Source organism: uncultured Sulfitobacter sp., from assembly GCF_964021855.1.
Classification (GTDB): domain Bacteria; phylum Pseudomonadota; class Alphaproteobacteria; order Rhodobacterales; family Rhodobacteraceae; genus Sulfitobacter.
This window is the reverse complement of sequence record NZ_CAXHZD010000007.1, coordinates 57,163-114,833: the sequence shown is the minus strand read 5'-3', so window position 1 is coordinate 114,833 and position 57,671 is coordinate 57,163. Positions and strand designations below refer to the sequence as shown.

At 59.2% G+C, this 57,671-nt stretch carries 51 protein-coding genes, 1 tRNA gene and 1 pseudogene (2 of these 53 only partly in view); 24 read left to right on the top strand and 29 right to left on the bottom strand.

Going from position 1 to position 57,671, the window contains the following annotated elements:
• The 6 genes in view from asnB to AADJ11_RS18015 are tightly spaced (at most 60 nt apart) and all read left to right on the top strand, a layout consistent with a single transcriptional unit that may run on beyond the window.
• Positions 1–1,625 carry the 3' portion of an asparagine synthase (glutamine-hydrolyzing) gene (gene asnB / locus AADJ11_RS18040; protein WP_341235829.1) on the top strand. Its footprint begins 214 nt before the window's first position, so the window shows 1,625 of its 1,839 coding nt (coding positions 215–1,839); its start codon lies beyond the left edge, outside the window; it ends in the stop codon at positions 1,623–1,625.
• Between the two features lie 60 nt (positions 1,626–1,685).
• Entirely contained in the window at positions 1,686–2,855 is a 1,170-nt protein-coding gene (locus AADJ11_RS18035) for a glycosyltransferase (protein WP_341235828.1), read from the top strand.
• Positions 2,845–3,630 carry a sulfotransferase gene (locus tag AADJ11_RS18030; RefSeq protein WP_341235827.1) on the top strand — a complete coding sequence of 262 codons (786 nt, stop codon included), beginning with the start codon at positions 2,845–2,847 and terminating at the stop codon, positions 3,628–3,630. Before AADJ11_RS18035 ends, AADJ11_RS18030 begins: the two co-directional genes overlap by 11 nt.
• Positions 3,630–4,979, top strand: a complete 1,350-nt coding sequence (locus AADJ11_RS18025) for an oligosaccharide flippase family protein (RefSeq protein WP_341235826.1) — start codon at positions 3,630–3,632, stop codon at positions 4,977–4,979. Before AADJ11_RS18030 ends, AADJ11_RS18025 begins: the two co-directional genes overlap by 1 nt.
• A complete protein-coding gene (locus AADJ11_RS18020; protein ID WP_341235825.1) occupies positions 4,976–6,187 on the top strand; it encodes an O-antigen ligase family protein in 1,212 nt (403 codons plus the stop codon). Before AADJ11_RS18025 ends, AADJ11_RS18020 begins: the two co-directional genes overlap by 4 nt.
• A complete protein-coding gene (locus AADJ11_RS18015; RefSeq protein WP_341235824.1) occupies positions 6,184–6,789 on the top strand; it encodes a sugar transferase in 606 nt (201 codons plus the stop codon). Before AADJ11_RS18020 ends, AADJ11_RS18015 begins: the two co-directional genes overlap by 4 nt.
• Here AADJ11_RS18015 and AADJ11_RS18010 read toward each other — a convergent pair.
• The 8 genes from AADJ11_RS18010 to AADJ11_RS17975 are packed head-to-tail and all read right to left on the bottom strand — an operon-like array spanning position 6,786 to position 14,729.
• The gene (locus tag AADJ11_RS18010; protein WP_341235823.1) at positions 6,786–8,024 is read right to left on the bottom strand and encodes a hypothetical protein; all 1,239 of its coding nucleotides are present in this window, start codon (positions 8,022–8,024) and stop codon (positions 6,786–6,788) included. The two genes, AADJ11_RS18015 and AADJ11_RS18010, sit on opposite strands and share 4 nt — an antisense overlap.
• Before the next feature lies 1 nt (position 8,025).
• Positions 8,026–9,198: a polysaccharide pyruvyl transferase family protein gene (locus AADJ11_RS18005; RefSeq protein WP_341235822.1), complete on the bottom strand. Its 1,173-nt coding sequence runs from the start codon at positions 9,196–9,198 to the stop codon at positions 8,026–8,028.
• Positions 9,195–10,409: an N-acetyl sugar amidotransferase gene (locus AADJ11_RS18000; protein ID WP_341235821.1), complete on the bottom strand. Its 1,215-nt coding sequence runs from the start codon at positions 10,407–10,409 to the stop codon at positions 9,195–9,197. The genes AADJ11_RS18005 and AADJ11_RS18000 overlap by 4 nt, the downstream gene beginning before the upstream one ends.
• A gap of 21 nt (positions 10,410–10,430) precedes the next feature.
• A complete protein-coding gene (hisH, locus tag AADJ11_RS17995; protein ID WP_341235820.1) occupies positions 10,431–11,075 on the bottom strand; it encodes an imidazole glycerol phosphate synthase subunit HisH in 645 nt (214 codons plus the stop codon).
• A complete protein-coding gene (locus tag AADJ11_RS17990; RefSeq protein ID WP_341235819.1) occupies positions 11,072–11,818 on the bottom strand; it encodes an imidazole glycerol phosphate synthase cyclase subunit in 747 nt (248 codons plus the stop codon). Before AADJ11_RS17990 ends, hisH begins: the two co-directional genes overlap by 4 nt.
• A gap of 9 nt (positions 11,819–11,827) precedes the next feature.
• Positions 11,828–12,541: an acylneuraminate cytidylyltransferase family protein gene (locus AADJ11_RS17985; RefSeq protein ID WP_341235818.1), complete on the bottom strand. Its 714-nt coding sequence runs from the start codon at positions 12,539–12,541 to the stop codon at positions 11,828–11,830.
• 26 nt (positions 12,542–12,567) lie between these two features.
• Positions 12,568–13,701 carry a UDP-N-acetylglucosamine 2-epimerase gene (gene neuC / locus AADJ11_RS17980; RefSeq protein ID WP_341235817.1) on the bottom strand — a complete coding sequence of 378 codons (1,134 nt, stop codon included), beginning with the start codon at positions 13,699–13,701 and terminating at the stop codon, positions 12,568–12,570.
• Entirely contained in the window at positions 13,698–14,729 is a 1,032-nt protein-coding gene (locus tag AADJ11_RS17975) for an N-acetylneuraminate synthase family protein (RefSeq protein WP_341235816.1), read from the bottom strand. Before AADJ11_RS17975 ends, neuC begins: the two co-directional genes overlap by 4 nt.
• Positions 14,730–14,984: 255 nt before the next feature.
• Here AADJ11_RS17975 and AADJ11_RS17970 point away from each other — a divergent pair, with 255 nt between their 5' ends.
• Positions 14,985–15,824 carry an aldolase/citrate lyase family protein gene (locus AADJ11_RS17970; RefSeq protein ID WP_341235815.1) on the top strand — a complete coding sequence of 280 codons (840 nt, stop codon included), beginning with the start codon at positions 14,985–14,987 and terminating at the stop codon, positions 15,822–15,824.
• Between the two features lie 233 nt (positions 15,825–16,057).
• Positions 16,058–16,712: pseudogene (locus tag AADJ11_RS17965) on the top strand (IS6 family transposase).
• Between the two features lie 763 nt (positions 16,713–17,475).
• On the opposite strand, the gene AADJ11_RS17960 reads toward AADJ11_RS17965, so the two are convergent.
• Positions 17,476–17,552 (bottom strand) — tRNA-Arg (locus tag AADJ11_RS17960).
• A gap of 42 nt (positions 17,553–17,594) precedes the next feature.
• Positions 17,595–18,776 carry a replication initiation protein gene (locus tag AADJ11_RS17955; RefSeq protein WP_341235814.1) on the bottom strand — a complete coding sequence of 394 codons (1,182 nt, stop codon included), beginning with the start codon at positions 18,774–18,776 and terminating at the stop codon, positions 17,595–17,597.
• Between the two features lie 528 nt (positions 18,777–19,304).
• Between AADJ11_RS17955 and AADJ11_RS17950 the strand changes: the two genes are divergently transcribed.
• Positions 19,305–20,705, top strand: a complete 1,401-nt coding sequence (locus AADJ11_RS17950) for an AAA family ATPase (RefSeq protein ID WP_341235813.1) — start codon at positions 19,305–19,307, stop codon at positions 20,703–20,705.
• Complete coding sequence (locus AADJ11_RS17945; protein WP_341235812.1) at positions 20,692–21,786, top strand: ParB N-terminal domain-containing protein; 1,095 nt, start codon at positions 20,692–20,694, stop codon at positions 21,784–21,786. The genes AADJ11_RS17950 and AADJ11_RS17945 overlap by 14 nt, the downstream gene beginning before the upstream one ends.
• Here AADJ11_RS17945 and AADJ11_RS17940 read toward each other — a convergent pair.
• Genes AADJ11_RS17940 through AADJ11_RS17915 form a run of 6 tightly spaced genes read right to left on the bottom strand, consistent with a single transcriptional unit; the run spans position 21,783 to position 28,913 of the window.
• Positions 21,783–23,150, bottom strand: a complete 1,368-nt coding sequence (locus AADJ11_RS17940) for an FAD-dependent oxidoreductase (RefSeq protein ID WP_341235811.1) — start codon at positions 23,148–23,150, stop codon at positions 21,783–21,785. The genes AADJ11_RS17945 and AADJ11_RS17940 overlap by 4 nt on opposite strands.
• Positions 23,137–23,997: an isocitrate lyase/phosphoenolpyruvate mutase family protein gene (locus AADJ11_RS17935; protein WP_341235810.1), complete on the bottom strand. Its 861-nt coding sequence runs from the start codon at positions 23,995–23,997 to the stop codon at positions 23,137–23,139. Before AADJ11_RS17935 ends, AADJ11_RS17940 begins: the two co-directional genes overlap by 14 nt.
• Positions 23,994–24,596, bottom strand: coding sequence for an isochorismatase family cysteine hydrolase (locus tag AADJ11_RS17930; RefSeq protein ID WP_341235809.1), 603 nt, complete (start codon positions 24,594–24,596; stop codon positions 23,994–23,996). The genes AADJ11_RS17935 and AADJ11_RS17930 overlap by 4 nt, the downstream gene beginning before the upstream one ends.
• Entirely contained in the window at positions 24,593–26,659 is a 2,067-nt protein-coding gene (locus AADJ11_RS17925) for a hydantoinase/oxoprolinase family protein (protein ID WP_341235808.1), read from the bottom strand. The genes AADJ11_RS17930 and AADJ11_RS17925 overlap by 4 nt, the downstream gene beginning before the upstream one ends.
• Positions 26,656–28,350, bottom strand: a complete 1,695-nt coding sequence (locus AADJ11_RS17920; RefSeq protein ID WP_341235807.1) for a hydantoinase B/oxoprolinase family protein — start codon at positions 28,348–28,350, stop codon at positions 26,656–26,658. Before AADJ11_RS17920 ends, AADJ11_RS17925 begins: the two co-directional genes overlap by 4 nt.
• Entirely contained in the window at positions 28,347–28,913 is a 567-nt protein-coding gene (locus AADJ11_RS17915) for a tautomerase family protein (protein WP_341235806.1), read from the bottom strand. Before AADJ11_RS17915 ends, AADJ11_RS17920 begins: the two co-directional genes overlap by 4 nt.
• A 140-nt stretch (positions 28,914–29,053) precedes the next feature.
• On the opposite strand from AADJ11_RS17915, the gene AADJ11_RS17910 reads away from it, so the two are divergent.
• The 6 genes from AADJ11_RS17910 (at position 29,054) to AADJ11_RS17885 (ending at position 34,807) form a co-directional block, all read left to right on the top strand.
• Positions 29,054–29,869 carry a GntR family transcriptional regulator gene (locus tag AADJ11_RS17910; RefSeq protein ID WP_341235805.1) on the top strand — a complete coding sequence of 272 codons (816 nt, stop codon included), beginning with the start codon at positions 29,054–29,056 and terminating at the stop codon, positions 29,867–29,869.
• Complete coding sequence (leuC, locus tag AADJ11_RS17905) at positions 29,866–31,263, top strand: 3-isopropylmalate dehydratase large subunit (protein ID WP_341235804.1); 1,398 nt, start codon at positions 29,866–29,868, stop codon at positions 31,261–31,263. Before AADJ11_RS17910 ends, leuC begins: the two co-directional genes overlap by 4 nt.
• Positions 31,260–31,850 (top strand): 3-isopropylmalate dehydratase small subunit, encoded by a 591-nt coding sequence (gene leuD, locus AADJ11_RS17900; RefSeq protein ID WP_341235803.1) that lies wholly within the window; start codon positions 31,260–31,262, stop codon positions 31,848–31,850. The genes leuC and leuD overlap by 4 nt, the downstream gene beginning before the upstream one ends.
• A gap of 84 nt (positions 31,851–31,934) precedes the next feature.
• Positions 31,935–32,933, top strand: a complete 999-nt coding sequence (gene dctP, locus AADJ11_RS17895) for a TRAP transporter substrate-binding protein DctP (RefSeq protein ID WP_341235802.1) — start codon at positions 31,935–31,937, stop codon at positions 32,931–32,933.
• Between the two features lie 60 nt (positions 32,934–32,993).
• Entirely contained in the window at positions 32,994–33,500 is a 507-nt protein-coding gene (locus AADJ11_RS17890; protein ID WP_341235801.1) for a TRAP transporter small permease, read from the top strand.
• A complete protein-coding gene (locus AADJ11_RS17885; RefSeq protein ID WP_341235800.1) occupies positions 33,500–34,807 on the top strand; it encodes a TRAP transporter large permease in 1,308 nt (435 codons plus the stop codon). Before AADJ11_RS17890 ends, AADJ11_RS17885 begins: the two co-directional genes overlap by 1 nt.
• 168 nt (positions 34,808–34,975) lie before the next feature.
• Here the strand turns inward: AADJ11_RS17885 and AADJ11_RS17880 are convergent, their stop codons facing one another.
• Positions 34,976–37,003 carry a TonB-dependent receptor gene (locus AADJ11_RS17880; protein WP_341235799.1) on the bottom strand — a complete coding sequence of 676 codons (2,028 nt, stop codon included), beginning with the start codon at positions 37,001–37,003 and terminating at the stop codon, positions 34,976–34,978.
• 225 nt (positions 37,004–37,228) lie between these two features.
• Here AADJ11_RS17880 and AADJ11_RS17875 point away from each other — a divergent pair, with 225 nt between their 5' ends.
• From AADJ11_RS17875 to AADJ11_RS17845, 7 genes are all read left to right on the top strand, one after another.
• The gene (locus tag AADJ11_RS17875; RefSeq protein ID WP_341235798.1) at positions 37,229–38,284 is read left to right on the top strand and encodes a ChuX/HutX family heme-like substrate-binding protein; all 1,056 of its coding nucleotides are present in this window, start codon (positions 37,229–37,231) and stop codon (positions 38,282–38,284) included.
• Positions 38,284–39,150, top strand: a complete 867-nt coding sequence (locus AADJ11_RS17870) for an ABC transporter substrate-binding protein (RefSeq protein ID WP_341235834.1) — start codon at positions 38,284–38,286, stop codon at positions 39,148–39,150. Before AADJ11_RS17875 ends, AADJ11_RS17870 begins: the two co-directional genes overlap by 1 nt.
• 4 nt (positions 39,151–39,154) lie before the next feature.
• Entirely contained in the window at positions 39,155–40,219 is a 1,065-nt protein-coding gene (locus AADJ11_RS17865) for an iron ABC transporter permease (protein ID WP_341235797.1), read from the top strand.
• The gene (locus AADJ11_RS17860; RefSeq protein ID WP_341235796.1) at positions 40,216–41,001 is read left to right on the top strand and encodes a heme ABC transporter ATP-binding protein; all 786 of its coding nucleotides are present in this window, start codon (positions 40,216–40,218) and stop codon (positions 40,999–41,001) included. Before AADJ11_RS17865 ends, AADJ11_RS17860 begins: the two co-directional genes overlap by 4 nt.
• A gap of 299 nt (positions 41,002–41,300) precedes the next feature.
• On the top strand, positions 41,301–42,053 hold the full coding sequence (locus AADJ11_RS17855) for an amino acid ABC transporter substrate-binding protein (protein WP_341235795.1): 753 nt from the start codon (positions 41,301–41,303) through the stop codon (positions 42,051–42,053).
• 5 nt (positions 42,054–42,058) lie between these two features.
• Complete coding sequence (locus AADJ11_RS17850) at positions 42,059–42,733, top strand: amino acid ABC transporter permease (protein WP_341235794.1); 675 nt, start codon at positions 42,059–42,061, stop codon at positions 42,731–42,733.
• Complete coding sequence (locus AADJ11_RS17845; protein WP_341235793.1) at positions 42,730–43,476, top strand: amino acid ABC transporter ATP-binding protein; 747 nt, start codon at positions 42,730–42,732, stop codon at positions 43,474–43,476. Before AADJ11_RS17850 ends, AADJ11_RS17845 begins: the two co-directional genes overlap by 4 nt.
• An 11-nt stretch (positions 43,477–43,487) precedes the next feature.
• Here the strand turns inward: AADJ11_RS17845 and AADJ11_RS17840 are convergent, their stop codons facing one another.
• The 5 genes from AADJ11_RS17840 to AADJ11_RS17820 form a co-directional block, all read right to left on the bottom strand.
• Complete coding sequence (locus AADJ11_RS17840; protein ID WP_341235792.1) at positions 43,488–44,189, bottom strand: ABC transporter ATP-binding protein; 702 nt, start codon at positions 44,187–44,189, stop codon at positions 43,488–43,490.
• Complete coding sequence (locus tag AADJ11_RS17835; protein WP_341235791.1) at positions 44,182–44,958, bottom strand: ABC transporter ATP-binding protein; 777 nt, start codon at positions 44,956–44,958, stop codon at positions 44,182–44,184. Before AADJ11_RS17835 ends, AADJ11_RS17840 begins: the two co-directional genes overlap by 8 nt.
• Positions 44,955–46,817, bottom strand: coding sequence for an ABC transporter permease (locus AADJ11_RS17830; RefSeq protein ID WP_341235790.1), 1,863 nt, complete (start codon positions 46,815–46,817; stop codon positions 44,955–44,957). Before AADJ11_RS17830 ends, AADJ11_RS17835 begins: the two co-directional genes overlap by 4 nt.
• Positions 46,818–46,893: 76 nt before the next feature.
• The gene (locus AADJ11_RS17825) at positions 46,894–48,111 is read right to left on the bottom strand and encodes an ABC transporter substrate-binding protein (protein WP_341235789.1); all 1,218 of its coding nucleotides are present in this window, start codon (positions 48,109–48,111) and stop codon (positions 46,894–46,896) included.
• A 52-nt stretch (positions 48,112–48,163) separates the two neighbouring features.
• Complete coding sequence (locus tag AADJ11_RS17820; protein WP_341235788.1) at positions 48,164–49,231, bottom strand: aromatic ring-hydroxylating dioxygenase subunit alpha; 1,068 nt, start codon at positions 49,229–49,231, stop codon at positions 48,164–48,166.
• Positions 49,232–49,387: 156 nt separating this feature from the next.
• Between AADJ11_RS17820 and AADJ11_RS17815 the strand changes: the two genes are divergently transcribed.
• On the top strand, positions 49,388–49,825 hold the full coding sequence (locus AADJ11_RS17815; protein WP_093917439.1) for a MarR family transcriptional regulator: 438 nt from the start codon (positions 49,388–49,390) through the stop codon (positions 49,823–49,825).
• Positions 49,826–49,828: 3 nt separating this feature from the next.
• On the opposite strand, the gene AADJ11_RS17810 is transcribed toward AADJ11_RS17815, so the two are convergent.
• From AADJ11_RS17810 to AADJ11_RS17780, 7 genes are all read right to left on the bottom strand, one after another.
• A complete protein-coding gene (locus AADJ11_RS17810) occupies positions 49,829–50,413 on the bottom strand; it encodes an amino acid synthesis family protein (RefSeq protein ID WP_341235787.1) in 585 nt (194 codons plus the stop codon).
• Positions 50,410–50,994, bottom strand: a complete 585-nt coding sequence (locus AADJ11_RS17805) for an amino acid synthesis family protein (protein WP_341235786.1) — start codon at positions 50,992–50,994, stop codon at positions 50,410–50,412. The genes AADJ11_RS17810 and AADJ11_RS17805 overlap by 4 nt, the downstream gene beginning before the upstream one ends.
• Complete coding sequence (locus AADJ11_RS17800) at positions 50,979–51,836, bottom strand: UPF0280 family protein (protein ID WP_341235785.1); 858 nt, start codon at positions 51,834–51,836, stop codon at positions 50,979–50,981. The genes AADJ11_RS17805 and AADJ11_RS17800 overlap by 16 nt, the downstream gene beginning before the upstream one ends.
• Positions 51,833–53,320, bottom strand: a complete 1,488-nt coding sequence (locus tag AADJ11_RS17795) for a 6-hydroxynicotinate reductase (protein WP_341235784.1) — start codon at positions 53,318–53,320, stop codon at positions 51,833–51,835. Before AADJ11_RS17795 ends, AADJ11_RS17800 begins: the two co-directional genes overlap by 4 nt.
• Positions 53,313–56,060 (bottom strand): molybdopterin cofactor-binding domain-containing protein, encoded by a 2,748-nt coding sequence (locus AADJ11_RS17790; RefSeq protein ID WP_341235783.1) that lies wholly within the window; start codon positions 56,058–56,060, stop codon positions 53,313–53,315. Before AADJ11_RS17790 ends, AADJ11_RS17795 begins: the two co-directional genes overlap by 8 nt.
• The gene (locus AADJ11_RS17785; protein WP_341235782.1) at positions 56,060–56,896 is read right to left on the bottom strand and encodes an FAD binding domain-containing protein; all 837 of its coding nucleotides are present in this window, start codon (positions 56,894–56,896) and stop codon (positions 56,060–56,062) included. Before AADJ11_RS17785 ends, AADJ11_RS17790 begins: the two co-directional genes overlap by 1 nt.
• A gap of 87 nt (positions 56,897–56,983) precedes the next feature.
• Positions 56,984–57,671, bottom strand: the 3' portion of a protein-coding gene (locus AADJ11_RS17780) for a ferredoxin--NADP reductase (protein WP_341235781.1). It continues 119 nt past the right edge of the window; the window shows 688 of its 807 coding nt (coding positions 120–807); its start codon lies off the right edge, out of view; it ends in the stop codon at positions 56,984–56,986.

The window sequence follows — 57,671 nt, the reverse complement described above, 5'->3', positions numbered from 1 at the left end:
TGGTCCAGAACGGCGAGATCTACAACTTCATCGAACTGCGCGAGGAATTGCGCCGCGCCGGACACCGGTTTGACACCACCGGCGACACAGAGGTGCTGCTGCGCGCCTTCGAGGCCTGGGGCCCCAATTTCGTGACCCGCCTGAACGGTATGTTCGCTATTGCCGTGCAGGACCGCCTGGCCGAAACGGTGTGGCTGTTTCGTGACCGGCTGGGTGTCAAACCGCTTTATTATCACGGCACACCTGAAACGGGACAGCTGTGGTTCGGCTCCGAGATCAAGGTTTTGCTGGCCGCGGGCGTGCCGGCCCAGCCCGACATGGACGCGCTGGCGCAGTATCTGGCGCTGAACTACATCCCGCAGCCCGCGACGGCGTTCGAAGATATCCGCCACCTGCCCCCGGCGCATATGGCCGAAATCACGCCCGCCGGGATGACCTTGACGCCCTATTGGGATCTGGTCGATGTCACACCCGACCCCAGCATGGTGCAGGCCGATGCGGAAAAGGAACTTTACGACCTGCTGAACGATGCGACCCGTGTGCGGATGCGATCGGATGCAAAATTCGGCGCCTTTCTGTCGGGGGGGCTGGACAGCTCTTCGGTGGTGGGCCTGATGAGCGCCTGTCAGGACACGCCGGTGCGCACCTTCTCGATCGGTTTCGACGATCCACGCTTTGACGAGACCCGCTTTGCCCGCATGGCCGCCGACCGGTTCGGCACCGACCATCAGGTGCAGATCATGCAGGCCGATACCGTGTCGCTGTGGCCGCGTTTCATCTGGCATGTGGACCAGCCGCACGGCGATGTCTCCTTCATGCCGATGGATCAGGTGTCGGCGCTGGCCACGCAGGACGTGAAGATGGTGCTGACTGGCGACGGCGGCGATGAGCTGTTCGCGGGCTATGACAAGTACGCCGATTTCTTTCCCAGCGGCGGCACCGGTCATCTGGGTGCCAACTGGGAAGACGACTTCGTGCGCCGCGCGGGACTGCTGCAGGAAGACGAACCCGCCACCCTGCTGACCGGCAACCTGCACGCGGCGTTCCACGATGTAGATCCCTATCGCGCCCTGTCGCGCCAGATCCAGCGGGCTGGCCATCAGGATCCGATCAACCGGGTGCTTTACGCCGAAACCACGACGCTGCTGCCGGGCAACAATCTGGTCAAGCCCGACCGCATGGCGATGGCCAACTCGCTCGAGGTGCGGTCGCCGTTTCTGGACTACCGGATGGCCGAATTCGCGTTTCGCATGCCCGGCCACCTGAAACTGACCGGCGGCGAGACCAAGGCGATCTACAAAAGCGCCGTGCGCGATCTTCTGGGCGACGAACTGACCTACCGCAAAAAACAAATGTTCACCGTGCCGGTGGGCGAATGGTTCCGGCAGGTGCTGGCGCATTACTGCCGCGAGATTCTGTTGGACGGCCGACTTGGCGCGCGCGGCATCGTGTCCGAGCAGACCGTCACCGGCATGTTACAGGCCCATATTGCGGGCGAGGCCAACTATACTCGGCAACTGCGCGCGCTGATCTCGCTGGAAATATGGTTCCGTCTGTTCATCGACCGCGACCCGCAAATGCTGGCCCTGGCACAAGCCGCCCCCAATCGCGGTGACGCGCCATGATCGGTCACGCGGCGGACGCCGCGCGGCACACCCTGTAAAAGTCACGAAAGGCAGGCTCAAATGCATATTCTCACCGTGCGCTCCACGTTGCCGGACATGGGGCCGGGCACCCAGCCGCTGGTCATTGCGCGCGAACTGCGCAGCCGTGGCGATACGGTTTCGTTCGCCACTTCGGGTGGGGCCTATACCGATACCGTGCGCGCGGCCGATTTCCCGGTGCACATCATTCCCGAACTGGCCCCCGACAGGCACCGTCTGGGTGCCGTCGTCAGGGCCGTGGCGGCCCTGCGGCGCCTGATCGTCGCCGAGAGCCCCGATGTGATCCACGGCCATAACGCGGCCGCGACCATCCTTGCGGTGACGGCGGCACGGCTGGCCGGCAAGCGTATCCCTGCCGTGACCAGCGTGCGCGGTGTCGAAGAACGCGACACACACCAGTGGCGCAATAAGATATGGAAACGCACGCCGGGCGTGCTGCTGGCGGTCTGCGAGAAGACCCGCGAGCGCCTGCTGAGTTTCGGTGTGCCGGACGACAGGATCAGCGTGACCTACAACGGTGTCGATCTGGCGCGATTCCAGCCCGAAAGCTTAGATGGTGCCGCCCAGCGAGAGGCGCTTGGGCTGACCGGAAAAATCGTCGTCGGCACCACGGGCGCCTTTACCGGATCTCCCGCGCAGGGAGGACCCAGCAAGGGTCAGCACATTTTGGTCAAGGCGGTGGCGCAGCTCAAGGACAGGCATCCGGATCTGGCGGTTCTGCTGGTTGGCGATGGTAAGACCCGTCTCATGGTCGAGGACCTGGCCCGCGATCTGGGGTGTGCCGACCGTGTGGTTTTTGCCGGACGGCGCTTTGACGTTCCCGAGATGCTCAGCGCGATGGATATCTATTGCCTAGCTTCGATTTCGGGCGAGTTTTTCCCCAACTCGATCATCGAGGCGATGTCGATGGGCCTGCCGTGGATCGGCAGCGACATCGCGGGGCTGAGCGAGCTGACCGCCGATGGCGAGGCCGGACAGGTCACACCGATCGGGGATGTGGCGGCACTTGCGGCCAACCTCGACAGGTTGGCGGGCGATGGGGACTTGAGGGCCAGCCGCGGCGCACGGGCGCGCAACGAAGTCGAGCAGCGCCTGTCGATCGAGCATGTCTGCGACCGGATCGTGTCGGCCTATCTTCAGTCGGGTGTACCCGAAAACATCGCAAGGGAGACGTCGCCCCATGTCATCTGAGAAGCGCTTTCTTGTCGTTACGGGAATGCACCGCAGTCATACCTCGCTTCTGGGCAGCATGATCCAGCGTTCGGGCCTGCCGTTTCACGACGACATGGTCGGCGCGGATATCAGCAATCCGCACGGTCACTTCGAGGATGTCGCGATCCTAAATATTCACAAAGCCACCTTGCGCGACAACCGGGCAAAATGGTTCCGTGGGATCGATCGGCCGCTGGATGTTTCCGACGCCCGGCACCAGGAATTGGCGCAGGTCATCGCAATGAGATTCGCGACCCTGGGGCCGCGCTGGGGTTTCAAGACGCCCCAATCGACCCTGTTTCTGGATATGTTCGCGCGCTACCCGCAAGCGCGGTTCCTGTTCATCCACCGCCCGCCCGCGCCGGTCCTGAGTTCCCTGCTGCGCCGGATGGGCAGCCAGATCTACTGGCGACCGGATGCCCCCGGACGGTTCGCCCGTGCCTATGCCGTCTATAACGAACGCATCGCCGCCTTCACCGCCAGCCATCCCGAACGGTGTCATGTTGTGTCGAGCGACCGGCTGATGACCGACCCCGACAACGTCTTGAAAGCCGCCTCTGACAAGCTCGGACTTGGACTGGACGATATCGCTGCCGCACGCGCCCTGGTGCGGCCCGAAACGATCAGCGCTCCGACAAATTGGCTGGAACGGATACTGACCCGCCACCTGTCAGGCGGCAGACGTGTGCGCCGGGCCCACGAGGCGGTTCGGGTTCTGGATGCGGTCGCACACGGAGCCACGGCGGCATCGTGATGGACAGGACGCTATTCAGGGGTGCCGGTCTTTCATTCGCCGTCAGAATCGGCGGTGTAGCCTTCGCCCTGCTGGCACAGATAGCCTTGGCCCGCGCGTTAAGCACACACATGTATGGCAACTACGTCTATACGATACAATTGGCAGGGTTGCTTGCGGTCATCGGATCCCTGGGGTTCATCCAAGCTGCCGTGCGTGTCATTCCCATGAGCAATGCTGATGGCGATCCCGTGCACCGTCAGGCCTTCATACGCACCGGAGTACTGGTATCGGTGCTGGCCACAACCGTGGTGGCAGCGATGATTCTGAGCCTGGCGCAGGTCTGGGGCGTGTCGCTGGAAGAGCCGTTCCGAACCGCGCTTTTGACGGTATCGATCCTGCTGCTCAGTGCCTTGACCCTGCTGCGCCTGGGCCAGGAGATCATGCGCGGCGACAAACGGGTGCTGGCGGCACAGATTTGCGAACAGGTGATCCTGCCCGGCGGCCTGCTGGGTCTTGCCGGTATGGTCCTCGCGACGGGGGCCGATCTGCAGGTGTCCCGCGTGATCGGCTTCCAGGCCGCGCTGACCGGGGTCATGGCCGCGACCCTGATCGTCATGGCCTTGCGCCGTCGCAGTGCCGTACAGGACGGCACCCCGCCCCAACCTGCCCCGGCCAGCCTTAAGGTCTGGCTAGGCATGGGTCTGCCGCTGGCCGCTGCGGGGCTGATGGCGGGGTTCATGTCGCGCGGGGACGTGATCGTGCTGGCGTTCATCGCCACACCCGAAGAAATCGGTATCTATGCCGCCGCGGCAAGGGTGGCGGGGCTGATGATCTTCGGACTCGCCGCCGTCAACACGATCGCGGCACCGTTGTTCAGCGAGCTGTGGCATACCGGCGACCGTGCGGCGCTTCAGTCCCGCATCGGCAGTAGTGCGGCCTTGACCATGTTAATCACCTTACCGGTCTTTGTGGTTCTCATGCTGGCACCTGCCCCGATCATGGGGTTGTTTGGTGCCGACTTCATCGCAGCGGCCCCGGTGCTGAGGGTGCTGGCCGTCGGACAGTTGATCAATGCCCTGTCGGGTCCGACAGGGCCGTTGATGGTCGCGACCGGACAAAGCCGGGCCTATGCGGTCCTGACATTCATCGGCATCCTCGTGACCTTGGGCGGAATTCTCGGTCTGGGGTCGTTGTTCGGCCTATTCGGTGCGGCCTGTGGTACGGCTCTTGGACTGGTCTGGTTTAACGCAAGCATGGCGTGGCGGATCGCGCGGCAAACCAGATTGCGATCGGTAGTCAGTCGGAACGATGTCAGGGCGCTTGTGGGCCAGATCGTGCTGCGCCTGCGCAGCCGGAGCAGGCCATGATACCGCTTTCGATCTCGGCCGTTGCGCTGATCATGTCCTTCCTGAAGATCAAGGGATTGGGCAGGATCCGGCATGTCCTGTGTTTTCTGGCATTGGGTGCGGGCCAGATCCATCTTGCCGTGATAGCTTTGATCCTTCTGTTCGTGTCCGAAGACGGTTATCTGCCGCCGGCCCGTTTCCCGCGCGGCCCGACGCTTTTGGCGGTGACCTGCGTTGGGCTGGTGGTGATGATTACCCTGCTGTCGCCGGTATCGGGCCGCATCCTGGGCGAGATCGTGCAGCTTTTGATTTATGCGCTGATCTTTGTACTGGCGACGATCTATCTGCGAAGGCCAGGCCGGATCGAACCGCTGTTGCACGCCATGGTCATCGCCGCGACCATTGTGGCGTTACTGGGCATTGCTGGACAGCTCACCGGTTTTACCCAATCGCCGCATATATTCATCGGGCGTGGTGGCAACGAGGGTTCGGTATTTTTGCTTCTCAGCGGTGTCGTTCCCTCGATAACGCTATTCATCAAAACCAGGCGAATCATATATCTGCTGCTGCCGTTGTTGATGCTGTTTGCACAGGTGCTGGCACAAAGCCGCGCTAACATGGCCGTGAGCCTACTCGTTCTCGTCAGTCCAGTGTACTTCCTAATCGGTGCGCGCTGGCTGCGGGTCGTTATCCTGCTGGTCGTGCTTGGCCTTTTGTACGCGGCTTTGCCGACGCTGCAGTCGTTGTTCCGTCAGCAGCAGGATTTTTCCACGCTGCAGCGGCTGGCGCTGCTGGATGTGGGTTGGGCGCTGTGGCTGGAACGGCCCTGGCTGGGCTGGGGCTGGGGGGCGACATCTGAACTGGTGCCGCAGAACACGCTGACATACGATGCCTATCCGCATTTCCACAATACCTATATCCAGCTTCTGGTAGAGTTGGGCGCTCTGGGCTGGCTGGCAATCGTGGTTTGGGTGGGTGGGTCGCTCTGGCTGGTAAGCGTTGGTGCCGTCCACCGCGTCGATCTACCGGGAGGTTTCTATATCGCCGTAATCAGCGTGGCTGTATTGGCAGAGGGATTGACCAGTGCCTTGCTGTTTGGCGCGGACAGGGCGGTGCAAGTGATGATCATACTCGCCTTGATAGGCGCGTTCCTGCGGCGCAGGCGTGTCACCGTGAAGCAAGCGGCAGGCCAGGCTGCGCACTCAGATCCTGAAAGGCCCTTGTTGTGATACGTTTGTTCGATATTCTGTTTGCACTGTTGATGCTGGCCGTCGCCGGTCTGCCGATGCTGGTGATTGCCGTGGCGATCGTACTGCATGACGGGTTTCCGGTGATCTTTCGCCAGACACGTGTGGGACGCGGGGGGGATCCTTTTACAATCTTCAAGTTCCGCTCGATGCGCAAATCCGGACCCAAATCCAGCAGTGGGCAGATCGTGGGCCAGTCGCTGGCCGACAAGCAAGAGGCGCGGGCCGCATTCCAGACCACTCAGGTCGGCGACGCGCGTATCACGCCGGTTGGGCGCGTTATCCGCAAAACCCATCTCGACGAGTTGCCGCAGATTTTCAACGTACTGCGCGGCGAGATGTCGCTGGTAGGCGTGCGCCCCGACACCCCCGCCCAGGAAGTCGATTACGACCCCGCCTACTGGCAGACCCGCCACATCTATCGGCCCGGCATCACCGGTCCAGCGCAGGTCGGTCATACCACCGGCGGCATTTCGCAACGTTGTGTCCACGAACGGATATGGCTGGAAGGACGGTCAGTGAAGTTGTATCTGTCGCTGCTGGTGCGCACGGCAGTGAAAGTCGCCCGGCGCAACAGTTTCTAGGTATCCGCGCCGACAATGCGTCCGATCAGGTCGACAACGTTGCCGGTGGCGGTGCCCAGCGGTGGCATATCGATGGTTTGTCCGCCCTTGCCGAAATCGCGCGCCAGCAACATGGCGGCCATTGCATCCAGATCGGGCACCGCCCGCGCCAGACCGTGCAATGGATAGACGGCGTCTTCGGCATATTTCACGCAGATCACCGGGATACCGCGCAATGCCGCCTGCAACCCCATGGTGCTGACCTCGGCACAGACCACATCGGCGACCAGTAACGCCTCTTCGGGGCTCAGCGTGCCGTCGTCCAGCAGGCCGTGATCGGCCCCCGGCCCGAGCGTGAAGGCACTGTTGGGATGTGGGCGCAGGATATAGGTGAAGTCGGGATCGGCCCGGCACAGCCGCTCGAACACCGGCACCAGATCCTGCGGTCCGGCATAGGGATCGCCCGACCGGCCGCGGGCGTCCACCTGGGCTGCGGGCCACAGGATCACCGTTTTGTCCGTCATCCCCAACCGGGCACGCAGTGCCGCGCGCCGGGCCGCGTCGTCAGGAGCCGGGCGCAGGCTGTCGAAAGCGGGGTTGCCGGTCACGTGGATTTCGCTGCCGATCAGGCCCGCTTGCAGAAGATCCTCACGCACCGAGCTTGCAAAAACACTCAGATGTTCGGCATAGGGGGCGGGAATTATCCAGTCGCGTTCGCGGATCAGGAACAGGTCGCTGATCGCCAGCGACGGAATGCCCAGACGGCGGGCGGCTTGCAGCATCGCGTGTTCGAACCGCGGGCTGGTGGTGGTGACGACGGCATCGGGCCGCGTGCGTTTGAGATACCGCACCATCGCATCGACCGGCAGGAACGCCCTGCGACCTTCTGCCGTGATCCGGTCACGGGCGGCCCGCGTGCCGATCCGACAGGCCAGATCGCGGTAGCCGATGGCGAAATAGGCGGCTGTCTGCGCGGGCGTGATATCGGGGTGCGACTGACCTGCAGTCACATCCCGCAGAAAGGCAAGATCGCCCGCATCGGTGCAGGTGGAGGCTTCGTCCTGCAAGGCCAGCACCGACCGGGCGGCCAATCCGCGCCGTGCGAAAAACCGCGCGGCGGTAGTCAGCCCGATCAGGTCGGGCGTGCTGCCACGCGCGATCAGCCCGGCGGCGACGGCGGCCATGATCTGCGCGTGCCCGCCGCCGTAGGACATCAGCAGCGGACGTTTCGCGGCAAAGGACGAGAGGTCTGCCATATCAGGTGCGGCGGCCCAGCCCGTTGGCGGTAAACCAGTCCTGCAGTGCCGGTTCGAACCCGGTGCGCATCTGCGTGACCTTACGTCTGGCATCCTGCACGCGGGCTTCGTGGGCGGGCAGGTCGGCCAGCACACCATTCACCCGATCGCGCAGGACCTGCGCGAACCCTGGCGCCGACACATCTACCGTTGCGTCGCCATGACCCAGTTCGGCATAAAGCATCGCAATCTGGCGGTAGCAGACCAGACCCAGCGTCGGGCGCCCTGCCCCCATGGCGCAGACATTGGCGTGAAACCGCATCCCAAGCACCATTTCGCACTGTTTATACAGACCCAGCGCCACACGCGCCGCGGCATCGCCGCTACCGTAGGGGGCGACGATCACCCGCTTCCGGCGCAGCCGGTCGCCCATCTTGTCGAGCACCTGAAAGATCACCTCCACGTCGCGGAAGATATGCGGGAACAGGATGAAATGCACATCACCGTGATCTTCGCTCAGTCGAGTCAGGGCGGCGGCGAATTCGGCCGCAAAGGCCACACTGCCCTCGGACGCGTTGAATTTGGCAAAGCGTACGTCGGCCATGTCATTGGCCACGTTAATCCCGATATAGCGCGCGTCCGCGTTCAGGATATCCGGCGCGTCATCGGTCGATATAGGCGCGAAAAAACCACTATCGGGCACATGGTGCACGGCGGCCGCGTAATCGGCACCAATATGTGTCTGCAGCGCGTCGACCGCGCCGTCGTTGCGCACCGTCACCAGATACTGGTCGGAGGCCAGTAGCTTGTCGAGAAATGCGGTGAAGTTCCGGCGCGAGCTGTCGGGCACACCTTGACCGGGATCGACCCCCAGCGCGTTAAAATAGACCGGCACGGTGATCCGGTCGAAGACCTCTGGCGGGGTGGCGATGGAGGTGCCGGTAGGCGATCCTTCGACCCACAACTCGAAATAGTTGCCGCCGCCGATGATCAGCGCGTCATAACTGTTGGCCAGGTTCGCGAAATCCGCGTCGAAGGCCCGCTCTTTCCAGAAGAATTCGCGGATTTCAAGCTCGGTCCAGTCCACCGGCCGGCCCAGACGCTCCGCGAACCAAGGGCGGAACCCCATATGGTTTGCGTTGTCGCCGATGTTGCCGCTGAAACTGGCCAGGTGCAAGACCTTGAGCGGGCTCATGTGACCTGATGGCGCAGCGTCCACTCCGTGCCGTCCTTTTTCCACAGGTGCGGCGACCGGAACTGATCCACGGTGGTCCAGAATTCATCGTCGGTGGTATCGATATATTCCAAGAAATCCTCGTAGAACTTGGCCGGGAATTCGCCGTCGTATTTCTGCACAAGGTGGACCGCCTCTTCGCGGGTGATCTTGCCGTTGCGTACTTCCTGTGCGGCATCATAGGTCGCCCGGCCGATGCCGAATTTGATCCGCGTGGTAAAGTAGTGGAACATGTCGATCTTGTCGTCGATGCTCGAATACTTGGAATAGGTGCCGGGTGTGCGCTCGGGGTTGGCCTGAAAACCGGTGTTCTCGACGGCGTAGTAATAACACTCCTGCGGGTCCCACGGCAGGTAGTAACCCAAATAATGCACCTCGACGTTCTTGCTTTCCAGATAGCTGGCGTCCGGCGGAATGTAGGGTGCGAAATCGTTGAGCGTGAAATCGGTCTTTTCAAGGATATCGCTGACCTTTTCGCCGCCCAGCACCATCTCCAGCGGGTCCTGGGTGGAGAAGAACTTGCGATCCATCGTCGGCACGTAGTTATCGTCGACGTTGTTGCCGTATTCGGCCTGGTTTTCACCGTACATGACCAGCGGCACGTCAAAGCGGGCGGCCATCATCGGGCCGATGATGCGCTGGCCAACAATGAATGGCTGAAACGGGTGCAGCAGGTTGTGGAAGGCCGCGCGCGTCAGATAGCGGTGCAGCTTGCCGTTGGGGGTGAACAGGATATTGTCGTGACCGCCCACATGACACCAGGCCTCGAAGTTTTCCCAACCGATTCGGGTATACAGATGCGGTGCCCAAGTCACCGTCAGCGGGTTCATCCCGTAACGGTATTTCAGCACATGCGACGTGAACGCGCTGTCTTTGCCGCCCGAGCCTGGCACAACGACGTCATAGCCGGTCTTCTGGCGATACTGGTCCAGCAGGGCGACCAACTGGTCCTCGCGGTCCTTCCAATTGATCTGCTGCGCCTTGACCTGCTGATAGCTACACGCATCGCAGATACCCTGTTCGTTGAAGCCGATCGTGGCCTTCTTTTCGTTACGGGTGTGCTTGAATTCGACGGTCGAGCTGGGGCGCTGGTTGGAAATGACGCAGCTTTTGCAAAAGGCGACTTGATTAGGCAGCCCGAAAAATGCTTCGAGTTCGGATTGGTCGACCATGGGAAAAACCTCTTTCAAGAGTTAGAATATAAATGACTTTAGCATGCCAAGACCCGTTTCCCGGCTTTTTTCGGGGTGGAACTGAGTGCCGACAAGGTTGTCGCGCGCCACTACGCTGGCAAAGCGCAGATCGTCGCAGCGCGATACCGCCGCGACATCGGGGGCCGTGGCGGGCACCCCGTAGCTGTGGATAAAATAGACCGCATCGTCCGGCGTGACACCCGACAGCATGCGGCTGGCCAAATCGCCGGTGTCGGTGACACGCTCCAGTGGCAGCCAGCCCACGTTGGGCATCCGGTATACCCTGTCGGGATCAGTGGCATAGCGGGTCAGATGGTCTACGGTGCCGTCCAGCAGGCCCAAACCCTCGGTTTTCGTGAATTCCATGCTGCAGGTGTGTAGCAGCTGCATGCCCAGACAGATTCCCAGACAGCGCCGTCCGCTGGCGACATAGGTGCCCAGAAAGTCCCGCAGCCCCTGCGCTGTCAGCTCTGCGATGCCATGTGGGAAAGCACCTACGCCGGGCAGGATCAGCCGGTCGCAGGCATCCAGCACGGCGGGGTTTGACGACACACGCGGCACTGCACCCAGATGCTCGACCGCGTTGGCCACGCTCTTGAGATTGCCGATCCCATAATCGACGATAGCGACTTCGATCCTGCTCATGACGGGTCCGTGTCCTCGTAGCCATTCATCTGCGCCTTGATCTCGGCCATGTCCTGTTTCTTGTAGTGCAGCACCGCGGCCACGGCGATGGCACTCGGCCGGACCTTCGCCAGCAGTGCATCCAGATGCTTGGGCTGGCCATAACCGCCGCTGACGATGATCGGACGGCGCGTGACCTCTTGCACGGCCGCAACCAGCGGTACGTCGAACCCACGCTGCGTGCCTTCCTTGTCGACCGACGTGATCATCAATTCGCCCACACCTGCCTTTTCCAGCGTCTGCGCCCAGTCGACCACATCCAGACCGGTCACCTCGCGGCCGTTGTCGATATAGGCCTCCCAGTGGGTATCGATTTTCTTGGCCTCGATCGAGCCGACGATACACTGCGATCCGAAACGCGCGGCCACATCCGAAATCAGGTTGATATCATGCACCGCACCGGTGTTGATGATGACTTTGTCGGCGCCCGCGTTCAGCGCCGCTGCCGCATCCGCCACGCTGCGGATCCCTCCACCCAGCGTGATCGGCACAAAGACGTTTTCGCAGGCCTTCTCGATCACGCCGAACAGGTTGTTCCTGTTGTAAAGACTTGCGACCGCATCCATGAAGACGATTTCGTCCACGCCGGCCTTGTAATAGTCCACGGCCAGCGCGTTGGGATCGCCCACCTTGCGCAGGCCCTCGAGGTGAATCCCCTTGATCGCCCATTCGTTCTTGACGTCTATTCGTGAAATCAGTCGCATCGTTGCTTATTACCCGTTGGTTTCGGGGTTGTCACGCGCCCGCGATGACAAAAACAGGGCTTCGGCCCGTTCGAAATCCGCCAGTGTGTCGACGTCCAGTGAAACAGAGGCGTCCATCTCGACGGCGCCAATCCTGTCGGTCGCCAGACTACCGTTGCACAAGAACCAGGCGATGTCGAACACATAGACGGCGCCGTTGGGTCGAAATAGCGACGGCAGCGCCTGCCGGTTGGCAAAACAAAAGCGCGGATCGGATACCGGGCGGAACGTGCCGTCGGTCATGAAGCCGTATTTCAGCGGACCGGGATCGGTTCGGATGACCGACATGACCAGATTATGCGCGCCGGTCCGGTACAGGGCCACGGCCGCCGCGATGTCCGCGTTGCGCCGCAGCGGAGAGGTGGCCTGCAACAGCACCATGGTGCCCGCCTCCAGTCCCGCGTCCACGATGGCGTCGGTGATGACCGAGTCCATCGGTGCAGTGTCACCCGCCAGATTGGCGGGACGCGCGCGCACGTCACAGCCTGCCGGTCCGCCCGACGCGATGATATCGACGATATCGGTGGACACAATGCAGCGGTTGGCCACGGCACATCCCTGCCGCACGGCATGTTCATACAGCGGGCGCCCGGCAAAGGGGCGGACGTTCTTCCCCGGCAGGCCCTTGGACCCCGCCCTGACAGGGATCAGGGCAAGCGCGAGAGGTGCAAAGGAATGAGTCACGATAAATGTCCTGTCTGCGGTCCTGGTCAGGCGGGCGGGGTCGCAAAGTATTTCTGCAAGGGCAGCGTCCAGAACGCATCGCCCGCCAGCAAGGTCTTGAAGGCTTCGGCGGCCGATCCCGACCCGAAGCCGACGTAGGCGGGGTACGCGTTGCCCCATTCATCGGCCAGAAAGGCCGCGATGGCTGCACTGTCGCGGGCCTTGCACGCCGTGACCGATCCCGCGTCGGACCGGTTCGACTGCCGCGACCCCACATCCAGCGACGGCACCCCCAGAAACGGCGCCTCGCGGACGCCGACACTGGAATTGCCGACGATGGCCGACGCATTCTTGAGCAGCTCGGAGAAATAGTTGAACCGCATCGACGGTATGACTCGGAACTGGTCCTGTGGCAAAGCGTCGATCACCGCCATGATGGCGTCAGAGCCGGGATCGTTGTTGGGCAGGATCACCACCATGTTCCGACCCGACGCGGTGCAGGCCGCAAACAGCGCCTCGGCCTGCGCGCCCATGTCGTCCGCCTCTGATGTGACGGGATGGAACACCGCGATACCGTAGTCATCGAATGGAATGTCGTAGCGGCGGCGGACCTCGTCCAGATCGACTCCCGAAGACAGTGCGTGCTTATCCAGTTCCGGCGATCCGATCACATGTACGGAATCCTGCGGTTCTCCCATGCGCAGGATCCGGCTGGCGGCAACATCGGAACTGACCAGATGCACGGTCGACAGCTTGGTGTTGCAGTGGCGGAAGATCTCGTCGATGGTGCCCGACACCTCGCCGCCCTCCACATGTGCGCAGCGGATGTAATTAGTGGCACAGACCAGTGCACAGGCCAGCGCCTCGACCCGGTCGCCATGCACCGCCACCAGGTCGGGGCGTATCTCGTGGACGAAATCGGAGAACCCGATGATCGTCTTGGCCAGGATCGTGTCCTGCGGATCGCCATCGCGCTGGTTGACGAACTCGACCACATCGAACCCGCCCGCCTTGTGCACCTCGGTTTTAGTCAGGCCGTATTTCTGCATCATGTGCATGCCGGTCACAAAAAAGCTGACGTCAAAGCCCGCCTCGCGTGCGGCCACGGCCAGCGGTTCCATCTTGCCGAAATCGGCACGGGTGCCGGTCACGAAGATGATACTCTTGCGATCCTCAGTCATGTGGACAGGTCAGCCCGTTTCAGCTGCGTGTTGTGCGTTACGGCACGCGTCAGGGTGCGGCCCACCACCTTGTCGAATTCATAGCCCGGAATCTCGCCTGATCCCGGCCTGCGCGCCCAGATGTCGTCGGCAGTCAGGACATGGCCCGCAGGCAGGTCCCGGTCGGCCACGATTGACGCGCGAGCGAACCGGTACACCGCCTCTTCGGACGCAGTGCGCTGCTTGGGTTGATGCAGGGCGGTATGGATCTCGCGGCTGCGGTCGATCAGGAACCGCAGTTCCGCAGGGTCCATCGAACACGAGATGTCGGGCCCCTGCCGGTAGCGCGTATCGGTAAAGTGCCGCTCCAGGATACAGGCCCCCAGTGCCACCGACGCCAGGGCCATCGACGGCCCGATGGAGTGGTCCGAAAATCCCACCACCGCATCGGGGAACGCCTGCATCAGGTCCGTTACCCCCCGCAAAGACACGATTTCGGGCGGTGAGGGATACAGGTTAGTGCATTCCAGCAGCGCAAAAGGCACACCGCTGTCGCGCAGGATATCGACGGAGGCGCCGATCGTGTCGATCGACTGCATGCCGGTCGACATTATGACCGGCTTGCCCAGCCCCGCGATATGCCGGATCAACGGCAGATTGTCGGCCTCGCCCGATCCGATCTTGAAGGCCGGCACGTCGATCTCGTTCAGGAAATCGGCGGCCGAGCGCGAAAACGGCGTGGAGATGTAGATCATCCCAAGATCCTCGGCATAGGCTTTCAGCGCGATCTCGTCGTCGCGCGACAGGGCGCTGCGTTCCATCACCTCCCAGATTGAAACATCCGCGTTGGGCGGGAAGACCGACTTGGCCTCCTCGGTCATTTCGTCCGCGACGAAATGGGTCTGGTGCTTGACGCATTCAGCCCCCGACATGGCGGCGGCGCGCACCATTTCCTTGGCCGTCTCGAGCGATCCGCCGTGGTTGATGCCGAGTTCCGCGATGACAAGGGGAGGTGCCTCGGGGCCGACAATACGGTCTGCAATTCTCACTTCGAATATCCTTGGAACTATTTCTCGGGCCCGCCGTCACCGGTCGCCATGTGACCGGTGACGGGCACACAGGGCATGTCTTTAAGAACAATACGCATTTTCGTTGCCCGAAATCCTGACATAATGTTCGTCTTAGATAGAAATGGCACAAAAAGGTCAATATTATTATTTGTTCGAAGAAGTCCCTGTCCTGCGGTATCGCGCCGTGCCATCCCTGACCAATAACCAGCACCCCCTGAATCCGGAGAATTTCCCATGACCATAGCCGACACTCTTCAGACGGTATTCATTGCCAGCACGGCCGAAAATGCCGCCTCGGCGGCCGAGGGCGGAGCCGACGTGATCATGATTGATCTTGAACGGGAGGGAAAGCAGCACCGGCAGAAGACACTCTTGGCACATATGACAAGCACCAACTGGGACGATGTCGCCGCGATCCGCGACGCGACCCCCGCCGACGCGCTGATGATACGACTGGATCCTTGGCACCCCGACCGGTCGCCTACCCAGATCGACCGGGCCACGGCACTAGGAGCGGACCGGCTGATGCTGCCGATGATCGAGACGCTAGAACATGTCACAGCGTTTGCCGCCGCCTTGGATGGCCGGGCGCGCTTCACACCCTTGATCGAGACCGTCAGTTCCCTCGGGATGATCGACGCCATCGCGGCCCTGGACAGCGTGGACCGGCTGCATATCGGCCTGAACGATCTCCATCTGCAACGGCACGACCGTTTTCTTTTCGAACCGCTCGCCAACGGTGTGATCGACCCCGCAGCGGCAGGGCTTGTCGCCTACGGCATGCCGTTCGGGATTGGCGGTATCGGCGCGCTGTCCGATACGCCGCCGGTTTCGCCGACCCTGCTTCTGGCCGAACATGCCCGGCTCGGATCTTCGTGGGTCATTCTGTCACGCCGGTTCCGCGACATGATCGCGGCGTCGCCGGGCAGCGATGCCGTCGGCCGGGAAATCTCGGCGTTGAAGGCCCGCTATCGTGTACTGTGCAATCGCGATGCTCGGACCGTAGCCGAGGACAGGCAGAAATTCGTGGCACAGGTTCGCGCCGTGGTATCCCGGATGTCCGATCCCACCTGAGACAGGCCCTATATACGCCGACGTCCTGGCGGTGATAACCGTCGATGCGGTTCACGATCAGTCTGCGCAACCGCTGTTCATCGCTGTCGGCGATCGCGGCCTGCTGTTCCGCATACATCGCCACTGGTGTTGTCACGTTAACGGGCCTGAGGTTGCTGGTGCATTGATCTGGGCGTAGGGGATTTCGATGCAGACATTGAAAATCAGCTGCAAGCGCCACGTGCCAGCATCAGATCATCGCTTACGTTGTCTGGCTCTACGTCCGGTTCAACCTGTGCCTGCGCGAGATCGAGGAGCTGATGCTGGCACGTGGCGTGGACGTTTAGTACGGGACGATCGGGCGCTGGACCGTAAAGTTCGGCCCTCTGATCGCCTACGTTCTGCGGCGACGGCGGCCGCGCCCGGGCGATATCTGGCACTTAGTCGAAGTCGTCGTGAGGATAGCAGGCCGGTCATACTGGCTGTGGCGCGCGGTCGATCAACACGGCACCGTTCTTGAGGAAATCCTTCAATCCAGGCGAGACAAGCGCAATGCAAAACGGATTTTTTTCAAATTGATAAAACGCTGGGGCTTCGCTCCCAAAAGGATCATTATGGACAAGCTGCGCTCCTACGGGGCAGCAAAACGCGAGGTCGTGCCTGGCCTTGATCATTGGTCCCACAAGGGGCTCAATAACCGCGCAGAAAACAGCCATCTTCTTTTTCGAAAACGAGAGCGGGTGATGCAGGGGTTTCCGATCGTCGGGTAGTTTACAACGCTTCGTCTCGGTGCAATCTGCAATACGCAATTCCTTCTCTGTACCAGCCCACCGTTGTTCCGCTCTCACCATCCGCTACCATCGACTCGACGCATTCGGGGCGTGGGAATCCGCGACAAACGTCGCTTGATCAACGATCGGCATGCCAACTTGCAAGCTCGGCGAGTTAACGTGACAACACCGGACAGGGGTGGGACTTTCGGACCTGATCCAAGCTGTCCGTTGCCCAACAGATATCTGTTGGGCAACGGATTGGGGGTTACGGGTTTTCACGGGATCGTCGTCCAAAATATCCAAGTCGACCTCCTCGCCTCTTTGCGCCCAAAGCCAGTATCCCCAACGAGCTGCTGTCCCCAAGAGAAATAAGTGCTGCCGAATTCGGTCGCACCGTCGGGCTGCGAGATCATGGAAGCTTCATTGCATTGGTCAAGGCTGGCCAGACACCTGCGCTGCAACACATGCACCCCCGCACAAAACGCGTTCAATATCGCCTCAGCGCCGAAGACATCTCATCGTTCCACCGTCGTTTTGTGACGCTAATCACGTTGATCGAGGAAACTGGGTACCATCGTAACACACTGAAAACCCTTTTCGCGGCAGCCGGTGTTAATCGCTTTTCCCCAGAGGGTCAGGATTTTGGTCCCGTCTATCTAAGGGAAGAGGCAGTCAAAGCGCTCAAGTAACGAAGTTAAAGTGCATCAGTACAGTAGCACGCGTAGCTGTACCGATTTTCCGAAGAATCCATGCTGGATTTCAAGGGAAATGTATAAATATATTAAATTCAATGCACTAAGCGAAATCGCGCAGTTTTCGAGAGTATTTCTTGACAGGGGTGCGCACGAGAAACGGGCTTATTGCGCGCACTTATGCCTCATCTACACTGAAATTGAAAATGGCGATCCCGGGAGGACTCGAACCCCCAACCCCCTGATTAGAAGTCAGGTGCTCTATCCAGTTGAGCTACGGGACCGCTGTGAAATGCTCATACCTATTTTGCGGCAGATGATCAAAGCTAAATATCATCAAACGCATCTGGATGCAGGTCTTGCCAAAATGCCCTGATGGCGGCGGTGTTCAGGGCCGACATCCAGCCATGGCGTTCAAAGTCGGCGCGCGCATCTGCGCTGTCGATCATCGACATAAACAGCCGTCTGTCCGCGTCGCGCTGTGTGGGCGTGCGCGCCGCCACCAGATCGCGCACCCGCTCCAGCAGTTTGGCACGGGCGCTGGTTGGTTTCGTGGGCGCGGGCTCGGTCGTGAAATCGTCGCGCAGGGCGGCCGCCAGATAGCCGACAGGGTTTTGCACGCCCCCCTGCCCCGCCACATAGGTTATTTTTTCGCCAACGTGATCCTCGCCATGATGCGCAATCCATTGGCGCGCCAAGCGGTCGCTCACCCCCAACGCCAGCAACCGGCTATACACATCCGACTTCCGCACGCCTTCGCCATCGTCCAGATCCAGAATAGCCAGTTGCGGGTTCTCGGAAATCTTGAACCTGATATCCGTGACAGCCCGCCCGCGTTTGCGAATTTCCGGCACGACAACGATGTTCGAGGTTTTGTTCACCTCGGCCACCGCCGGCTTGATGATCTTGGCGTTCAGCTGTTTGTAGACCGCGTAATAGGCGCTGTCCTCGACGCCCATAAGCCTGCGAAACAGATCAAGCGACCACCAGCCGGTGCTGCCTGTGCGCACAAAGCGATAGCAGTTCTCGTAGAGCGCCAAGGCGTGCCCACTGGTAAACCGCCGCTGGATATTCAAATTGATCAGCGCGAATACTTTGGGGTCGTTCAGTTTCGACGCTAATGCAGGGGAATACGCATATTCGCAGACACCGCCCTTAAGCTTGGCATAGCTCAGCAAACTGGACACGCCCCATTCCTGCTGGCCCTTTTCATCCAGCATATCCCATTCGGCCACAGTCTCGGCCAGACCGCGCAGGGATTGTTTCAGCGTATCCATGTCATTCGAATTATAGCCGATCATCAGACACAAGGTGCGCGCATCGATCATATGCACCTGTTGGCTGGTCAGGGTGTCGTAGGCGTTCAGCAGCAAAACATTGCTCAGCTTGCGTTGCAGCAATGTCAGCTTGCCCGACACATGGATCGCCGCGACATGCTTTTTCACCGACCCGCGTCGCAGCGCGCCGGTTAGCCGGTCTTTGGGTATATCAATATCCTGTCGCTTCATCGCTCGGCCCTTTGGCTGTCGGATTCGGGTCCGATCTGTTGCCTCATGGCTAGTTTGCGTTAAAAGGCACCTCAAAGCAATACGGCTATGGGTGCCTTTAGTGGTGCAATCTCAACCGGGCAGTGGCGCAATTAAAGGTGCCAATTTACGGGATCGGTCAAAATGCGAATTTCGCGAACAGACCCTAATCAGGACAAATTAGACCCTAATCCTGACACTACCGCAGATCGGCACCCGTCTTCCTGCGAATCGGTGCCTATTCCCCCGTATTCAGGCACCTTTGGCCCTGTTTAAAGGTACCTTTGCTCCTGTATTCAGGCACCGATATTCATCTAAATAACTGATTTACTTTAGATTATCAGCCACAAACATCTTAAAGAGACTAAAGACTCTTACACTATATGTGCTGTTCTTTTGGTATAATTGCTTAGGCTTTCCAGAAATACTCGGATTCAGATTCACATAAGGGCTATGATGTGCGATAGATAAGCGGATACTCACTTGTTTCGCGTACATGGCCGAGGATATATGTCATCAACTCCCAAAGCACCGACACCTTCGTATTTCAATATCGATCCAGAAGCGGCAGCCGCCCGTCTTTCTGATCCTATCGATACCGCACGATTCGCGAAAGCCGCCGCATTCGCCAGCAAGGGTCGGGATGATTTGGCCCGTCGTGGTTATGCGCCAGACGGTAAAAAACGCCTGCGCAAGTTCTCAACATGGGAGATATGCCGCTACCTGCTGGACGTGGCCCCTGCCCATCTGCGCCGCGTCCTAAAGGCTCACCCTGACCTTCCCCAAGGCAGCGGCGAAGCCGGATCAAAGTGGTTCACCCTTGAAGAGGTCTTGCAGCTTCGCGAGCATTTCGCGACTGAGGGGGCCTCGAACAAGCAATATAAATCTTGGCGTCCGGAAGGGTTGCCAGCCAAGATCATTTCCGTCGCGAATTTCAAGGGCGGTGTCGGCAAGACATCCACCTGTGCGCATCTGGCGATGTCTGCGGCGCTCGACGGCTACCGGGTGCTGGTCATTGATCTGGACAGCCAAGGATCGCTGACATCCATCATGGGCGGCGAGGTGCCTGACGAATGGTCCACCGCCTTCCCCCTGCTCGCCAAGGATTTTGCCCGCCATCTGCAAGCCGAAAATGCCGTCCGCCAAGCCCGCGGCGCGCCAGAGCTGCCCCTCGACGAAACCCTCACAGAAAGCCTCAAGGTTTCGCCGCGAAACCTCATCCAGTCGACGCATTGGCCGAATATTGATCTGATCGGCGCGCAGCTAAACCTTTACTGGGCCGAATTTCAGGTGCCTGTCTGGCGCATGCAGGTCAAGTCATGGCCGCTCTGGGACGCGCTAACCAACGCGCTATCCTCCGAAGGGGCGCTGGATGACTACGACCTGATCTTCATAGATACCCCCCCTGCCCTCGGATATCTGACCATCAACGCCTTGGCCGCTGCCGATATTCTGCTGGTTCCGCTCGGTGCATCCTTCCTTGAGTTTGATTCCACGGGCCGGTTTTTTGACATGCTCTATTCGACCTTTGCCAGTATCGAGGAAGGCGAAAATCGCATTCGCCGCCAGGAAGGCCTGTCAGAGATGAAGTTCGAATGGGACGCCGTGCGCGCGCTGATCACTCGTTTTGACGCAGGCCAGCAGACCGATCTGGCCAATGTCATTCAGGCCTATTTTGGCGACTTCATGACGACCTACCGCCAAGAGGTCACGGCGATGGTCGGCCAAGCTGGCGAACAGGTTAACGGCATCTACGAGGCCGATTATCGCGAGTTCAACCGTGATACCTATGTGCGCGGCCGAGAGACTTTTGACCGCACCTGGGCCGAGGTGAAAGAGGTCGTTTTGGGAACGTGGTGGCGTGATTTGCAGGCGCTGAAACAAGAGGATGCAAACAATGGCGAAGCGTAGAAAGTTAGAAGCTCCATCTGCGGATGATATGAGCCGTATCGAAGAGGAGTTTCGCCGCGAAACCCCTACCCGCGCTGCTGCACCCATTGCACAGGTTGCCGCTGATACCGCAGATGCTTACGAGGCTGGCACGACCGAAGAACGCGCCGCCCGTGCCCGCGACAGCGCCGAAGCACAGCGGTTTCGCGACGCCGATGCAGCCGGTCTGATTATCTTTGAGATACCAATTGACGCGATTGAGCCACTCTCGATGCAGCGCGACAGAACCGTGCTGGACCAAGAGGCAATGGACGAGCTTGAGCATTCAATCAATGCCAACGGCCTGCGGATGCCGATCGAGCTGTACAGCCTCAAGAGCGCGCCGTCTGGTCGGCAATACGGGCTGCTGTCTGGGTATCGTCGTTTAGTCGCCCAGCAGAATCTCTATTCCCGCACAGGCGACGTGCGGTTCAAGGCCATAAAGGCCGTTCTGCGCGACCCCAATCAAATGGGCGGCGCGTTTGTGGCGATGGTGGAAGAGAACGAAATCCGCCAGGACCTGAGCCAATATGAACGCGGGCGTATCGCTGCAATCGCCGCGCAGCAGGGCGCATTTGCCTCGACCGAAGACGCCGTTGCGCAGATGTTCGCGGCAGCTTCAAAGGCCAAGCGGAGCAAGATCCGGTCCTTCGCCATGATCTTTGAAGAGCTGGGCGATATGCTGGAATTTCCAGAAAATATGCGCGAGAAAGACGGCTTGCGTCTGGCCGCAGGTCTGCGCGCCGGTGCCGAGGCGCGGCTGCGCGACGTGCTGGGCGCGGGGCAGGGCGGTGACGCCAAAAGCGAATGGGCGCTGATCGAAAAAGTGTTGTCAGAGTACCAGGGCGAAGCCCCCGACACCAACCGCGGGGGGCGGCCAAAAACCATGCCTCCTGCGCCCGGTTGGAAGGGCAGCGACACGCTGACGACAGCCACGGGCGTGACCCTTAAACGCGAACTGGACGACAAGGGGTTTCTGATCCGTATCAGTGGCAAGGGCACCTCGACCGACATGATCGAAGCGATCATGCAGGACATTCGCGAGAAGCTGGAAAAGGGTTAACCGCGCCCTGCGATAAAACCCAAGGTGACGGCCGCCAGCAGGCCGTTGCCAGACAGATAGCCACTGTCGCCCTTGCCCGAGACCCCGCAAGCGGCCCCACCAGCGGCATATAGATTGTCGAACGTACCGCCTGAAGCCTTGCGCACCTTTGCCGTGCTGGGATCAACCTCAAGCCCGCCCTGCGTATGGAACAGCGCGCCAGTCACTCTGACGGCACAGAAGGGCCGGGACAGGGTAGGGGTGCCCCATTGGCGGCCGAAAGCGTCACGGCCATCGGTGGGGATATCAGCGATAGCGCTGCCCAGAGCATCCGCCGGCAACCGGGTTTTGCGGGCCAAGCCGTCCAAGGTTTCGTCGCGAAACACCGCGCCTTGGCTTTCGGCATTTTTGAAATCCTCGAACTGGCGGGCAATGTCGGCGATCCGCGCATCAAATATGACCCATGCGATGCCATCTGGTTGCGCCAATACGGCGCGCGCAGCCTCCGAATATCCTTGCGCTTCGTTCCAGAACCGGTTGCCTTGGGCGTTCACCTGCACACCACCCTCTGTAACGGTCGCCCAGGTGATCAGGATGCCATGGGGGTGAGCAACGTTGCCGTGGCCCTGATAGGCCCCCAGATGGCGCGTTTTAGCCCCCAATGCGTCGCCCCATTGCACGGCCTCGCCCCGGTTGCCGTCATGGCCAAACCAAACGGCGTTGTCGATCTCGGCCATATGCGTCGATACCATGGCGCGATTGCCGCCAAAACCGTTGCAGGCAAGGATCAGGCGATCACAGCTGACCTTTTCAGTGCTGCCATCGGGCAGGGTCAGATGCGCGCCCGCGATCCGCGATCCTTGGGCAAACAACCGCGTCGCGCGTCGGTCGCAGATCAGGGGGATATCCAGCGCCTCCACACGGGTGCGCAACGCATCAATCAGCTCTCTGCCAGAGCGTGACGGCAAGCCATGCATGCGCCGACGGCTGTGCCCGGGGTAATCGAAATCAGTGACAAGCGAGAAGGGCAGGGCGTGGGTATCCGCCAGCCATTCAATCACTGGTCCGGCGGTAACCGCCATGACCTGCACCAGATCGGGATCATTCTCGCCATGCGCCTTGGCTTGGATGTCCTGTGCAAACAGATCGGGGGTGTCGTCGATACTTTCGTCGCTTTGAAAGCGGGTCCCCGGTGCGGGGATGAGCCCCGCGCTGAGCGCTGTTGAGCCAGATGGCACAGCATCCGCTTCGATCAGCAAGACGTCTTGGCCAGCCTCATGGGCGGCAAGGGCTGCGACCAAACCACATGCGCCCGCGCCGATGATGAGCGTTTGAACCTCAAAGTCAAAGTCAGCTGGTGGCGCGGTGACGTCAGGTGTTGCCATCGAATTTCTTTCCCAAGGCGAGCATTTCAGGTGTACCAATCGCCGCGTTCAAGCCATCGAAATCATGCATTCTGTCCGAAAACGGCTTATTAGAGCCTGCTTTTTTCAGGCTGACATAGTAATCTTGCGCTGTTTTGGCCAGGGCGCGGACAATGCCACCGGGGAAGATGACGATGTCAAAACCCATGTCCTGCAGCGTCGTTGCTGACGATATGGGGGTGGCCCCGCCTTCGACCATATTGACCAGCAGCGGCACCCGACCCTTGAACGTATCCGCGATCTTTGACAGCTCTGAACTGTCGCGCGGGGCCTCGATAAACAGCACGTCGGCACCGGCATCAATATAGCTGCCCGCCCGGTCAATCGCGGCATCGAACCCTTCGACGGCAATGGCGTCAGTACGGGCGATAATCAGTGTGTCGTGCCGCCGCGCATCGGCCATGGCGGCAATCTTGCCACACATTTCATCCTTTTTAATCAGTGACTTATCAGATAAATGCCCGCATTTTTTGGGGTAGGTCTGATCTTCGATCTGCAGGGCCGATGCGCCGGCGCGTTCATAGCTTTGCATGGTGCGCCGGGCGTTCAGGGCGTTGCCGAAACCGGTGTCGGCGTCCATGATAACGGGCAAATCTGTGCGATCAGCGATCAATGCCATCGTATCGGTCATTTCCGACGCGGTGCTAAGCCCGATATCGGGGCGCCCTAGGCGGGTATAGGCGACGGCGGCACCAGACAGATATAGCGCCTCGAACCCCGCATCGGTGGCAAGGGCGGCGGTCAGGCCGTCGTAGACGCCCGGCGCGATCAGAATATCAGGGGCGGCCAGACGTTTGCGAAGGGTCATGTCGCTTTTCCAATCATTTCGATGGCACCGGCGCATGTCATGACTTCCGTCACTGAACCAAGGGATTTTAGCGTTGCCTCATGCACATCTTCGTTAAACGCGGCGCAGCCATCGGATAAAAGAACCGTGTGAATATCGCGCAGATGCGCGTCGCGGACCGTGCTGGCAACGCCGCCATTTGTGACGATGCCGCCAATAATCAACGTATCAATCTTCATCGCGCGCAGGATGTATTCCAGTCGCGTTTGGTAAAAGGCGGAATATGCGACCTTTTCGATGGTGAAATCAGCGGGGGCGAGGGTATCAACCAAGGCATGCCCAAACTTGCCCGGAGCAAAATCGCCCTTGGTTAGAAACGGGCGCAGCTTTTTCAGATGCGCTGCGATCAAGGGTTCATCATTGCGGCCGGGGACCAGCGTGAACTGCGCCGAGATATACGTCCCTCCGGCGCGGGTTAGAGCCTGTTTTAACGGTTCTATGCGGTCGGGTAGGGCAAGGATGCTATCTGCCCCCTGACCTGCACGACCATAGGCCCCATTAGGGTGCAGAAAGTCGTTCTGCAGATCAATGGTCAGCAAAGCGGTTGATGAGGGGGTCATGCAGTGGCCCTTTCGATCAATGTGTTCCCATACGCGTCAACTTTGCCCACCAGACCGGGTTCAATCAGCACGGTTGTATCGGGCTGTTCAAGGATGGCAGGGCCCGCGATTTCCGCGCCCACCGGCAGCTCCAACCGATTGTACAGCTTTGTTTCATACCAGCTATCCCCAAAATGCACCTGACGCACGCCTTTGAACGCGGCCTCAACACTGCCGCCCTTGGGGGCGAGCGTGGCCAGATCAAACCGCGGGCGGCGACCAGTGATGGCGGAGCGCAGATTGATGACCCGTCTGGTGCCGTTTTCAAGCAACCTGCCATAGGTCGCGCGGTACGCGGTATCAAAGGCGGCGGCGATGTCTTGTTCCGTGGGGGGCGTGACCGTGCCATCCGTCAGCGAGACGGGCAGGGGGACCGACACCGTATGCGTCTGCCCGAGATAGGCCATATCAAGGGTAAATTCGGTATCGCGTCCTTCAAAATGGGTACGTGCCGCATCTAGGGTTGCAAGGCCGCTGTCCACATGCGCTTGCATAAAGCCGGTGAGGCTGGGCAAGTCGATGCCTGATAGCGTGGCGTTGATGGTTTGCACGAAATCCTGCCGCATATCCGCGATTACGCAGCCCATGGCAGAGGTCACGCCGGGATAGCGGGGCACGATGGATCTGGCCAATCCAACCTCGTTCATCATCGCGCCGGAATGCAGGGCACCGCCGCCACCAAAGGGCATGAAGGCAAAGCGTTTAGGGTCAAAACCCCGTTCAATAGAGACTAATCGCAGCGCACCGGCCATCCGGCTGTTTGCGACACGCAAAATCGCCTCGGCAGCCTGAAGCGCGTCAAGATTCAGGGGCTTGCCGACATGCTCAAGAATGGCTTCCTTAGCGGCTTCGACGTCCAGACGGTCCAGTTTGCCGCCGATGGGGTTGTCAGGGTCGATCCGGCCCAAAACCACGTTGGCATCTGTGACCGTGGGTCGGGTATTACCTTGGCCATAGGCGACAGGGCCGGGAGTTGAACCCGCGCTTTCGGGGCCAATGTTCAGCAAACCGCCTTTGTCGACCCATGCGATGGACCCGCCACCGGCACCAATGGTGGTAATCTCGATCATAGGTGACCGAACAACCATCCCGAAGTCGATCGAGGTTTGCGGCGACAGCATCGACTGGCCTTTGGCGATCAGGCTGACGTCAAACGACGTGCCGCCCATGTCGCCGGTGATGACATCAGGATAGCCTGCCGCCTGGGCGATGTAGCCTGCCGCAATGACCCCCGCCGCAGGGCCGGACAGCGCTGTGCGTACGGGCAGTTTTGCAGCCGTATCGACATCCATGACCCCGCCGTTTGACTGGACGATCATGAATTCACCAGCAAAGCCACCTGCCTTCAAAGCAGTCTCTAACCTAGCCAAATAGCCTGAAACCTCGGGTTGGAGGTAGGCATTCAGCGCCGTGGTGGAGAACCGCTCAAATTCGCGGATCTCTGGCAAAATCTCGGAGGAGGCGGAGACATGTGCGTTTGGCCACATCTCGCGTACCGCTTCGACCGCGCGACGCTCGTTTCCGGCGTTTGCATAGCTGTTTGCAAACAAGATCGCGCAGGCAAGGCAACCATCGTCGATCAACTGCTGTGCCGCCACGCGTACGGCGTCCAGATCAACGGGCGTCCGGATGGTGCCATCTGCAAGGGTGCGTTCAGGGACCTCAAGCCGGAGGGCGCGGTCGACCACGGGGGTGAAATCACCGCGCAAGCCCCATGTGCGGGGCCGGTCACGGCGGCGCATTTCCAGCACGTCGCGCAGGCCCATGGTGGTGATGACGCCGATTTTGGCACCTTTGCGTTCTAGCAGGGCGTTGGTGCCGGCGGTGGTGCCGTGAACAACGACGGATACCTTCGATAGATCATCAACGCGCTGGCTGATCCCGCTAAGGAAGCCGCCGGATTGATCGGGGCGCGTCGTGGGGACTTTGGCAACCTCGGCGATGCCCGTTGCTTCGTCCAGCACGAAAATATCGGTGAATGTGCCGCCAACATCGACGCCGATCATGCGGTTTGTACTGGTCATAGCGAGATCTCTTTCCAAGCGGGGCCGTAGGTTTCTGTGGCGTAAGTGTCGGTAAGCAGTCCGCCTGCGACGTCACGCGCCACATCGGCAGGGGCACGACCCGCAGCGGGACCATATCCGCCGCCGCCGGGCGTATCGAGCCGCACGGACTGGCCGCGTTGCAGTTTGATGCCGACCATTTTTGAGGCCATTGGCGGATTGTGCCACCCGTCGTCCTGTTCATAGGCAAACACGTTCATGGCTGCATCGCCGCCGCCCGCCGCCCCCTTGGGGGCAAAGCGACCGCGTTCCCCAAACAGAAAGGCGGTCGCGGATTCCTCAAGCACTTCAATCTCGTAGGTGGCCCCCATGCCGCCCCGATGCGTTCCGGCACCGGCGCTGTCGGGGCGCAGGGCCCATTGCTTGAACATGACGGGATAGGCGGCCTCTAGGATCTCCATCGGGGGGATCGTGGCCGTTGAAATGGGCGCGTTGCCGTGGTTCAGGCCGTCGGTTTCAATCGACCCGCCATGACCGCCGCCGTAAAAGCTGAACATCACCCAAGGTTGCCCGTTCGCGCGCTTGCCCGAGATGGAAAGCGCGTTGATCGTGCCATAGGCGTTGGCCACCACGCGGTCAGGTGCAGCGTTTGAGGCGGCGGCAAAAATCACGTCGATCATGCGCAAAATAGTCTCGGTATAACCACCGACGGGGGCAGGGAAGGGGGCAGAGAGCAGGGAGCCATCAGGGATTTTCACATCAATCGGACGCATGACGCCGGCGTTGGCGGGCAGGCTGGGAAAGATATGTTTGATTGCGACATAGGCGGTGGCAACGGCGGTGGGCAGCGCGATGTTGACGGGCCCCGCGCAGCGATCGGCGGTGCCTGCGAAATCCAGCGTCATGGTATCGCCGCTGATCTCAAGTGCTACTTTGATCTTGAGGGGAACATCGGTGATACCGTCGTTATCAAGAAAATCCTCGGCCTCCCAACGGCCATCAGGCAGGTCTGTCAGCTCAGAACGCATCAAAACTTCGGCCCGGTCGCCAAGCGCGTCGAGGGCAGCGCGGACCGTGTCGGCACCATATTCGGCGAGCAGTTCGTCCAGACGTTTAACGCCCAGATCAAGCGCGCCAAGCTGGCCGTTCAGATCGCCCTGCGCAGATTGCGGCAAACGGGTGTTGCGCATGAGGATGTCGATGATGTCGGTCTGGATGGTTCCCGCCTTGGCCAGCCGGACGGGGGGGAGAACAAACGCCTCTTGAAACGCGTCCGTCGCGGCGGGGTTATAGTTACCGGGCACAGCGCCGCCCACGTCATGCCAATGGCCGACCGAGGCAAGATAGCAGAACAGCTTTCCATCATGGAAATAGGGCCTAACAAGGCGCATATCGCTTAGATGCGTGCCGCCAAGATGGGCGTCGTTAAAGATATAGATATCGCCGTCTTCCAGATCGCCATTCTCGGCCGCCTTGTCGATTACCGCTTTTACGGCAAAGGACATGACCCCGACAAAGATCGGCAGCCCAGATTTGCCCTGTACCAACGTATCGCCGGACACAGCGTGATACAGGCCGTGCGAGGCATCATGTGCTTCGGCGATAATGGGGTTAAAAGCCGCGCGAAACAGGGTTGCGTCCATTTCGTCTGCAATCTGTTCCATCCGTCCGGCCAAAACCGCGAGGGTGATCGGGTCGATATCTTGGGTCATGGGTTTGCCTTTGTCTCTGCAATGTCGTTCCAGACGTCCTGCCTTGTGAGGTGGCCATCGGTTAATTCGAAGCGGTCAATAAACCGGATACCGTCAAAGGGCGTCCCGTCCGGCCATTCGCCCGATAACGTGCCCCGGCAATACACCACGGCGGCGTCGCCCGGCGTTTGCAGCGCGTCAAACCCTTCGTAGGTTTTGGTGACGAATTTATAGCGGGGGGCGGCCCATTCGATCAGCTGTTCCAGGTTGGTCATGGGGGCGGTGCCGGGGAACACCATGGTAAATCCGGCCCCCAGCATGCCGCTGGCCTTGTCGATATCGCGCGCTTCCATGGCGTTTAGATACTCACGCACAATCGCTGCCGGATCGGGCAGGGCGGGGGCTGGTTTGCGATGTTGACCGCCACGCATGTATCCGGCGGGGTCTAGCTCGTGAATCATCACGGTGACGGCCTCGGGTGGGGCGGGGACCACGATACGAACGGCATGGGTCAGGGCCTCGCAGAGGCGGGATTTGTCGCTGTCGCTATACCCTTGCATGACATGAAGTTCGATAACGGGCATGGGGTCTCCTTCGCCAAACTGTATTTTTTGTAATACAGATTAATTGATATGCATAGGTCAAATATTTTGCGTTTTGTAAGATAGATTTCTTGCGTTTGAAAAATCCGTCGCTAGGGTTGGACTGAATTGAAAGGGTGACAATGGCGCAAGGAATCACATCTTTGAAGGGCAGGGGGCTTCCTGAGGGGGGCAAAGCGCGGCGTGTCTATCTGCACCTTCATGAAGAGATCACACGCGGTATTTACGCCCCCGGTGCGGTGCTGCCGGGTGAACAAAAGCTGGCTGTCACGCTAGACGTGTCGCGGGTCACCGTGCGCCGTGCGCTGGATGCGTTGGAAGGTGACGGGCTGATCGAGCGGCGTGCCGGGTCGGGCACAACGGTGCGCGCGCCCAAGGCATTTCCATCAATGGCGGCGGATTTCAACGCGTTGATGCCGCAACTGGTCGAGATGGGTCAGAACACCACCGCGCGGCTGTTGTCGTTCAGTTATGGTGCCGCGCCGGGCGGGGTGGCGACCGCATTGGGTTTGACAGCGCAGTCGCGTGTCCAAGCCGCTGTGCGCCTGCGTCTGGTCGAGGGGGAGCCGTTTTCCCACCTGACCACATGGGTGCCTGAGGAAATTGCGCAAAACTATACCGAGGCTGAATTGGCCACGACACCGCTGTTTCGCTTGTTAGAGCGGTCCGGCGTCAAGGTGGATGCCGCGCATCAGACGGTAAGCGCAACACTTGCCTCGCCCGATGTGGCGGATGTGCTGGGTGTCAGCGTTGGTGCGCCGTTATTATCGCTTGATCGCGTTGTCAAAGACGCCGAGGGGCGCGGGGTTGAGTATCTTTCAGCGCTGTATCGCCCCGATATGTTCAAGCTTGAGATGGATTTGACACGGGTTGGTGATGGCAAGGCCCGCCATTGGGAGCCGGTGATAAAGCCGGCCCGTAAAGAGGCGGCAGAATGACCACGCCCCAAACCTTGTTGGCCAAGCTTTGGGCGGCGCATGAGATCATGCAGCGCGAAGACGGGACTTCATTGCTTTGGGTGGATCGGCATTTTGTACACGAGGGATCGCATCACGCTTTTGCCAAGCTGGACGGTCGCGGCAAGAAGGTTGCCGCACCTGAGCTGACATTTGGCGTGGTTGATCACTATGCCCCGACCCGCGCGGGGGCGGTGGCACCGGATATTACGCGGATGATCGACATGCAGGGTCGCAATACGCGGGCCCATGGGGTGCGCTTGTTTGATCTGCGTGATCCGGGGCAGGGGATCGTGCATGTGATCGGGCCGGAACAGGGTCTAACCTTGCCCGGTTTGCTGATCAATTGCGGGGATAGCCATACATCGACCCATGGTGCGTTTGGCTCGCTTGCCTTTGGTGTGGGGGCGACCGAGGTGGCGCATATTCTGGCGACCCAGACGATTTGGCAAAAGCGGCCCAAGACAATGCGGATTACGTTTAACGGTGCCTTGGGCCTGGGGGTGTCGGCCAAGGATCTTGCGCTGCACTGGATCGCCCAGTTGGGGACCAATGGCGCGCGGGGGCATGCGATTGAATACGCCGGTTCCGCGGTCGAGGGTTTGAGCATGGACGGGCGTCTGACCCTGTGCAACCTGAGCATCGAAGGCGGTGCCCGTCTGGGGTTGGTTGCGCCGGATCAGGTGACTTTCGACTATTTGAAAGGCCGTAATTACGCGCCCAAAGGGGCGGCGTGGGATCAGGCGGTGGCCGATTGGGCCCAGCTGAAAACAGATGCAGATGCCGCCTTTGATCAAGAGGTGACGTTTGATGCAGCGGATGTTGCGCCAACGGTGACTTGGGGCACATCCCCCGAGGATGCATTGCCCATTACCGGCCATGTGCCTGACCCCGACCAGCTTGGTGGGGCAAAGCAGGGGCAAGCCCGCGCGGCGCTGGAATATATGGGTCTGCGTGCTGGGATGCCGTTGCAGGATGTCGCGGTGGACGAGGTGTTTATCGGGTCCTGCACCAATGGCCGGATCGAGGATTTGCGACTGGCCGCCAAGGTGTTGGCAGGGCGCAAGGCCAAGGTGCCGGGTTTGGTGTCGCCCGGATCGGCTGGGGTCAAGAAACAGGCCGAGGCCGAAGGGCTGGCGCGGATATTTACAGATGCCGGATTGGAATGGGGCGGTTCGGGCTGTTCGATGTGTGTCGGCATGAACGGCGACCGTGTTGAAGCGGGCAAACGCTGTGCCTCGTCCACCAACCGGAATTTCAAGGGTCGCCAAGGGCGCGGCGCGCGCACCCATTTGATGAGCCCCGCCATGGTGGCTGCGGCGGCGGTTTCCGGGCATCTCGCTGATGTGCGCCCGCTGTTGGAGGGACGATCATGAGCGGTTGGACCACCATCAACGGCATCGCCGTGGCCTTGCCGCAGGCCAATATAGATACCGACCAACTGATTGCCGCGCGGTTCATGTCGTCCCCGCGCAGCGAAGGGTACGGAAAGTTTTTGTTGCACGACGCGCGGCAGGATCAGCCGGACCATGTGTTGAACAGATACGACCGCGCCGATGTGTTGGTCACACGCAGCAATTTTGGTGGCGGGTCCAGCCGCGAGGCCGCCGTGTATGCGCTGGTGGATTTCGGGATCAAAGCCGTGTTTGCCCCCAGCTTTGGCGATATTTTCAGTGGCAATGCGGTCAATAACGGGCTGCTGCCTGCGCGGTTGACCGAGGACGAGATCGAAACGCTGATTGGTCAAATGGGCGAAAACGATGCGCCAGCGACCGTTGATTTGGCCACCGGTACGGCGGTGATCGGCGGGCGGCAGCTGTCTTTTGATCTGGACCCGGCATGGCAACAAAAGCTGGTGAATGGCTGGGATGATATCGATCTGACGGCCCAGCATAGTGACAAGATTACCAAGTTTCGCGCGGCACGAATTGCGGCGTACCCGTGGGCTTTGCCCGCATCCTAAGACGTTTTCGCGCTGCACAGTGGCCGGAGACAAAAATCAAAAGGGGTCCACAAAGGAACCCCACCAACTGGGAGTAACGAGACTATGAAACATACAATTTTTGGCGGTATTCTTGCCACCACGGCGCTGACATCAGCGGCGTTTGCGCAAGAGACGATTACGGCGGTTCACGCTTTTCCTGAATCGTTGATTTACACCAAGTCGTTCCTTGAGTTTGTCGACAAGGTGAACGCCGCGGGCGAAGGCGTGGTTCAGATCGAAGTGCGCGGCGGGCCAGAGGCCATCGGCATGTTCCAACAGCCTGACGCGGTACGCGATGGTGTCGTCGATATGGTCTATACACCAGGCAGCTTTTACGCCGGTGCATTGCCTGAAAAAGATGCGCTGGTGACGTCGAACATGACCGCACCCGAAACCCGCGCCAATGGCGGCATCGAACTGATCGACCAGATCCATCAGGAGAAGATGGGCGTTAAATATCTGGGCTGGTTTGATTCTGGTGTTTGCTACAACCTGTGGACCCGCGAAGCACCAACGCTGGACGATGGTGGTAACCTTGATGTGTCGGGCCTGAAACTGCGCGGCAATGCGGTTTATAACGCGTTCTTTACCGATTATCTGGGCGCGCAGGTTATCGATTTGCCCACGACCGAAGTATATTCGGCGCTTGAACGCGGTGTTGTCGATGCGACGGGCTGGACACAGATTGGTCTGATCGATCTGAAGTGGAACGAGTTCCTGAACTACCGGATCGAACCGTGCTTTTTCTCGACCGACTTGGGCACGATTGTGAACCTTGAAAAGTGGAATTCCCTGTCCGAGGAAGCGCGTACCATCGTCCAAGATGTCGCCATCGCGCATGAGGCCGAAAGCACCGAGAAACTGGGTGCCGTGCGTGACGAAGATTTCGCCAAGCTGGAAGCGGCTGGGATGAAAGTGGTTACCTTGGAAGGTGACGCGGCTGACGCCTATCTGGCGGCTGCGACGCAAAACACATGGGACCGCATGAAAGGCCTGATGGCCGACAGTCCACAGGGTGATGGTAACTATGACAAGCTGATCGAGCTTTTTTATAAAAAGTAAAACCCTAGGCGGCGCGCCGGATGTCTGGCGCGCCGTATTTTTGTGAGCGAGGGGCAGCGTATGGAAACGGTCGGCAAGCTATATCGGGGGTTCCTGTATTCGATGGCGGGCATTGCGGGGGTCATGCTGGTTTGGCTGATGATTTCCGTGATCATGTCGGTGGTGATGCGCAACAGCGGGCTACAGCCTTTTGCGTGGCTGTTCACATCGTCTGAATACGCGATCCTTTACATGACCATGCTGGGCGCGCCTTGGCTGGTGCGTGAAAAGGGGCATGTGCATATCGAATTGGTGACGGCGGCATTGCCCACGGGGATACGCAGGGTCGTCAGCCGCTTGGTGGCCGCGCTTTGCGTGTTGGTGTCGCTGATCCTTGCGTGGAAAGGGGCCGAGCTGTTCCTTGGCAATATCACGCGCAACGATCTGGATGTGCGCGCTTATTATTTTCCGAAATGGATACTTACCATCGCCTTTCCGGTCAGCTTTGGCCTGATGGCAATTGAATTTTCCCGTTTTGTTTTTGGCGATGACCTGATGCATTCCGGCGAAGCAGGGATACACGAATAATGGAATGGTTTGAATCGCTGGCCCTTTTACTGGGCTCGATCCTTGTTTTGATGGCGATTGGCATGCCGGTGGCACTGGCCTTTCTGGCGGCAAACATCGTTGGGGCGTGGTTTTTCATGGGCGGTGCCAAGGGCATCACCTTGCTGTTGAACAACGGCTTTGGCGGGCTGACGAACTATGCGCTGGTACCGATCCCGCTGTTTTTGCTGATGGGTGAAATTTTCTTTCACACCGGTCTTGGGGCGCGGATGTTCAACGCGATTGACCGGTTGTTGGGCAAACTGCCGGGCCGTTTGTCCTATGTCACCGTTTTGGGCGGCACCGCGTTTTCGACCTTGTCGGGGTCGTCCATGGGGTCAACGGCGTTGCTGGGCAGTCTGATGGTGCCCGAGATGACCACGCGCGGCTACAAGAAACACATGTCCATCGGGCCGATCCTCGGCACGGGCGGTTTGGCGATTATTATCCCGCCGTCGGCCTTGGCCGTGCTGCTGGCGACGCTGGCGCGGATCGATGTGGGTGCTTTGCTGATTGCGGGGATCATCCCCGGCTTGATCTTGGCCAGCTTTTATATCGCGACGATTTATATCCAGACCAAGATCGATCCGTCGGCCGCGCCCGCCTATGACGTTGAGACGCTAAGCTGGGGCCAAAAAATGCGGCTGCTGTTCGGGGATGTAATGCCGATGCTGTCGGTCATGGTATTGATCGTGATTGGCATGGTCGGCGGTCTGATCACCCCTTCGGAAGCGGCGGCCTTTGGTGCGCTTGGCGTGCTGATCCTTGCGGTATTGTTTCGCTGTCTGACATGGGAAGCGATGAAGAAATCCGTCATCGGCGCATTGCGTGTGACCTTGATGGCCTATCTGATCGTGTTCGGCTCTGCCACGTTCAGCCAGTTGCTGGCTTTTTCCGGCGCGTCATCGGGGCTGATCCGCTGGGCGACGTCGTTTGATTTGGCACCTGTTGCGATGCTGCTCGTTATGTTCGGTGTTCTGCTGCTATTGGGTATGTTTATGGAGCAGATTTCGATGATGCTGCTGACCGTGCCGATCTTCTTTCCTTTGGCCGCAAGCCTTGGGTTTGATCCGGTCTGGTTCGGCTTGATCATTCTGCTCGCGCTCGAGATCAGCTTTACCACCCCGCCTTTTGGATTGTTGCTGTTCGTGATGAAGGGGGTGGCCCCCAAAGACACGACCATGCGCGAAATCTATCTGTCAGCATTTCCCTATATGGGATGTTCGATGCTGCTGGTGGCGTTGTTGATCCTGTTTCCGCAACTGGCGCTTTGGCTGCCCGGGATGTAGCGCGCGCCGTTGTGGATGGCCGGTTTTGCCGGTGATTGATGTTTAAACGGGGCACCCACCCGAGGGGATGGGCACCCCGCCGTCCGCTAAAGCCACCAATCAAGCCCAGCAGATTCGAGAGAGGGCAGACCACGCGATAGCGAAGCGCGGTCTGCTCCTCGTTGTTTCTTAGAACGTGCGCGACAACGTCAGCTTGAGGTTGCGACCCGGTGCAGAGCGTGTCGACTGATGTGGCGTGTAATCGCGGTCAAACACGTTTTCCAAACCGACGCGAATTTGCGTGTCCTTCAACACCCCTTGCTGCGGGATATAGGTGGCGCGCAGGTTGTGTACGCCAAAGCCGGCTGTTTCGGCACCGTTTACTTCGATCGATGCGTTGGCAACCATTTCCCAGCTTAGATCTAGCTCTTCGCCGAATTTTTTACCCACGGTGAACCGCAGCGAGTCAGCCCCTGTAAATCTCCAATCATTTTGGGTGCCATCGGCAAGATGCTGGGTGCCGTCGGTGACGTTGGCGTTCATATCAAGGTAAAGACCGCTTTCCATGGCATAGGATGCCTCAAGCTCGAACCCTTCGGTATCGATGCTGTCCACATTGATGGAAGGGCGGCCACCATTCGTATAGGATGTCACGTCAGAGAGTTCGGTCTTGTATACGTTCGCCTTGATCGCAAAGCTGTCGCCGCTGCGGAACAGATCGCCGCCATCATAGGATGCGCCCAGTTCGAACGTCTTCGCCTTTTCGGACAACGTCATATACGCCGCGTTGTTGAGGTCATCGAGGATGGGAAGCGATTCAGTGTACGCGCCGCTGCCGAACACGGCAAAGCCGTTGTCAAAGGCGTAGCGCACGGACAGACCGCCCATCAGCGCATCATTATCATAAACGCCATCATTTGGTGCTGTGGACCCTGTGATTTCAGAGGTCTCGTAGCGCAGCGCTGGTGTGATTGTCCAAGCATTGCCAATGCGCATGTCATCCACGGCGTAAACGGCAATTCTGTCATCCACACCACCGGTGGCCGAATTCGCATCAAGCCGCTTTTTGCGGATCAATTCTAGCCCGGTGCGCAATTCGTGGCTGACTGTGTTCGTATCAAACAAGCTGGTGTTCTTGAACGACAGTTTTGTGGTCCGGTAGCGGTGATCGGCGTTGGTCAGTGCCCGCACTTGCCCTTCTTGTGGCGAACCTTCAAGCGATGAGCTGCCCTCGACATAGGTCTGGTCAATCTGCTGGTCCGCATAGCTTAGCTGCACATCCAGATCGATCAGATTGTTGTCTTCTGGGTTGAAGTTATAGGTCAGCGTCGCGGTGCTTGATTCGGTGTCGCGATCGACATTACCAAACATGTCCGTTGTTGTGATGAACGTGTCATACGGCGCGTCGCGTTCGCTGGATGTTGTTTTGGTCGCGCTGAAGGTCAGCGATTGATCGCGGTTTTCGCCAAAGGTGTATTTCGCCTTTAGCAAACCGGATGGCAGGTTAAAGGCGCTGTTGCCGATGTCGTCGCCATTGCCGTCTTGTTGGTTGTCTTGATCACGCCATGTGTAGTTCAGCATGAACTCCATGTCTTGGGTCGGCTGCCATGCCAGTACGCTGGAAGACGTCAGGCCGTTGCCGTTGCTCGAAAACTCGAGCGTTTGCGCCAGAACGTGACCCAGTTCGCCGCCTGTCAGGTCGGAAGCGTCTTTGGTTTCCAGTTGAACAACGCCGCCGACGATGCCGGACCCGAATTCAAAGCTGCCAACCGTGCCGCGGATAACGTTAACGTTTTTGTACAAGAAGGGATCGGTGAACAATTGCGTCCCGATCCGGTACAGTTCTTCGGCACCGACGTTTGCGCCATCAATCTGAACCGCAACTTTCTGGTCGGTTCCGTAGGTGCTGTTGGCACCAAAGCCCCGGATATTGATGCCCGACCCTTGGGGTGTGGACCCGTTCACAAGGTTAACGCCCGGTACGGAATCGATCAGCTGAGCGACAGTGCCAGCTTGGCGGTCGTTGATTTCTTCTTGATCAACAGTTGTTTGGGGAATCGCCGTATCAGTTTGAACTTTACGCTTGCTTTCACCCAGAACCAGCGTGCCCAAAAACCCTTGGTCGGCTTCTTGCGCGTGCAATGCTGCAGTATTGATCGTGATTAGTAACAGGCTGGTGGTACCCAGCAATAGGGTACGTTTTCTGGTCGGGGTCATATTTTTTGCCTCGCAAGCATGTAGGTGGCCTAGTGCTTGCTGTGGGCTGGCTACGGCGTTTTGAATTTCTGCGCCGATTATCGATGCGCTCTTGCGGTTTCTAGAAAGGCTTACTAAAAGTGTCAACAATAATAGTTGAGTGTTTTGCTCAGCTCACGCCAGCCCGTGTCTTGATGCACGATGCCAGCCCCATCACCGATCAATATATCAGCCAATAGGTGCATCATGACCAATCAAGACGCGGTAACCCCCGCATACATCCGCGAATTTCGCGCCGAACATGCAAAACTGCGCGAACGCGACGTAGCGGACAAGCTTAACATCAGCGAGGCCCAGCTTATCGCTGCGTCCTGTGGCGAAGGGGTAACCCGGATTGACGCGCACCCCGACAAGGTGATGGGCGTTGCCCAAACCCTGGGCGAGGTGATGGCCCTGACGCGCAACCCGTCTTGTGTGAACGAAAAGGTTGGCGTGTATGACAACTACCGTTCTGGTCCACATGCGTCGATGATCCTGAATGATGAAATCGACCTGCGGATTTTCCCCAGCCATTGGTGCCACGCCTTTATGGTTGAGAAAGAAGTTGAAACAGGCGTGCGGCGCAGCTTGCAAGTGTTTGATGCGGCGGGCGATGCCGTTCACAAGATTTTCCTGCGCGACGGTTCTGACTTGAACGCATGGGCGCAAGCCAAAGAAGACCTGAAGCTGGACGACCAGTCGCAAACGGTTGAGGTCGCCGAGCGCAAGCCAGACGAAACCCCAAAGGCGGACGAGTCCAAGGTTGATATCCTGCGCAAGGAATGGGCCAGAATGACCGACACGCATCAGTTCATGCGTCTGACGTCGAAGCTTAAGATGAACCGTTTGGGTGCATATCGCATCGCTGGCGCGCCGTTTGTGCGCGCGTTGGAGCCGGGTGCCGTGGATCAGATGTTGCAACAGGTTGCGGCCAGCGATCTGGAGATCATGGTGTTCACCGGCAACCGGGGCTGTATCCAGATCCACTCCGGCCCGATTGACACACTCAAGGCGATGGGGCCGTGGCAGAACGTGCTGGACCCACGGTTCAACCTGCACCTGCGGTTGGATCACATCGCCGAAGTTTGGGCGGTTGATAAACCAACGCAACGCGGCCCGGCCGTATCGGTCGAGGCATTTAACAAAGATGGCGGGCTGATCTTTCAGGTCTTTGGTGTTGGCAAAGAAGGTCGTGACAGCCGCCCGGCATGGGGCAAGCTTGTGGACGGTCTTGAAGGTTTGAAAACCGAGGTGCCGGCATGATGGGGCGTCGTTCAGGTCTCACGCTGCGGGCGTCTGCGTTTGCGCTGTTGGTTGCGACGGCATTCCCGGCGTTGGCCCAAGATAAACCCGATGGCATCGTTGCCATCGGCGGTTCAATCACTGAGATCATCTTTGCCCTAGGTGCCAGTGACCGCTTGATTGCGCGCGATACCACGTCAAACTATCCCGCCGCAGCGCAGGATCTGCCTGATGTCGGTTACATGCGCGCGCTTTCCCCCGAAGGGGTGCTGTCTGTCGATCCGAAATTGATTATCTCGGAAGACGGCGCTGGCCCGCTAGAAACGATCAACGTGCTTGAGGCGGCGAATATCCCCTTCATGACCGTTCCCGAGGAATATACAGCCGAGGGTGTCGCCGCCAAAATCAACGCAGTTGGCGAGGCGATTGGCGAGGCGGACAAGGCCAAGCAACTGGCCGATGATCTGAAAGCGCGACTGGATGCGGTTGTGCAGACAGCCCAGAAAAACGCGGGGCAGGAGCCCAAGAAGGTGCTGTTTATCATTAGCACGCAAGGTGGGCGGATTATGGCGTCGGGTCAGAACACAGCCGCGTCGGCAATGATCGAAATGGCTGGCGCGCAGAATGCTGCAACAGGGTTTGAAGGCTACAAACCCATGACGGACGAGGCCGTGATCTCTGCCGCGCCCGATGCGATTTTGATGATGGAACGCGAAGGCGATCATAACAGTACCGTTGCCGAGCTGTTGGCGCTGCCCGTGATCGCGTCGACACCTGCTGGTGAAACAGGGGCGGTGATCCGCATGGATGGTCTGTATCTATTGGGGTTCGGACCCCGGACTGCGGATGCTGTGTCTGACCTGTCTGCCGCACTATACGGCAGCTGATAGAATGGTGCAGGTTGCAGATATCACAATGCCACGTGATCGTCGCACCACCGCGCGGCTGGCCCATTTCTGGCTGGCCGGCGCGTTGGTGGTGATCAGTATTACCAGCCTTGCCATTGGCGCGTCAGGCACGTCGCTATGGGGTGCGCTGCAAAAGCTGGTCGTGGGCGAACCGCTGACCCAGATGGAACGGATCGTTCTGTGGGATATTCGGTTGCCGCGGGTCATTTTGGGTATCTGCGTTGGGGCGTCCTTGGCCGTGTCAGGCGCTGTGTTGCAAGGGTTGTTCCGCAACCCCCTTGCGGATCCGGGTTTGGTCGGCGTTAGTGCTGGTGCCGGACTGGGCGCTATTCTTGCTATCGTGTTGGGTGGTTTGCTGCCTCTGTGGCTGAAAGGGGTCCTTGGCTTTTGGTTGGTTCCTATCGCTGCCTTTATCGGCGGCTGGGGTGCGACGATGCTATTGTACCGGATTTCCACCAGACGGGGCCGCACATCGGTGGCAACCATGCTGCTGGCGGGCATCGCCTTGGCCGCATTGGCGAATGCAGCGGCGGGTATCCTTATTTATATTGCCGACGATGCACAGCTGCGCGACCTGACCTTTTGGGGTCTTGGATCGCTTGCCGGTGCCACGTGGGAAAAGACGATGGTGGCAGTCCCGGTTATCCTGATCTCCGTGGGGTCTGCGACCTTTCTGGGCCGCGGATTGAACGGCCTTGCCTTTGGCGAAGCAACGGCTGCCCACATGGGTATCCCGGTGCAAAGGGTCAAAAGCATCGCGATGCTGGCCGTCGCTGCCGCGACAGGGGCGGCGGTCGCGGTATCGGGTGGCATCGGGTTTATCGGTATCGTTGTGCCCCATCTTATGCGTCTGGCAACGGGGCCGGATCACCGGCCGTTGCTGATCAATGTCGCACTGCTGGGGGCCTGCCTTTTGCTGATTGCCGATGTAATCAGCCGGGTGATTATTTCCCCCGCCGAGCTGCCGATCGGGATTATTACAGCGGTTCTCGGGTCGCCCGTGTTCTTGTGGATATTGCTGCGCCGCCGCGGATTGGTGGACCTATGATGTTAGAAGCAGATGTCACAAGGGCGTGGATTGGCCATAAAACCATTCTGCAGGATGTGTCCTTTCGCGCGGTAGCGGGGCAGCTTACGGCCATCGTCGGCCCGAATGGTGCGGGCAAATCAAGCCTGCTCAAGGCCATCACAAACGAGATCGATTTTTCGGGCGAGATACGTTTTAACGGCCACGACGCCGAGCAGGCGCGCCCTTGGGATCTGGCGGCCATTCGGGGTGTGTTGCCGCAATCCACGATGCTTGCGTTCCCCTTTACCGTGATCGAAGTCGTGCGCATGGGGCTGCTAAGCGGCCATTCCGGGCAGAAAGAGCATTTGCCCGATACCGCGTTGGCCCGCGTCGGGCTGGAGGGGTACAGCAGCAGATTGTATCAAGAGCTTTCAGGCGGCGAGCAACAACGTGTCCAACTGGCACGGGTTCTGTGCCAAGTGTGGGACCCCGTTGATCAAGCAGGCACCCCGCGGTGGCTGTTGCTGGATGAACCTGTTGCCAGCCTGGATATCGGCCACCAACTGATGGTGATGCGCTTGCTAAAAGACTACGCCGCGCGTGGTGGCGGGGTTGTGGCGGTGATGCACGACCTAAACCTGTCGGCCATGTTTGCCGATCGCATGGTGATGGTGGTCCAAGGTAGCATTCTTTCCGCGGGCACGCCGCAGGACGTCATGACCGACAAGGTGCTATCGCAGGCCTACGGGTGCTCGCTAAGGGTCAATCAAGCACCGGTGGACAACAGCAGTTTCATTCTGCCTCATGTTGCTGCGCTTTAGGGCTTCGCCCGCCCGTGGAAGATATGCGCCATAAGGTTAGTTATGTAATCTTTTGATCGAAGTCCGATTCTCTCAAGTTGGTGTCGGAACAAGGGTTTCCCCAAGCTACCGATAGAACAACATCGCGTAATTGACGCATCTATCGCTACCTCTGTTTCAGAGCGTTCCAGAAAAACCACCGCCTGCAGAACTTTGTTCTGATAGCGGCTGTAATCCGATCACAGTGGACTTGTCGTAACTACGTCTATTGAAGGCGGCTGTGCTTAGACTATTTGCTCAGGGAACAAACGGAGCAGATTATGAAAAATGTACTTGTAGCAGCCACGCTCGCCTTTGCAGCCTCAGTCGGTTCGGCGCAGTCCGAAACCCTCAATGTCGGGATGTCAGGTGGCTATTTCCCCTTCACTTTTGTCAAACTGGATCAGTTGCAAGGGTTCGAGGTTGATTTCATCAATGCCATTGCCGCCGAGACGGGCGATGAGGTAAATTTTGTTACCATGTCATTTTCGGGCCTGATCGGGGCGCTGGAAGCCGGACGTATTGATACGATTGCCAACCAGATCACGATTACGCCCGACCGCGAGGCGAAATTCGCGTTCTCGCAGCCCTATGTATTTGATGGCGCGCAGGTCGTGGTTAAAGCGGGTAACGAGGCAACGATCGGCAGTGTTGAGGATCTGAGCGGTAAGACCGTCGCCGTAAACCTGGGGTCGAATTTCGAAGAATTGCTTGGCCAATTGCCGAACGCAGACGAGATCGATATTCGCACCTATGAAAGCAACATCGCGCAAGACACGGCATTGGGCCGCGTCGATGCATTTGTGATGGATCGCGTATCATCTGCGCAGCTGATCGCCGAAAGCCCGCTGCCTTTGGCTTTGGCTGGTAAACCGTTCAGCGAAATCCGCAACGCGCTGCCGTTTCGCGATGATGCAGACGGCCAAGCGCTGCGCGACAAGTTCGACGCGGCTATCGTAACGCTACGCGAGAATGGCACATTGGCCGACATCTCGGAAAAGTGGTTTGGAACTGACATTACAGTAGCGGAGTAACGCTGATGCGGGCGCTGGATTTCGAATACATGCTGGATCTGGTGCCCGTTCTGCTGGGCTATGTGCCACTGACATTGTTCATGGCCATCATCGGCATGTTCTTTGCGCTTATTCTGGCGTCCATTCTGGCGGTGGAGCGGGTGTTTAAAATCCCTGTGCTCGACGGCTTTGTACGGCTGTTCATCAGCTTTTTTCGCGGCACGCCTCTCTTGGTGCAGTTGTTTCTGTTTTACTACGGCGTGCCGCAGGTCTTGTCATTTTTGACGAATATCGATGGTGTGACCGCCACGATCATGGGGCTGACGCTGCATTTTTCCGCCTATATGGCCGAAAGCATCCGCGCCGCGATCCTTGGGGTGGACCGCAGTCAATGGGAAGCGGCCGAAGCTGTTGGCATGACGCAAGGCCAGATGATGTATCACATCATCCTACCCCAAGCGGCCCGTGTCGCCGCGCCGACCCTCGTTAACTATTTCATCGACATGATCAAAGGGACCTCGCTGGCCTTTACCCTCGGCGTGACCGAACTGATGGGGGCCACGCAAAAAGAAGCCGCAGGGAGTTTCCTGTATTTCGAGGCATTCCTGGTCGTGGCGGCAATCTATTGGATCATGGTCGAGGCATTGGCATTTCTGCAGCGCCATCTAGAGGTTTATTTGAACAAGGCGCATGCAAGATGACCAAACCAGCCGCTATTTCCATCAAAGGTCTCAGCAAGTCCTTTGGCGCGACCCGTGTTCTTGAGAGTATCGACCTCGATATCGCGCCGGGCGAACGGGTCGTTGTGATTGGTCCGTCCGGCACGGGTAAATCGACGTTGCTGCGCTGCCTGAACTATCTGGATCACCCTGACAGCGGCACTATTCGCATCGGTGATTTGAGCGTTGATGCGGATACGGCGTCGCGCGCTGATATTCTGGCGCTGCGGCGGAAAACGTCGTTCGTTTTCCAGAACTACGCCCTGTTTGCCAATAAAACGGCCCGCGAAAACATTACCCAAGCGCTGATCACCGTCAAAGGTCAGTCCAAGGCCGATGCGATTGCGCGGGCGGACGCAACCCTGCGCGAGACCGGATTGGCGGATAAGGCGGATGCCTATCCTGCAGCGCTTTCGGGGGGGCAGCAGCAACGTGTTGGGATCGGGCGCGCGATGGCGTTGGATGCCGATCTGATGTTGTTTGACGAACCAACCTCGGCCCTTGATCCTGAATGGGTGGGCGAGGTTCTTGATCTGATGCGGCGGGTGGCCGAGAAACGGCAAACCATGTTGATCGTCACCCATGAAATCCAATTCGCGCGCGAGATTGCGGATCGGATTATCTTTATGGACGGTGGCAAGATCGTCGAACAAGGGCCGCCAAAGCAACTGCTGGAAGCGCCGCAAGACCCCCGTACCAAGGCATTTTTGCGCCGCGTTTCCTAAGGCGTATCGGGTTAGACAGACAGATATTGATCGCGGATTTCCGGATGGGCCTGAAGCTCTGACAGGCTGCCCACGAATTTTTGCGTTCCATGTTCGATGATCACCACTCCATCTGCCACAGCTTGGGCAAAATGCAGGTTTTGTTCGGACAGCAGCACGGTCAGGCCTTCGCTTTTCAGCTGAAGGATGACGCGGGCCATTTGTTCGACGATCACGGGTGCGATGCCTTCGGAGGGTTCATCCAGCAAAATAAACGCAGGGTTGCCCATCAAGGTGCGCGCAATCGTCAGCATTTGCTGTTCGCCACCCGACAGCGCCTTGCCCCGATTATGTCGCCGCTCCGCAAGGTTGGGAAACAGGTCAAACACCATGTCGTCGGTCCACGTGGTGCAGCCCTCGCGCGGGGGCTGGCGGCCGACCTCAAGGTTTTCCAACACGGTAAGCTGGGTGAAAATCCGGCGTTCTTCGGGGACATAGCCCAAGCCGGCCCGCGCGACCTTGTGGCTGGCCCAACCGGTGATGTTCTGACCCTTATAGGTGACGGTCCCGCTGCGGGGTTTCACCAGCTGCATGATGGATTTCATCGTGGTCGTTTTGCCCGCGCCGTTGCGCCCGAGTAGCGCAACAACAGTGCCTGCATCCACGCTAAAGTTCAGGTCATTCAGAACATGCGCCTTGCCGTAGAATGAATTGACGTCTTTGACCTCAAGCATGGGCGTCCTCCTGTGCTTTGAACAGGGTGCCGCCGCCAAGGTATACCTCTTGGACCTGCGGGTTATTGCGGATTTCATCGACCGTACCGTTGGCGATCAACTCGCCCCGGTTCAAAACCATAATCCGGTGCGCATGGGCAAAAACCACATCCATGTCATGTTCGGTGAACAATACGCTGATGCCTTTGGCGTCTAGAATGTCGGCGGTAAGCTGCATCAATGCGATGCGTTCACGCGGGGCCATGCCGGCGGTGGGTTCATCCATCAGCAACAGGATCGGATCATGGGCCAGTGCCACGGCCAGTTCCAACCGTTTAAGATCGCCATAGGCCAGCACGGCGCAGTGGCGTTCTGCCTGATCGACCATGCCCACGGTATCAAGCAGGGCCAGCGCCTCTTCTCGGTAGAGTTTATGGGCGAAGGTGGTCAGGGAATACAGCCGCCTGTGGTGCGAGATCAGCGCCATTTGCACGTTCTCAACCACGGTCATCGACGCATAGGTCGCGGTGATCTGAAACGTCCGCCCCACCCCCATGCGCCAGATTTTACGCGGCTGCATGCCAGCGATGTTTTTACCCATCAACTGCACCGTGCCCGAGGATGGTTTGAGCTGGCCCATCAGCATATTGAAACAGGTGCTTTTGCCCGCGCCATTGGGGCCGATCAACGCGAGCAATTCCCCCTTGGCCAGATCAAAGCTGACGTTATCAACGGCTTTGATCGCACCAAAATTGCGTGACAGATTGCGAACAGACAGGATCGGGCTCATTTCGCGTCCTCCGGTACCTTGAGAATGCCAAAGCGTTCACCGGCTTTGCGCAGCGATCCGACGATGCCTTCGGGGCCAAGGATCACGACGACGATGATCGACAGGCCCAAGGCAAGGCGCCAGTATTCGAAGCGGGTCAGGTAATCTTTGATCCCCTCAAAGAACGCGGCACCGACCCAGCCGCCGGATAGCGTTTTCACACCACCCAGGAACACGACGATCAGCGCGTCGAAGCTGCGCGCGGTTTCCAGCTCGTTCGGGAAAATGCTGCCCTTGGAAAAGACAAACAACCCGCCCGCAAGACCCGCCATGATACCGGCAAAGGTAAAGGCGACCCACTGAATGCGCTTGGTGTTTATGCCCATGGCCTCGGCCTGGCGGGCGCTGTCGCGCGCGGCGCGCATGGCATAGCCAAAAGGCGCGTGGGCGGCTTGGCGCAGCAACAAGATACCGCCGACACAGAGCACAAATGCGAGGTAATAATAGACGTCGTTATCTGATGCCCAGTCAGACGGCCAGATATTCACCAAACCATCATCGCCGCCGGTCACATCGCCCCATTGGAACGCGAGGCTCCAGAGCAGTTGACCAAAGGCGAGGGTCAGCATGGCGAAATAAACACCGGTTGACCGCAGGCAAACCCAGCCGATCACGATTGCGGCGAGGCCCGCGCAGATGGGTGCCAGCACCAGTGCCAGCTCCATCGGTGTATCAGAGTAAGTGACGAATAGCGCGGCCGCATAAGCCCCGCCGCCGAAAAACGCGGCATGACCAAAGCTGACCAGCCCGCCCTGACCCAACATAAAGTGCAGCGATGCGGCGAAGAGGCAGAAGATCATGATATCGGTCACCAGAACGACGGCAAAGTTACCGCTGTAGAACGGCAACAGCCCAAGGATCAGCAGCCCGACAGCGACGAGCAAACGCATACGGTTGCCCGCGGGTTTGATGGGGCGTTCAGGTTCGCCAACTTGGCCATGCTCGCCCGCGATTTCCTCTTTGCCCAGCAGGCCAAAGGGGCGGAACATCAACACGATAACCATGACCACGAACATCAGAACCAGCGTGGATTGCGGGGCATAGGTGACGCCAAAGACGTTCAACACGGAAATGATCACCGCCGCCAGATAGGCACCCGGCAGCGACCCCATGCCGCCAATAACCACAACCACAAAGACGGACCCCAGAATGGTGAAGTCCATCAGCAAGTCAGCGCCGCCTTTGGGCAGTTGCAGCGCGCCACCTAGACCTGCCAAGGCGCAGCCCAGAAAGAACACGCCGGTAAACAGCCACGCTTGGTTCACGCCAAGGGCGCTGACCATCTCGCGGTCTTGGGTGGCGGCGCGCACCAATGTGCCGACGCGGGTTTTGGTGATCAGATACCACAGACCAATCGCGACAAAGGGCGTGATCACGATCAGCGCGATGTCATATTGCGGCACCGGTTCGCCCATGATGCGGATCACACCCTTTAGACCCGGCGCGCGTGGTCCCAGCAAATCTTGCGGGCCCCAGATCATCAGCGCGAGGTCTTGGATAACGAGGATCACGCCAAAGGTCGCAACCAGCTGGAACAGTTCAGGCGCGCTGTAGACAGGGCGCAGCACGCAGATTTCGACGATAACACCGATCAGGCCAACGATAATGCCAGCCAGCAGAATAGCGCCCCAAAACCCGACCATTCCGGGCAGCACCTGCATCAGCGAATAGCCGACATAAGCGCCCAGCATATAGAAGGACCCGTGGGCAAAATTCACGACGCGGGTCACGCCAAAAATCAGCGATAGGCCCGAAGCAACCATGAAAAGTGCGCCAGCGTTTGCAAGCCCAGTCAGAATCTGTGCGATAAAAAGGCCCATCAGCCACCTCGATCAATTTGGGGAATAGGGTCGACCGCTCCGGAAAAGGTGTTCCCTTCCGGAGCGGTGCGAGCCGTTAGTCTGCAGGGCGCAGTTTTGCGACTTCCTCGTCGGACGGCAGATAGTCCGCACCATCCAGATAGGTCCAGTTTGTCATGACCCCTCCCCCGTCTTTCAACGCGGTTGTACCAACAAAGGCACCCATGGTCGCCTGATTGTCGATCTCGCGGAAGGTGATGTCGCCGACGGGCGTCGCCACATCCAAGCCTTCAAACGCCTGACGGATCGCGTCACCATCTGTTGATCCGGCTTTCTGGATCGCCGCCGCAACGGTTGCTGCGGTCATGTAGCCAACAAGCGACCCCAGCTTGGGTGTCTCGTTGAAACGCGCCTGATAGGCATCAACAAAGGTTTTGTTCGCGCCGTCTTCCTCGGTGAAGTCATACCAAGGGTAACCGGTGACAACCCAGCCTTCGGGTGCTTCATCGGCCAGCGGTTCCATATACTCAGGCTCGCCCGACAGCAGGCCATATACTGTGCGCCCGTCAAACAGACCGCGTGTCGTGCCTTCGCGTACGAACTTGGCCAGATCGGGTCCGAAGGTCACGTTATAGATCGCATCGGGCTTGGACCGTTCCAGCGCTTGCACTTCGGCACCTGCGTCGATCTTGAACAAGGCGGGCCATTGTTCGCCGACAAATTCAACGCCGGGTTTCAGTTCGGTCAGCACCTCCTTGAACGCGGCAACCGCATCTTTGCCGTAGGCATAGTTTGGCGCGATGGTCGCGTATTTCATCGCATCGGTTTTGGCGGCCTGTTCAGCCAGCATCGCGGCCTGCATATAGGTCGACGTGCGCAAACGGAACGTCCACGGGTTGCCTTGCGACCATGTCAGCGCGTCGGCCAGCGGTTCGGCGGCCAGATACACCCACTGCTTTTCAGCGGCGACAGATGAAATGGCCAGACCCACGTTCGATAGGATTGTGCCGGTCAGCATTACGGCACCTTCGCTGGTCATCAGCTCTTCGGCGATTTTGATGGCCTCGCCGGGGTCGCCTTGGTCATCGCGAAAGATAAACTCGAGCGGGCGATCAAGAACACCGCCTGCAGCGTTGATTTCTTCCAGGCCCAGTTCGATGCCCTGTTTATAGGGCTCCGCAAAGGCGGCCATTCGCTTGTAGTGGTTGATTTCGCCAACCTTGATCGGTTCGCCCGATTGGGCCAAAGCGGCAATGCCCGTCATGCTAAGGGCCGCGGCCCCGACAAGGGTTTTCAGGAATGTACTTCTGTTCATTTGGTGTCCTCTCTGGTGGGTGGGTGCCGTCTTTTGCGGCATTTTTAATTTGTTAATCGTGCTGGACAAAGACCGGCGAAACGGGATCGCCCAGATCATCAGTGGCTTCGGCCTCGACCCGGTCGCGAATGCGCTTGCGATACACATTGGGCGCTTTGTCGATGGCGATGCGGATGGGTTTGCGCTTTTGCGGGCGCTGTTCTTCCTCGTGTACGGCCTCGAGGATCGCCTTGTCTTCGGCAAAGGCAATCCGGAACATCGCGTCCATCTTTTCAGACGCGGCATCATCACCAAGGGCGGTATTGCGCAGATGCATCCAGTGGTCGATCGTATAATCCTCGGTCACGGGGGTGACGAAATGCAGCGCAAAAATGCGCACGCCCTTGTTGCGTTGTTCCTCGGGAAGTTCAAGCGCGGCATCGGCCGACCCAAAGTCAATCACAGCGGTTGATGGCATGTGCAGATAGTAATAATGCCAGCGGTCAACGTTGCCGTCAAAACCGCCGAATTCCTTAAAGAACCCGATGGGTTCCGCGTCTCTGATCCACCGCCACGCGACGATGACCTCATCCGCGGTTTTCACATGCACCGGCACGTTTTCCGAGGCTGCATTCCCCAAGGTCGTTGGATGAACAAAGCTGACATGCGCAGGGTCCACCAGATTTTCGGCGACGTTCAGGTAATTCGCTTTGATATGCAGCTTGTCCCCGTGGTGCAGATGCCAGCCGTCTTGCGACAGTTCCGGCATATCAAAGGCCAGCGCAGGGTCTGCTTTGTCGGCATCGCCCATCCAGACAAACACGATGCCATGACGTTCAAGCACAGGAAAACTGTCAACATAGGCGCTGGCGGGTAAATTCGACTGCCCCGGCACGCGCACGCATTTGCCGTCGGCCCCGAATGTCATCCCGTGATAGCCGCATTGAATGGTGTCGCCGATACGTTTACCTTTGGACAGCGGCAACAAGCGGTGCGGGCAGCGGTCCTCTAAAGCGGTAAGGTTTCCGTCGCTGCACCGAAACATAACAAGGTTCTGCGCAAGCAGTGTCAACGGCACTAGATCGTGGTCAAAATCTGTGGACCATCCGGCGACATACCAGGCGTTTCTGACAAAGGACACATGCGACTCCTTGTATTAACTGTCTTCATGAAGGACCAAAAACTTGTTAGCTGTCAAACAATATTTATGATCGGTTCTGTTGTGGACCCCAGATAAAAACCATGGGATGATAATGCACAACAAATACGCGATTGCAGTAAAATACTGGACGATACATTGACCAATCTGGCGGAACTACAAACCCAAACGGCCCCCTACCAGCTTGAGGATCAGGTCGGTTTCAAGCTGCGCTTGGCCAACCAGCGCCATCTTGAGATTTTCAATCGCCGGATGCCGGACATTACGCCGACCCAATTTGCCGTGCTGGCCAAGCTGCGCGACGAGGTCAAGATCAGCCAGAACCAGCTGGGCCGTCTTGTGGGTATGGACGCCGCCACAACCAAAGGTGTGGTGGACCGCCTGCGCAAAAAAGGACTGGTGCAAAGCAGCCCCTCTGCGACCGACATGCGCCGGCTTGAGATTTCATTGACCGATGCGGGTGTTGCCTTTGCGACCGATGCGGTTGAGACCGCGCTTGATATCTCGGCCGAAACTGTCGGCAACCTGACCCCGCGCGAGGTGGAGCGGTTGCTGACGTTGTTGGATAAGCTTTAGACCCTATCGCAGGCCATCTTTGCCTTCGGCGTCCGCATGTGTCAGCCCGCCCACGCGCGGCAAAGGCCGTCCGCTGTCGGTCACGGCGACGGCGACCATGATTTCATCGGCGCGGGGCGCATCGTTCAAACGCACCTCGATCCCGTCGAAATGACTGCGCACATAGGCGGCGTCTTTGTGACCCAATGGCACGTCCAGCACCTGCCCCGGCCCGCCCATCTTTTTCGATGATGGCACAAGAGCGGCCCCTTTTTCGACGGCCACCCGCAAGGGCGCGCCTAATTTGGGATGCAAAATTGCGGCGGCATGTTCCAGCTCTCCGCCCTCGCCGACCATGGCGGCTTTGCCATAGCTTTCGGCCTGTGCCGGTTCGATCCCAAGGGCGGCCACGCATTTATCGCCCAGCAACCCGCCCAATTCGGCCCCGATATCCATAAGCGGCGTCAAGTCTTCGGTATAAGAGCCTGCAAAGGGGTTTTTGATCACCGCGACGGCGACGGCCTTGCGTGTGGCGGGCGATATAACCTGCCCGATCTCGCGGTGTGTTTCTTCGACCCAAACTGCGATTTTGCGAATTTCGGCGCTCATCTTAATCCATCCTCCCCTTTGATGTCTTGGGCGTCCAAGCCCCCTGCCCGGCTGTGTACCCGCGCCCCTGTGGTCATGACCAGGATCACGGCCATCTCGTTTGCACGCGGGCTGTCATTCAGGCCGACTTCGATGGAATCGAAATGGCTGCGGACATAAGACGCGTCGACATGGGTGACGGGCACATCCAGACGCACACCAGCCGCGCCGACCTTTTTGGTAGATGGCACAATTGCCTTGGCCCCACCCAAAACATCGCGCATCGCATAGCCGCCCGGCGCATGCCACAGCGCGCCATGCTCCAACTCTCCGCCCGTGCCGACGATGGACCCTTTGCCGTAACCTTCGACCTGTTTTGCCTCTACCTCAAGGGCGGCGAGCAGCTTTTGTGCCATCTCGACACCCAGCGGTTTGAGGTCTTCCATAAAGGGTTGGACGTCCTCGACATAAGACCCTGCATAGGGGTTTTGGATGACAGCCATCACATATCCACGCTTCAGCGGTGTATTTGCGCGCGGCCCCCCTTCGTGAAAGATTTCCTCGATACTGGTGACCATCTTGCGGATTATGACGTCAGGCATGGGTGCGGGTCTTTCTGTATGTGTTTCATTCTTTCGGGCAGTCCCAGCGTTCGGTGCTGCCCTTGTAGGAACAGCGCGGCACCATGGATCAGATGCGCCGCGCGCATCCCGTTGGCCGCAGTTTCACCGCGTTCAAGCGCCCGTGCAACATCTGTTTGGGAAAGCATGCCGACATGGGTGACGACGGGCGCGACGCCCAAATCGGTATCGTCGCGCAAGCTGTTTGCGGGGGCGCGTTTGATGGCAGGATGATCTGGCAGATCAACGGCGTTACCCAGCCGGGTCGCCGCTGCATCCGCCATACTCGCAGACCGCGCAAGCACGGTTACGGCGTCTGCGATGCCAAGGCTCAGGCTGCGACCACGTTGCCCACTGGTGGCAATGCCGCGAATGGGGTCGGTGCTGGTGATCGCAATCGTGCCAAGGTTTTGACCATCAGGCGAGGCAACGGCGATCTTAAAACAGGCACCTTCCGTCAGGTGCAGGGCGATATCGCCGCCGTTGTTCACATAGGCGCGGGTCAGGTCCGTTGCGTCAACCATCGCTGCCAGCACTTCCTCGGCCACGGCACCAGCGACGCAGATCATCGGCGTTGTCAGGCCGTCGGCATGGGGCAACGCGGCACGGTACATCCGGCGGGCAATTTTACCGGTTGGTTTGGTGCTGACGGGTTGGCGCAACAGGGGAAGCTCGGCCATCAGCTCGGCCAATACAGTCTCGAACCGCGCATATGCCGCACGATAAGCAACGTCGCGCGCGCCATCGCAGCCGATGATCAGATCGATCGGCCCATGCGACAGATGCAACCTGTCACCGGGCAAAAGGGCGGCGTGTGCGTTCATGTATCGCCCTTTGACCAGCCATAGTTTTCGCGGGCATTCGGATCGGATTGCAGCGCTTGTTGCGTAACGCGGCGCACGTCGGTGGTGACAACATCGCCGACGGGTTGGATATGCTCCATATGCCCGCCAAGGGTGCCGTAATCCTCGCGGCGCAGGGTAAATTCGATAGGCGCGACCAATGCGGGCGTGGGGACATAGCCAAATGAATTCGTCGGCATGTCCATCACGTCAACCATGACGGTGATCCCCCCGCCGGGCCAGACATAGGCCGCTGCCCCGCCGCAAGATACATGGGTCAGCGATTCCTTGACGGACCGTGTCAGCCGCACGGGGTTTTCCGTGACGCCTGCGCGCAAGCTGCCACCCGCACCGCCCATGAACAAAACCGAACATAGCGATGGTTCGCAGTTCTCAGCGATCCGTTCAGCAACGGTAAGCAGTTCGGGGGTAATGTCTGCCGGTTGTGGTTCAAGATCGTCATCGAGGGTGAAGTACGCCCACTGCTCCCCGGTGGTTGAGATCATCAACAACCGCAGCCCGGGCCATGCCCGTTTGGGATCAGCGGGGCGCAGGATGGTAAGCGGGTCTTCGACATCTGTACCGCCCCAGCCGGTGCCGGGATCCGCGACCTGAAAATAGCGGCCTGGCGTGGATCGGCGCCCGTTGATGCGAATGCCTGACGGGGTCATGTCCAACCCTTTGCCAGCCTCGTGTTCACTGAGCACACCGGTAATGTGATCATCGACGACAACGACCTCGTCCACGTTGCCGTGCCATTGTTTGGCGAACATGCCAATGGTCGCCGACCCACAACCAACCCGCATCAGCTTTTCCGGCGTGCCATTGATGACGGGCGCTTTGCCCGCCTCGACCACCATGGTTACCCCACCATCAATAGTCATCTCAACCGCGTCGCGATTACACAGCCGCAGCAGCGCATCGCAGGTCACGCGGCCCTCTTTCTTGGAGCCGCCGGTCAGGTGTTCGACACCGCCCAAGGACAACATTTTCGACCCGTATTCAGAGGTCATGACATGGCCGATGGCCTCGCCCTCCACCCGCACCACGGCGCGTTCGTCGCCAATGTGACGGTCGGTGTCGATCTTTACCTTGACCCCGCAATAGGAAAATATCCCCTCGGTCACGACGGTGACCATATCGACGCCTTCGACCTCTTGGCTGACGATAAAGGGTGCGGGTTTATAGTCCGGATAGGTCGTGCCCGCGCCGACGGCGGTTACAAAATCACGTCCGCCTTGAATGACATCGCCGTCCCAATCCTGGGCGTTCTCGCCCTGATCCAGGAACGCGACGGCCTTGGCCCCCGATTGGATCACCGTCAGCGGATCAAGACGCACCAGTTCGCCGGCATGATTGGCATAGCGATCACAGGCACCGGATTTACCTTCGGCGATGAAACACATCACCGGGCAGGCGTCGCAGCGAATTTTGGCGGGTTTGGCGTCGCGCAGATCGTCAGGCATGTCCGGCCTCCTGTAGGGCAGCACGCAAGCGCGTGGGGGTTGCAGGGGCGTGGGTCACTTTTGCGCCCGTCGCGTGATAGATGGCGTTGAATATCGCAGGGGCCGTCGGGATCAACACATGTTCGCCCAACCCTTTGGCACCGTAGGGGCCGTGGGCGTCTGCGATTTCCAGTATCAGTGTCTCAATCGGGGGAATATCGCCAATTGTGGGGATCAAATAGTCGTGCAGGTTTTCGGTGCGGCCGGGGATATATTCCTCCATCAAGGCCATGCCCAGACCTTGGGCAATGCCGCCTTGCACCTGCCCCTCGACCAGCAGGGGGTTGATTGCGCGGCCCACATCATGGGCGGCAACAAAGCGCAAAGGTTTGCACAGACCGAGGGCGATATCGACCTCGACCACCACCAGATGCGCGGCATAACCGAATTGCGCATAGGGGATGCCCTGCCCGTTTTCATCCAGCGGTTTGATCGGCGGGTCATAGGTTTCTTTCGCCATCAGCACATAGCCATCAGCGTTCGGTTCCAACCGCGACAGATCAAGGGTTTGCGCCTGCCCCGTATCGGTGACGGTCACTTTGCCGCCCTCAAGGGTGATTGTTGCGTCAGGCCCCACATTGGCTTGCAACAAAATCTCGCGGCGTAAGGTTTCGCCTGCTTTCAGGGCGGCGTTACCCGACACGAACGTTTGTCGCGAGGCTGATGTTTTGCCCGCGTCTGGGGTGATGTCGGTATCGGCGCCCAGCAGGGTCACGCCATCAATCGACACGCCGAGCGCTTTGGCGAATATCTGTGGGATGACCGTGTTGGACCCTTGGCCGATGTCCATCGCCCCTTGGTGCAGGACAACAGTGCCATCGGCACGGACCCCCGCCTTGATCGTTGACGGGTTCGGCAGGGACGTATTCCCGCAGCCATACCATGCACCGGCAATGCCGACGCCGCGTTTAAACCCACTATGCGTCGCGTTGAATTCAGCGCATTCTGCTTTGGCCATTTTCCATGCAGGGCGCAGCGCCTCAAGGCAGGGTTTGATCCCGACGCCTTGGGTGAACACCTGCCCACAGACGGTTGGAACGTTGTCGGCCAGCGCATTCTTTAACCGGAATTCCAGCGCGTCGATCCCCAGCTTTTCAGCGAGCAGATCAAAAGCAGTTTCCTGCGCGATGGCCGATTGAGGGACGCCGAAACCGCGAAACGCGCCGGATGGTGGGCAATGGGTATGCACGGCGCGGCTGCGCGCGCGGTAATCGGGAATGTGGTAGGGGCCAGAGGCATGAACCGGCACGCGGTTCGCGACTGTCGGGCCCCAACTGGCATAGGCCCCGGTGTTGAAATCGCCGTCGAAACGCATGCCGGACAAGGTGCCATCAGCCTTGGCCCCAAGCTTGATATTGATCTGGGCAGGGTGGCGTTTGGTGGTCGATTGCATCGTTTCGTTTCGGGTGTAGGTCATGCGCACGGGCTTGCCGGTTTTCAGCGTGGCCAAGGCGATAAAGGGCTGCAAGGACACGTCGATCTTGGACCCAAACCCGCCCCCGACGGCAGTCGGAACGATGCGAATATCGGCCATCGGCATGTTCAGAACTGAGGCCAGCGTTTCACGGTCCATCCCCGGTGCTTGGGTGCAGGCGTGGACATGCAAACGCCCCTCGACCATCTCGGCAAATCCAGCCTCGGGTTCGATATAGCCATGTTCGACAAAGCTGGTTTTATAGGACGCCTCGACAGTAACATCCGCCGCTTCAAGCGCCGCATCCGCATCGCCGCATTGCACAAAACCGCCGCACATAATGTTGCCTTTGCGGTCCTCAAACAGCAGCGGCGCGTCGGGCGCGATGGCGTCACCAATATCCGATAGCGTGGTTTGTGGGGTCCATTCGACGGGAAAGCCCGCCAAGTCCAGCATCGCCATCGTATCAGCATCACCCACAACACAGGCAACCGCCTCGCCACGGAAACGGATGTGGTTAACGGCGAATACTGGCTGATCGATAAAACCGGGAATAACGCCAAAAGCGTTCAGGCCGGGCACGTCTTTTGCCGTAAGAACAGCCTCTACTCCAGGGTGATTGGCCTGCCAAAGATCGATATCGCCGAGGGTAAAGCTGGCCGAGGGATAAGGCGACCGGATCACCCGGGCGACCTGCGCACCAGCGGGGGCAACATCATCGCCGAAACGCTCGGAACCGTTCACCTTGGCCAATCCATCAAAGCGCCGCGCATTATGGCCAAGCTCGGTTGGCGCTGGAACCAACTGATCGGCGGCATGGGTCCCCACGACGGCATCAATAATCTTGCGATAGCCCGTGCAGCGACACAAAACACCGCCAAGGGCGTCTTGGACCTGCGCGTCATTTGGCTGGGGCGTGGCACGCAGCAAAGCCACGGCAGACACCATCATCCCCGGCGTGCAAATCCCGCATTGGGCCGCTTGGTGGTGTTGAAAGCTTTCCATCAACGCTTGCGCATCTGGGTCGGCTTTGACCAGCCCGGCAAGGGTTTCGACTTTGCGCCCGGTTGCCTGTTGCGTGGCCATCAAACAGGCGCAAACCGGTGCGCCATCAACCAATACGGTGCAAGCCCCGCAATCGCCCGCATTGCACCCGATTTTGACATCTTTGCGGTCCAGCCGTTCCCGCAAAGAATGGGAAAGCCGTTCGCCGGCGGTCGGATCAACTTGGACGATTTCACCGTTCAACGTGAAAGACGTGGCCATGGTGGCAGCAGATTTATCCATTAGGCATCCCCTTCCAAGGCTAGGGTAACAGCACGGCGAATGACCTGCGCTGCGGCTGCTTGACGATAATCAGCGGTCGCGCGGACATCCGAAATGGGCGTAAGGCCGTGGATCAGGTCATCGGTGATCGCATTGGTTAGCCCCTTTGTTGGCAAGCCGCGCAACGCAGTTTCCAGCGTCGTTAACTGCTGCGCTACGGGCGATGCCGCGCCGATGGCAATGCGGATGTCAGTGACGGTGCCATCCTTAACCTGCACCACGACCGCCACCATGCAGATCGAGATGACCAGATATTTGCGCGCCCCCAATTTGACAAAAGCGCCCTTGGACCCGTCTGGCAGATCGGGGATATGGATCGCCGTCAGAATTTCATCCGCGGCACGGTCGGTTTTGCGCACCCCTTGCAGGAAATCACATAACGCGATCTCGCGCACGCCTTGGCCCGAGGTCAGCTCGACCGAGGCATCGAGCGTGAGCAGCGGCGGCACACCATCGGCCGCGGGGGACGCGTTGCACAGGTTCCCCGCAATCGTACCGGTATTTTGGATCTGGATCGAACCGACCTCGCGCGCGGCCAGTTTCAGCCCGTCGAAAGCAGGGGGTAAATCGGCCTTAATAATATCGGTCCACGTGGTCGCGGCACCAATGCGCCAGCCCCGATCTGTTTTGGTCACGCCGCGCAAATCGGCCAGCCGCGAGATATCGATGAGCGTGCCATCAAAATGTCGGTCGCCTTGGGCAGGGAACCAATCGGTGCCGCCTGCAATCACCGACGCAGGCCCTGCCGCCAAAGCCGTCAGCGCATCCTCAAGCGTGGTCGCGGTGATATAGCTCATGGGGGCGTGCTCCTATCTGCCAAAATTCGTTGGTATACTAATAAGAATTCGATGCAGCGGATTCTGTCAAATCAATTCGCCTGCGCGTCAGCTCACAAATGCCTTTTCGACCACAAAAGTGGCGGGGCGGTTGTTGGCACCTTCCTCAAGGCCGAACCCTTCAAGCGCCAGCTTTGTGTCGGCAAGCATTTCCATCGATCCGCAGATCATGCCGCGATCGATTTCCGGGTTGATGGGTGGCAGGCCCAAATCGGTAAAAATCTTGCCCGAGGCCATCAGATCGGTCTGGCGCCCCATGCGCGGCCAATCCTCGCGCGTCAGCGTGTCATATAGGGTCAACCGTTGGGCAAATTCCCCAATCAAAGGGTCCGTTTTAAGGCTTTCGACCAGATCACGTGAATAGGTTAATTCGCCCGAGGTGCGGCAGGTGTGGCACAGGATCAGGTCATCGAATTTCTCGTATGTCTCCGGATCGCGGATGATCGACGCAAAAGGCGCGACCCCGGTGCCCGTGGCGAACATCCACAGCCGCTTGCCCGGCAACAGCGCGTCATTCACCAAGGTGCCCGTGGGTTTGCGCCGCATTAAAACCGTGTCCCCAACCCGCAGTTTTTGCAGGTGTTCGGTCAGCGGGCCGTTTGGCACCTTGATCGAATAGAACTCGACCTCTTCATCCCACGAGGGGGACGCGATGGAATAGGCCCTGAACACCGGCTTTTCCGCATTGGGCAGGCCGATCATTACAAATTCGCCGGACCGAAAGCGAAAGCTGTCC

Excerpts from the sequence above, each read along its gene's own strand:
- AADJ11_RS17915 (WP_341235806.1), bottom strand. The coding sequence starts at position 28,913 with ATGCCCGTTATCGAACTTCATGTCATGCAAGGGTATAGCGACAGCGAC.
- leuD (WP_341235803.1), top strand. The coding sequence starts at position 31,260 with ATGAGCGGTTGGACCACCATCAACGGCATCGCCGTGGCCTTGCCGCAG.
- AADJ11_RS17795 (WP_341235784.1), bottom strand. The coding sequence starts at position 53,320 with ATGCCTGACGATCTGCGCGACGCCAAACCCGCCAAAATTCGCTGCGAC.
- AADJ11_RS17855 (WP_341235795.1), top strand. The coding sequence starts at position 41,301 with ATGAAAAATGTACTTGTAGCAGCCACGCTCGCCTTTGCAGCCTCAGTC.
- AADJ11_RS17825 (WP_341235789.1), bottom strand. The coding sequence starts at position 48,111 with ATGAACAGAAGTACATTCCTGAAAACCCTTGTCGGGGCCGCGGCCCTT.
- AADJ11_RS17865 (WP_341235797.1), top strand. The coding sequence starts at position 39,155 with ATGGTGCAGGTTGCAGATATCACAATGCCACGTGATCGTCGCACCACC.
- AADJ11_RS17990 (WP_341235819.1), bottom strand. The coding sequence starts at position 11,818 with ATGCGACTGATTTCACGAATAGACGTCAAGAACGAATGGGCGATCAAG.
- AADJ11_RS17880 (WP_341235799.1), bottom strand. The coding sequence starts at position 37,003 with ATGACCCCGACCAGAAAACGTACCCTATTGCTGGGTACCACCAGCCTG.
- AADJ11_RS17925 (WP_341235808.1), bottom strand. The coding sequence starts at position 26,659 with ATGACCAGTACAAACCGCATGATCGGCGTCGATGTTGGCGGCACATTC.
- AADJ11_RS18030 (WP_341235827.1), top strand. The coding sequence starts at position 2,845 with ATGTCATCTGAGAAGCGCTTTCTTGTCGTTACGGGAATGCACCGCAGT.
- AADJ11_RS18010 (WP_341235823.1), bottom strand. The coding sequence starts at position 8,024 with ATGGCAGACCTCTCGTCCTTTGCCGCGAAACGTCCGCTGCTGATGTCC.
- leuC (WP_341235804.1), top strand. The coding sequence starts at position 29,866 with ATGACCACGCCCCAAACCTTGTTGGCCAAGCTTTGGGCGGCGCATGAG.
- AADJ11_RS18020 (WP_341235825.1), top strand. The coding sequence starts at position 4,976 with ATGATACCGCTTTCGATCTCGGCCGTTGCGCTGATCATGTCCTTCCTG.
- AADJ11_RS17860 (WP_341235796.1), top strand. The coding sequence starts at position 40,216 with ATGATGTTAGAAGCAGATGTCACAAGGGCGTGGATTGGCCATAAAACC.
- AADJ11_RS17800 (WP_341235785.1), bottom strand. The coding sequence starts at position 51,836 with ATGAACGCACACGCCGCCCTTTTGCCCGGTGACAGGTTGCATCTGTCG.
- AADJ11_RS18005 (WP_341235822.1), bottom strand. The coding sequence starts at position 9,198 with ATGAGCCCGCTCAAGGTCTTGCACCTGGCCAGTTTCAGCGGCAACATC.
- AADJ11_RS17790 (WP_341235783.1), bottom strand. The coding sequence starts at position 56,060 with ATGGATAAATCTGCTGCCACCATGGCCACGTCTTTCACGTTGAACGGT.
- AADJ11_RS17945 (WP_341235812.1), top strand. The coding sequence starts at position 20,692 with ATGGCGAAGCGTAGAAAGTTAGAAGCTCCATCTGCGGATGATATGAGC.
- AADJ11_RS17890 (WP_341235801.1), top strand. The coding sequence starts at position 32,994 with ATGGAAACGGTCGGCAAGCTATATCGGGGGTTCCTGTATTCGATGGCG.
- hisH (WP_341235820.1), bottom strand. The coding sequence starts at position 11,075 with ATGAGCAGGATCGAAGTCGCTATCGTCGATTATGGGATCGGCAATCTC.
- AADJ11_RS18035 (WP_341235828.1), top strand. The coding sequence starts at position 1,686 with ATGCATATTCTCACCGTGCGCTCCACGTTGCCGGACATGGGGCCGGGC.
- AADJ11_RS17840 (WP_341235792.1), bottom strand. The coding sequence starts at position 44,189 with ATGCTTGAGGTCAAAGACGTCAATTCATTCTACGGCAAGGCGCATGTT.
- AADJ11_RS17930 (WP_341235809.1), bottom strand. The coding sequence starts at position 24,596 with ATGACCCCCTCATCAACCGCTTTGCTGACCATTGATCTGCAGAACGAC.
- AADJ11_RS17850 (WP_341235794.1), top strand. The coding sequence starts at position 42,059 with ATGCGGGCGCTGGATTTCGAATACATGCTGGATCTGGTGCCCGTTCTG.
- AADJ11_RS18025 (WP_341235826.1), top strand. The coding sequence starts at position 3,630 with ATGGACAGGACGCTATTCAGGGGTGCCGGTCTTTCATTCGCCGTCAGA.
- AADJ11_RS17835 (WP_341235791.1), bottom strand. The coding sequence starts at position 44,958 with ATGAGCCCGATCCTGTCTGTTCGCAATCTGTCACGCAATTTTGGTGCG.
- AADJ11_RS17940 (WP_341235811.1), bottom strand. The coding sequence starts at position 23,150 with ATGGCAACACCTGACGTCACCGCGCCACCAGCTGACTTTGACTTTGAG.
- AADJ11_RS17885 (WP_341235800.1), top strand. The coding sequence starts at position 33,500 with ATGGAATGGTTTGAATCGCTGGCCCTTTTACTGGGCTCGATCCTTGTT.
- AADJ11_RS17805 (WP_341235786.1), bottom strand. The coding sequence starts at position 50,994 with ATGCCTGACGTCATAATCCGCAAGATGGTCACCAGTATCGAGGAAATC.
- neuC (WP_341235817.1), bottom strand. The coding sequence starts at position 13,701 with ATGACTGAGGATCGCAAGAGTATCATCTTCGTGACCGGCACCCGTGCC.
- AADJ11_RS17955 (WP_341235814.1), bottom strand. The coding sequence starts at position 18,776 with ATGAAGCGACAGGATATTGATATACCCAAAGACCGGCTAACCGGCGCG.
- AADJ11_RS17935 (WP_341235810.1), bottom strand. The coding sequence starts at position 23,997 with ATGACCCTTCGCAAACGTCTGGCCGCCCCTGATATTCTGATCGCGCCG.
- AADJ11_RS17870 (WP_341235834.1), top strand. The coding sequence starts at position 38,284 with ATGGGGCGTCGTTCAGGTCTCACGCTGCGGGCGTCTGCGTTTGCGCTG.
- AADJ11_RS17785 (WP_341235782.1), bottom strand. The coding sequence starts at position 56,896 with ATGAGCTATATCACCGCGACCACGCTTGAGGATGCGCTGACGGCTTTG.
- AADJ11_RS18000 (WP_341235821.1), bottom strand. The coding sequence starts at position 10,409 with ATGGTCGACCAATCCGAACTCGAAGCATTTTTCGGGCTGCCTAATCAA.
- AADJ11_RS17910 (WP_341235805.1), top strand. The coding sequence starts at position 29,054 with ATGGCGCAAGGAATCACATCTTTGAAGGGCAGGGGGCTTCCTGAGGGG.
- AADJ11_RS17970 (WP_341235815.1), top strand. The coding sequence starts at position 14,985 with ATGACCATAGCCGACACTCTTCAGACGGTATTCATTGCCAGCACGGCC.
- AADJ11_RS17950 (WP_341235813.1), top strand. The coding sequence starts at position 19,305 with ATGTCATCAACTCCCAAAGCACCGACACCTTCGTATTTCAATATCGAT.
- AADJ11_RS17920 (WP_341235807.1), bottom strand. The coding sequence starts at position 28,350 with ATGACCCAAGATATCGACCCGATCACCCTCGCGGTTTTGGCCGGACGG.
- AADJ11_RS17810 (WP_341235787.1), bottom strand. The coding sequence starts at position 50,413 with ATGAGCGCCGAAATTCGCAAAATCGCAGTTTGGGTCGAAGAAACACAC.
- AADJ11_RS17875 (WP_341235798.1), top strand. The coding sequence starts at position 37,229 with ATGACCAATCAAGACGCGGTAACCCCCGCATACATCCGCGAATTTCGC.
- AADJ11_RS17830 (WP_341235790.1), bottom strand. The coding sequence starts at position 46,817 with ATGGGCCTTTTTATCGCACAGATTCTGACTGGGCTTGCAAACGCTGGC.
- dctP (WP_341235802.1), top strand. The coding sequence starts at position 31,935 with ATGAAACATACAATTTTTGGCGGTATTCTTGCCACCACGGCGCTGACA.
- AADJ11_RS17845 (WP_341235793.1), top strand. The coding sequence starts at position 42,730 with ATGACCAAACCAGCCGCTATTTCCATCAAAGGTCTCAGCAAGTCCTTT.